We start from the raw sequence: 54,245 nt of genomic DNA on the forward strand, positions 1-54,245 counted from the left end.
GCGGTGGCCTGCCTCAACGCCGAGGTCGAGCGCATCGCCCGGCGCGCGCTGGCGCAGTACCAGTGGACCTACAAGCGCTACACCCTGCGTCCGCCCGGCAGCGGCGAGGCCAATCCGTACGAGCGGCGCTGAGCCGCGCCGGCTGCCGCCGCCGGCCGCGAGCGCTTACGATCGGCTTCCGAAGCACGGACGGAGCCGAACTTGAGCGACTCGCCGCACCCCGCCCTTCCGCCCGCGTCGCCGGCCCTGCCGGCCGCCGACTGGCAGCCGCTGCCGCGCCGCGGTGCCTTGCTGTACGCCGGCGGCACCGGCCTGGCCTTCGCCGCCGCCGGCAGCGGCCTGGGCGTGCTCGCCAGCCAGGTGCTGCCGCTGCCGCCCGCGGCCACGCTGGCGATCGTGGTCGCGGCCATGCTCGCCCTGGGCCTGCTGTTCGGGGTGGTCCGCCACCGCCGCATCGCCTGGAAGCTGGACGAGGACGGTTTCGCCGCCCGCCGCGGCGGGCTGTGGCGGACCGAGACCCTGGTCCCGGTGTCGCGGGTCCAGCACCTGGACCTGGAGCGCGGCCCGCTGGAGCGGCGGCTGGGACTGGCCACCCTGGTGGTGCACACCGCCGGCACCCGCATGGCCGCGGTGAAACTGCCCCTGCTGGCGGCCGCCGACGCCGAAGTGCTGCGCGATCACCTGGCCCGCCAGACCGAAACCGACGACGCGCTGTGAGCCACGGCGACGCCAGCCTGCCCCCCGAACACCGGCTCCACCCCTGGTCGTGGCTGTTCGTGCTGCTGCAGCAGCTGCGCCAGTTCGTGGTGCCGCTGCTGGCGCTGCTGGTCGCCGGTCGCCGCGACACCGGGCCGTGGGAATACGCCGGGTATGCCTCGTTCATCGGCGTGGCGGTACTGGTCGCGATCTCGATCCTGCAGTACTTCACCTACCGCTACCGGATCGGGCGCGACGGCATCAGCGTGCGCACCGGCCTGCTGCGGCGGGACCTGCGCCAGATCCCGTACGCGCGGATCCACAACGTGGTGCTGCACCAGGGACTGCTGCACCGGTTGTTCGGCGTGGCCGAGGTGCGCCTGGAGGCGGCCGGCGGACAGAAGCCGGAAGCGCAGATGCGCGTGCTTGGCCTGGACCGGGCGCTGGAGCTGGAGCAGGCGGTGCGCGACCGCGGCGCGGCCCCGTTGCCGGCCGAGGCCACGGCACCGGCCCGGTGCGATCCGCCGCTGCTGGCCCTGTCCACCGCCGAGGTGGTCCGCCTGGGCCTGGTTTCCAACCGCGGCATGATCGTGTTCGCCGCCGGCCTCGGCCTGGTGTGGCAGGTGTTCCCCGAGAAGGCCGTTGCAGGCCTGCTGCAGGACTGGTTCCGCGGCGCGATGGGCTACGCCGGGGCGCTGCACCTGGGCTGGCTGGCGATGGCTGCCGGCGTCCTCGCCTTCGCGGCGGCGTTCGTGCTGGTGCTGCGCCTGCTGTCGGTGGTCCTGGCCCTGGTCCAGTACCACGGCTTCCGCCTGGTCGAGCACCAGGGCCGGTTGACCGTGGAGCGCGGCCTGCTGGCGCGCGTGCGCACCAGCGTGGCGCCACGCCGGATCCAGGCCTGGCACCTGGAGGAAACCCTGCTGCACCGCTGGTTCGGCCGCCGCTCCCTGCGCATCGACACCGCGGTGGGCGGCCAGGAAAACGACCCGCGCAGGCTGCGCGAGCTGGCGCCGATCGCCCCGCCGGAAACCTGCGACGCACTGCTGCGGTACCTGGTCCCGCAACTGCAGTGGCCGCCGCAGTGGAAGCCGCTGCCGCGACGCGCCTGGTGGCGGCTGTTCGCCGCCAACGTGCCGTGGAACCTGCTGCTGGCCGCGGTGCTGTGCTGGCACTTCGGCGCCTGGGGCCTGCTGGTGCTGGCCTGGCTGCCGTGGTCGGCGTACGCCGCGCGGCGCCAGGCCGGATGGATGGGCTACGCGGTGGACGCGCGCCTGGTCGCGGTGCGCGGCGGCTGGTGGTCGCGCTGGTGGCGCATGGCCGAGGTCGACAAGATCCAGGCCCTGCGCCTGCAGCGCTCGCCGCTGGACCGCTGGCTGGGCACGGCCAGCCTGCTGCTGGACACCGCCGGCGCCGGGGCGATGGCGCCGCCGCTGCGGATCCGCTTCCTGCCGGAGGCCGAGGCACGCGCGCTGCAGGCGCGGCTGGCGCGGATGCTGGCCGCGCGCCGCCTGCGCTGGTGAGCGCGGCCGCGGGTCAGAAACCCCAGTAACCCAGCTCGCGGCGGATCTGCAGCGCGCGCCAGCGCGCGGCCAGCGGCTTGCGCGCCAGGGTGTGCAGCCCGGCCTGCAGCAGCGCTTCGGTGGCGTCGATCACCCGCTCCGAGGAACGGCCGTCGCGCCAGGGATGGATCGCGTCGGCGTAGGCCGCGATCGCCTCGCGCAGCGCCGGCTCCGGCGCGAACGCGCGCGCCAGCATCGCTGGCAGCGCGGCCGGGTCGTCGAAGTCGATCATGTGCGGCTTGGGCGCGCGGTTGCGGAAGGTCACCACCGGCTTGTGCTGGACCACGAACTCGGACACCACCGAGGTGGTGTCGGCCAGAAGCACGTCGGCGGCCCGCTGCGCGGTGACCAGCTGCTCGGGCTCGACGAAGGCGGCATTGGCGCCGGCCAGGGCGCGGTAGCGCTCGAACAGCTCCGGCGCGCACTTGGGATGCAGGGTCAGCAGCCAGTAGCGACCGCCCTCGGCGACCTGGGCGGCGATCGCCTCGTACAGGTGCGGGGCCGCGCTCAGGCGCTCGGTGAAGGTGGAGGCGAACATCACCACCGGACGGCCGCCGGCCGGCGCGCGCAGGGCCGCGGCGGCGGCGCCATCGTCGCGGAACAGCGGATCGAGCTTGGGCCAGCCGGTCTCGGCCACGGCGAAATGGCGCAGCCGCGCGGCCAGCGCCTGGAACGGGGCGGTGGTCGCCGGGCCCTGGGTGCAGTACAGGTCGAACAGGCCGCGTACCCGGAAGTGGCCGCGGCCGTCGGCGCGCTTCTCCACGTTGAAGCCGTGGAACAGCTGCACCTTGGCCCCGGCCACGAAGGTCGGGACCTCGTTGGAGGCGCTGAACACCGCCCGCGGCCGCAGCCGCGCCGCGCCGCGCGCGTCCACCGCGCGCACCGGCGCCGGCAGGCGCAGGCCGGACGCGCCGCCGGCCAGCAGCGCGTGGACCGCATGGCCGCGGGCGTGCAAGGCGTCGGCCAGCGGTTGCAGAATGGGCAACCCGTAGCGTTCGGTCGCAAACAGCAGGTAGTCCGCCATCAATACTCCAGCCTCCCAGCCGGACCCCTCGCAAGGCGGCACCGTGCCGCTGTCGGCGTGCATTATCGCGTTCAACGAGGCGGCCCGCATCGGCGACTGCCTGGCCTCGCTGGCGTTCTGCGACGAGATCGTGGTGGTGGATTCCGGCTCCACCGACGGCACGGTGCAGCTGTGCGAGGCCGCTGGCGCGCGCGTGCTGCAGCGGCCGTTCGACGGCTTCCGCAGCCAGAAGCAGTTCGCGGTGGAGCAGGCCCGCCATGACTGGGTGCTGTGCCTGGACGCGGACGAGCGGGTCAGCCCGGAGCTGCGCGAATCGATCCTGGCCGCGCGCGCGACCGGCTTCGCCGGCGCGGCCGGCTACCGCTTCCCGCGGCTGTCGGACTACTTCGGCCGCTTCCTGCGCCACGGCAACGCCTACCCGGACCGGGTGCTGCGCCTGTTCGACCGCCGCCGCGGCGGCTGGCGCGGCCAGCGCGAGATCCACGAGGCCGCAAGCGTCGACGGCCCGGTGCGCACCCTGCGCGGCGACCTCATCCACTATCCCTACCGCTCGCTGGAGCAGCAGCTGGCCAAGACCCAGCGCTACGCAAGGATGATGGCCGAGCACGAGTTCGCGCGCGGCAAGCGCGCGTCCTGGACCAAGCTGGTGCTGTCCCCGGCGTGGCGCTTCTGGCGCGGCTACGTGCTGCGCGCCGGCTTCCTCGACGGCTGGCGCGGCCTGGTCTACGCCTACGTGCGCGCCAACTACGTGCGGCAGAAGGCGATCATGCTGTGGCTGCTGCAGCACGGACAGCCGGTGGCCGATCCGCCGCGCGAGTGACTCCCCTCTCCCTGCGGAAAGAGGGCGTGGGGTGGAGGGCCCGTGCCGCTTTGGGCGGTAGAGGGGGGTCAGCGCGGCGGCGCGGCCAGCTCGCGTGCGTCGAGGTAGCCGTCGCCGTTGGCATCCTGGCGCGCGAAGCGCTCGGCCAGGCGGCGGCGGTGTTCCTCCAGGCTGATCGGCCGGCCCTTGCCGCCGGGCTGCTCGGCCGGGGAGAGCACGCCGTCGCCGTCGCGGTCCATGCGCTCGAAGGCATAGCCCATCCAGGCCACGTACTCCTCCTGCGAGACCCGGCCGTCGCCATCGCTGTCCATGCGCGCCAGGTACTCGGAGGTACGCTCGACCTGGGCGCCGGCCGCGCCGGCGAAGGCCAGCAGCGCCCATGGCAACAGGCCCGGGCGGGTACGCCCGGGCCTGCGGCAGGCAAGGCGCGACGGGCGCTGCATCAATGCGCCAGGGCGTAGCCCTTCAGCCGCATCGAATACTCCTGCAGCGCGCGGATGCCGGAGGCCTCGGCCTCCTGGCACCAGGCCTGCAGCTGGCGCAGGCGCTCGGCGGCGTCGTTGCTGCGCGCTTCCAGCACCTCGGCCAGGCGCGCGCGGTATTCGACCAGGGCCTTGATCCGCGGGCGCTGCTGCACCCACTGCTGCAGCTGCTCGCGGGCGTCGGGCTTGAGCCAGCGGCCATCGTCGACCAGGCCGCGACGCATGCGCCGCGGCAGCAGCTCGCGCATGCGCGCGCCGGCGGCGGCGGCTTCCTCGCGCAGGGCCGGCATCAGCACGTTGCGGCGGTAGTCGGTCATGGCCTGGAAGCGGTGCGACAGCAGCGCGCGCAGGGTCTCGGTGTCCGGCACGGCGATGTTGGGGCGGATGTCCAGGCTCGGCGCGACGCGCAGCACCTTGGCCAGGCCCAGCTTCTCCAGGCCCTTGATCGCGGCCCAGCCGATGTCGAATTCCCAGCGGCGCATCGAGAAGCGCGCCGAGGACGGGAAGGCGTGGTGGTTGTTGTGCAGCTCCTCGCCGCCGATCCAGAACGCCCACGGGGTGAGGTTGGTCGAGGTGTCGGAGGATTCGAAGTTGCGATAGCCCCACCAGTGGCCCAGGCCGTTGACCACGCCGGCGGCCCAGAACGGGATCCAGGCCATCTGGATCGCCCACATGGCGATGCCCGGCAGGCCGAACAGGGTGAAGTTCACCAGCAGCAGCAGGGTCGGGCCGAGGTTGGCGTGCGGGGTGTACAGGTGGCGCTCGATCCAGTCGTCCGGCGCGCCCTTGCCGTACTGCTCGATGCTGGCGCGGTCACGGCGGGCCTCGCGGTACAGCTCCACGCCCTCCCAGAACACCTTGCCGATGCCGCGGGTCTGCGGGCTGTGCGGGTCTTCCTCGGTCTCGACCTTGGCGTGGTGCTTGCGATGGATGGCCACCCACTCGCGGGTGATCATCGAGGTGGTCAGCCAGGTCCAGAAGCGGAAGAAATGGGCGATGGCGGGATGGAAGTCCACGCCGCGGTGGGCCTGGCTGCGGTGCAGGTAAAGGGTGACGGAGAAGATCGTCAGCTGGGTGAAGACCAGCAGCACGGCCAGCAGGCCAAGCCAGCCGAGGCCGACAACGCCGGAAGTGAGGAACTGGATAACGGAATCGGACATCGCCGGTGGGACTCGCGGTAGCGGAACGGACCGGACCAGGGTCCGGCCGGGACATGATGGGCCCTCCTCCGGCAAACTTCATCCTGCACCGCACGGTCCGCGTCCTGGCGGCTGCTGCCGTTCAGGAAACATCGACATGTCCGCATCCTCCCCCCTGGCCCAGACCGCCCCCCTGCCGCCGCTGATCGAACTGGACCGCGCCAGCGTGGTGCGCGGCCAGGTGAAGGTCCTCGACAGCCTGTCCCTGCGCATCGACCAGGGCGACCACACCGCCATCCTCGGCCCCAACGGCTGCGGCAAGTCCACCCTGATCAAGCTCATCACCCGCGAGCTGTACCCGCTGGCGCGCGCCGGCGAGGCCCCGGTGCGGGTGCTGGGGCAGGCGCGCTGGCAGGTGGACCGGCTGCGTTCGCAGCTGGGCATCGTCACCGGCGACTTCGGCGCCACCCTGGCCGGCCTGGACGGGCTGAGCGTCGAGGACGCGGTGCTGGGCGGGCTGTTCGCCAGCTTTGCCCTGCCGCCGTTCAGGGAAATCGAGGACCACCAGCGCGAGCGCGCCGCCGAGGCGCTGGAGCGCGCCCATGCCCTGCCCCTGCGCCGCCGCTGCTACGCCGAGCTGTCGGCCGGCGAGCAGCGCCGGGTGCTGATCGCCCGCGCCCTGGTCAACCGCCCGCAGGCCCTGCTGCTGGACGAGCCCAGCACAGCGCTGGACCTGGTCGCCCGCGGCCACCTGCTGGCAAGCCTGCGTGGCCTGGCCCGCGAGGGGGTGACCCTGGTCCTGGTCACCCACCACGTCGAGGAAATCGTGCCGGAGATCGGCCGGGTGGTGCTGATGCAGGGCGGGCGCATCGTCGGCGACGGCGCCCCGGCGGACATGCTGACGGGCGAGCGCCTGTCGCAGGTGTTCGGCGGCCCGGTGCGGGTCTGGCAGGACCACCAGGAGGACGGGGTCCGCTACCTGGCGGCGGCGGGCTGAGGCCATGCCCGAGCTGCCCGAGGTCGAGACCACCCGCCGCGGCCTGGCCCCGCACGTGGAGGGCCGGCGGGTCACCGCGGTGACCCTGCGCCGTCCGGACCTGCGCTGGCCGATCCCGCCGGAGGTCGCCCGCGAGCTGCCCGGGCGCCGCATCGCCGCGGTGCGGCGCCGCGCCAAGTACCTGCTGCTGGATACCGACGCCGGCGACAGCGCCCTGCTGCACCTGGGCATGTCCGGCATGTTGCGCGTGCTGCCGTCCGGAACGCCGGTGAACGTCCACGACCACGTCGACATCGGCCTGGACTCGGGCCGGGTACTGCGCTTCACCGATCCGCGCCGCTTCGGCTGTCTGCTGTGGCAGCCGGCCGGCACCGTGCACGAGCTGCTGCAGGGCCTGGGCCCCGAGCCGCTTTCCGGCGACTTCGACGGCGACTGGCTGTATGCGCGCAGCCGCGGCCGCAGCGCGCCGGTGAAGGCGTTCCTGATGGACCAGCGGATCGTGGTGGGCGTGGGCAACATCTACGCCGCCGAGAGCCTGTTCCGCGCCGGCATCTCGCCGCTGCGCGCGGCCGGCAAGGTTTCCCGCGCCCGCTACGTGGCCCTGGCCGACGCGGTGAAGGAGATCCTGGTCCACGCCATCACCCGCGGTGGCACCACCCTGCGCGACTTCCTCAACCCCGACGGCGCGCCCGGCTACTTCGAGCAGGAGCTTTCGGTCTACGGCCGCGGCGGCCTGCCCTGCCCGGCCTGTGGCAGCGTGCTGCGCGAGGCCAGCATCGGCCAGCGCACGAGCGCCTGGTGCCCACGCTGCCAGCGCTGAAGGCGCGGCCAGCAAGCCCGTGGCGGCAGGCCGCTGCCGGCCGCGGCCAGGGAGGCTGCCCGCCTGCCGGCCCGGCCGTGGTCCTGCCGGCCAGCCGGTGCTGCCGTTTGCTGAACAGGGGGAAGCCGCGCCAGCCATGGCCCGCGGCGGGTGCTTAAGATGACGCGCCCCTTCCCACTCCGATCGCGCCCATGCACCGACGCCAGTTCCTGGGCCGCACGGCCGCCATGCTTGCCGCCGCGGGCCTGCCGCTTCCGCTGCTGACCGCCGCGGCCGCGCCGCTGCCGCTCGGCCAGCGCCACCCCTTCGACTACGCCTGGCTCAAGGGCCATGCCCGCGCCCTGGCCGGACGTCCCTACCAGCCGCGCAGCGAGTCGCTGCCACCGTCGGTGGCGGCGCTGGACTGGGACCAGTACCAGTCGATCGGCTTCCGCCAGGACCACGCGCTGTGGGGCGACCTGCCCGGCTCGCGCTTCCAGGCCAAGTTCTTCCACCTGGGCCTGTACTTCAAGCGGCCGGTGCGCATGTTCGAAGTGGCCGGCGGCCAGGCGCAGGAACTGGCCTACGACCCGGGCATGTTCGACTACGGCCGCAGTGGCCTCGACGGCAAGCGCCTGCCGAAGGACCTGGGTTTCGCCGGCTTCCGCCTGAACTCGCCGGACGACGTGCGTCGCGACTGGGCCGCGTTCCTCGGCGCCAGCTATTTCCGCGCGGTCGGCGCGAGCATGCAGTACGGCCTGTCCGCGCGCGGCCTGGCGATCGACACCGGCATGCCGCGCCCGGAGGAATTCCCCGACTTCACCGCATTCTGGCTGGAACGCCCGCAGCCGGGCTCGGAGACCCTGGTGGTCTACGCCCTGCTGGATTCGCCCAGCGTCGCCGGCGCCTACCGCTTCGCGATCACCAGGGGCGAGCCGCTGGTGATGGACGTGGACGCGGCGCTGTACCCGCGCAAGGAGATCGAGCGGCTGGGCATCGCCCCGGCGACCAGCATGTACCAGGTCGGCGAGAACGACCGCCGCATGGGCTGGGACTGGCGCCCGGAGATCCACGACAGCGACGGGCTGGCCATGCACACCGGCAGCGGCGAGTGGATCTGGCGTCCGCTGGGCAACCCCGAGCACCTGCGCTTCAACGCCTTCGCCGACGACAACCCGCGCGGCTTCGGCCTGCTGCAGCGCGACCGCGAGTTCGACCACTACCAGGACGACGGCGTCTTCTACGAGAAGCGCCCGAGCCTGTGGGTGGAACCCAAGCACGGCTGGGGCCGCGGCTCGGTGCAGCTGGTGGAGATCCCCACCGTCGACGAGACCTTCGACAACATCGTCGCGTTCTGGAACCCGGAGGCCAGGCCGCAGCCGGGCCAGGAGCTGCTGTTCGGCTACCGCCTGTTCTGGGGCGCGCACCCGCCGGCGCGGCCGCCGCTGGCCGAATGCGTGGCCACCCGCACCGGCCTGGGCGGGGTGGTCGGCAGGAAACGCGAGTACTTCTCCTGGCGCTTCGCGGTGGACTTCGCCGGCGGCGAGCTGGCGGCACTGGCCACGGCCAACGCCGAGGTCGAGGCGGTGGTGGAGACCAGCCGCGGCCGCCTGGAGACCATCTCCGCCCGCCCGCAGCACGCGATCAAGGGCTACCGCGCCATGTTCGACGTGGTGCCGCCGGACGAGTCCACCACCCAGATCGACATCCGCCTGTACCTGCGGCACAAGGGCCGCGCCCTGACCGAGACCTGGCTGTACCAGTGGAATCCGCCGGCGCCGGCGCAGCGGGTGCTTTACTGAGCCGCCAGGAAGGCGTCACAGACGGGTCGTCAAGACAAACAGGACCACCAGGACAAAGATCACCACGCCGACGATTTCCCACCCCGAGGCGGGGAAATCCTGGTAGGTATGGCCACAGAACGGGCAGATGGAGCGCTTGGGCACCGGGGTCCAGCTGCCGCGGGAATGCAACAGCGGCGGGCCGGTGATGATCCGCGGCACCATGCGCCGCTGGCAGTTGGTGCACACCACCCGGTCGTCTCCGGCGCCGGAGACCGTACGGGAGATGATCCGCACCCCTGCTGCGCGGGGGCCCTTGCGGCCCTCGCGGTGCTCGAATGAAACCGAATCGCCCTTGCCTGGCAGATCGGCACCGGCTACGTCGCGTACGCCGAAGTACCGCTCCACGCCGTCATCGCCATGGATGAAGCCATAGCCCTTGTCGGCGGAAAACCACTTGACCTTTCCTTCCATGCCGGGATGCGAATGCGATTACTGGGGCCACACCCAGGCGCTCCCGGGTTACGCCTGCGGCGCGAGGCGGATTCTGGCATGGCGCGGCCACCTGGCACTGCGAACCAGGCCACACCCCAAGCGTGGCAGGTCGCAAGTCAGCGCAAGTGCCAGAACGCCCGTTACAGCAGCGGCGCCTGCAGCGGCTCGATCAGGCCTTCGCCGCGCATGACCTTCTTGAACTCCGGGCGGCTGACCGAGACGTAGCGCTCGTTGCCGCCGATCTCCACCTGCGGGCCGTCCTGCACCGCGCGGCCCTGGGCGTCCACGCGCACGTTCATGGTCGCCTTCTTGCCGCTGTGGCAGATGGTCTTGATCTCCTGCAGCTCGTCGGCCCAGGCCAGCAGGTACTGGCTACCCTCGAACAGCTCGCCGCGGAAGTCGGTGCGCAGTCCGTAGCACAGCACCGGGATGTGCAGGCGGTCCACCACCTCGCTCAGCTGCCAGACCTGGGCCCGGGACAGGAACTGGGCCTCGTCCACCAGCACGCAGCCGAGCCGGCCGTGGGCAGCGATGTCCGCCTCCACCAGCCGCTCCAGGTCGGTGTCGCGGTCGAACGGCGTGCCCTCGGCGCGCAGGCCGATGCGCGAGGCCACCACCCCGCCGCGGCCGCCGCGGTCGTCCAGGCGCGGGGTCAGGATCAGCGTGCGCATGCCGCGTTCGCGGTAGTTGTACGCCGACTGCAGCAGCGTGGTGGTCTTCCCGGCGTTCATCGCCGAGTAGTAGAAGTAGAGCTTTGCCATCGGCGGATTTTACGGCCTGCGCGGCCCCGGCACCCAGGCCGGCGCGCGCGGGCGGGCCGGCGCGGCGGCACCCGCCGCCGGGGGCGCGGGGCAACCGGCCGCCGCCCCCGGGCCCGGCACCGGGTAGAATGCCCCGCCCGTTACACCGTTCCTGCCGTGCTCAATCCCCAGCAACGCGCCGCCGTACTGCATGACCAGGGTCCTCTGCTCGTGCTGGCAGGTGCCGGCAGCGGCAAGACCCGCGTCATCGTCGAGAAGATCGCCCACCTGATCGGTTCCGGGCGCTACCCGGCGCGGCGCATCGCGGCCATCACCTTCACCAACAAGTCGGCGAAGGAAATGCGCGAGCGCGTGGCCAAGCGGATCAAGGGCGACGCCGCCGACGGCCTGACCATCTGCACCTTCCACGCCCTGGGCCTGAAGTTCCTGCAGATCGAGCACGAGGCCGCCGGGCTCAAGCGCGGCTTCTCGATCTTCGACGCCGACGACGCCGCCGCCCAGGTCAAGGACCTGATGCCGGGGGCCAAGCCGGACTCGGTCGAGGACGCGCGCAACCTGATCTCGCGGGCCAAGAACGCCGGGCTGTCGCCGGAGCAGGCGCTGGCCATGGCCCGCTCCACCCGCGAGATGGAGGCGGCCAAGCTGTACGCGCGCTACCAGGCGCGGCTGTCCACCTTCAACGCGGTGGACTTCGACGACCTGATCCGGCTGCCGCTGCAGATCCTGGAGAGCAACGAGGAGGTCGTCCGCGCCTGGCGCGAGCGCATCGGCTACCTGCTGGTGGACGAATGCCAGGACACCAACGACGCCCAGTACCGGCTGCTGCGCGCGATCGCCGGCCCGGCCGGCAACTTCACCTGCGTGGGCGACGACGACCAGAGCATCTACGCCTGGCGCGGCGCCAACCCGGAAAACCTGCTGCAGATGGAGAAGGACTATCCGCAGCTGAAGGTGATCAAGCTGGAGCAGAACTACCGCTGCTCCAACCGCGTGCTGCGCGCGGCCAACGCCCTGATCGCGCACAACCCGCACGTGCACCTGAAGAAGCTGTGGAGCGACCAGGCCGACGGCGAGCGCATCCGGGTATGGGAGTGCCGCGACAACGAGCACGAGGCGGAGAAGGTCGCCGGCGAGATCGCGTTCCTGCACGAGGCCAGGCAGGTGCCGTGGAACGAGTTCTGCATCCTGTTCCGCAGCAACCACCAGTCGCGCCCGCTGGAAAAGGCGCTGCAGCTGCTGCGCGTGCCCTACCACCTGACCGGCGGTACCGCGTTCCTGGAGCGCCAGGAAGTGAAGGACGCGCTGTCCTGGCTGCGGGTGATCGCCAACCCGGACGACGACGCCGCCTTCCTGCGCGCGGTGCAGTCGCCCAAGCGCGAGGTCGGCGCCACCTCGCTGGCGCGCCTGGCCGAGCTGGCCGCCAGCAAGCACATGCCGCTGTCGCGCGCGGCCCAGGCCATGGGTGCGCTGCAGCAGCTGCCGCCGCGCGCGGCCAACGGCCTGCGCGCGTTCAACGACGCCATCGCCGACCTGCGCGAGCACTCGGCGAAGCTGAGCGCGGCCGACCTGGTGCGGCGCCTGGCCGAGAAGTCCGGCCTGCTGGCCGAGCTGCGCGCGCAGTGCAAGGACGAGGCCTCGTTCGAGCGGCGCAAGGCCAACCTCGAGGAGCTGGCCGAATGGTTCGAGGGCGGCCCGCGCGGCGCCAACGCCGGCGACCTGGCCGCGCAGCTGGCGCTGCTGTCGCGCAACGACAAGGACGACGGCGGCAACCAGGTGCGGCTGATGAGCCTGCACGCGGCCAAGGGCCTGGAGTTCGGCTACGTGTTCATCGTCGGCTGCGAGGACGGCACCCTGCCGCACGACGCCGCGCTGGAGGAAGGCTCGCTGGAGGAGGAGCGGCGCCTGATGTACGTGGGCATCACCCGCGCCAAGCAGCGCCTGTGGCTCAGCTACAGCCGGGAGACCCGGCGCTTCCGCGAGAAGGTGCGGCTCAAGCCCAGCCGTTTCCTCGACGAACTGCCGGCCGAGGAGCTGCAGCGCGACGGCGCCGACCCGGTGGCCGACGCCGAGCGCAAGAAGGAACGCGCCAGCGCGGGTTTCGCCGCGATCCAGGCGCTGCTGGACGACTGAGCCCGGCTGCTGCCGTCGGCCTCAGTCCCACTCCATCCGGTACCAGGCCGAGGCCTGCTGCCCCGGCTGCAGCCGCGGCGCGCCGAGGTTGAAGGCGTCGGCCGGGCCGGTCTGCGGCTCCACGCAGGTCGCATGCGCGGTGCCGTCGTACACCACCCAGTGGTCGCAGTTGGAGGACAGGCGCAGGACCTGGCCGCCCCGGTGCAGCACCACCGGCGCGGTGTTGATGAAGCAGTCGTCCCACGGCGGCGGCGCCGGCGCTACCAGCGGCAGGGTGGCGATGTGGCTCTCGTCGCGCGGGTACATCGCGCTGGGCGCGAACTCCAGCCGCTCCGGCTTGCGGAACCAGGGGTGCCAGCCGAAGGTCAGCGGCATCGCCCGCGCGCCGGCGCTCACCGCCAGCTCCAGCAACAGCGCGCGCGGCTCCAGCACGATGCGCTGGCGGGCATGGCCGCCGAACGGCCAGCGCCCGTCGTGCGGCAACTCCAGCGCCAGTTCCAGCCCATGCTGCGACTGCGCGACCACCTGCCAGGGCATGACGAAGCCGACGCCGTGGATGGCGTGGCCGCCGAGGTTGCGCGGCAGCTGGTACGCCTGGCCCTCGAACGGGAAACGGCCGTCGCGGACGCGGCCGCACCACGGCACCATCGGGTACGAGCCCCAGGCGATGGCCGCGTCCGAACCGTACTCGCCGTAGCCGACCAGCTGCTCGACGCCGTCCACCCGGATCTGGGCGACGCGGCCGCCGGCCGCCGGCGCCACGTCGATCGAGACGGCGCCGTGGGCGAGGGTCAGCAGTGGGCCGGGGGGCAGCTCGGTGAGCGGCCCCGGGAACGCGGCCTCAGCTGCCATACGGGTGCAGGGTGCGGATGCTGCCGTCGGCCTCGTAGTGCAGCTCGCTGACCTTGATCGAGCGCAGGTGGGTCACGCCGCCGGACAGCACGGAGTCGTGGTAGTACAGCCACCACTTGCCGCCGAACTCCACGATCGAGTGGTGAGTGGTCCAGCCGACCACCGGGGTGAGGATCACGCCGCGGTAGGTGAACGGGCCATACGGGTTGTCGGCCGTGGCGTAGCACAGCTGGTGGGTGTTGCCGGTGGAGTACGAGAGGTAGTACGTGCCCTGGTACTTGTGCATCCAGGGGCCCTCGAAATAGCGCCGCGCATGGTCGCCGGCCTTCAGCGGCCGGCCGGACTCGTCGAGGATCACGACCTCGCGCGGGGCCTCGGCGAACTGCTTCATGTCCGCAGACAGGCGCGCCACGCGGGCGCCCAGCGCCGGCTCGTCGTCGCCCGGCTCCTCGTGCGCGGCGTCGTAGCGGTTGTCGCGGTACTTCTGCAGCTGTCCGCCCCACAGGCCGCCGAAGTACATGTAGTACTCGCCGTCGTCGTCGCCGAACACCGCCGGGTCGATCGAATAGCTGCCCTTGATCGCCTCCGGCTCCGGCTTGAACGGGCCCTCCGGGCGGTCGCCGACGGCCACGCCGATCTGGAAGATGCCGTCGGCGCGCTTGGCCGGGAAGTAGAAGTAGTACTTGCCGTCCTTGCAGGCCGCGTCCGGGGCCCACATCTGCTTGGCCGCCCATGGCACGTCCTTCACGTGCAGGGCCACGCCGCAGTCCTCGGCCGGGGCGTCCGGGGAGGCCTGGCGGAAGACGTGGTAGTCCTCCATCTGGAAGTGGCCGCCGTCGTCGTCGAACGCGGCGCCGGTCTCGATGTCGTGCGAGGGATAGATGTACAGCTTGCCCTCGAACACGTGGGCCGAGGGGTCGGCGGTGTAGATGTGGGTCACCAGCGGCTGGGAGATGGCCTTGCCGGCCAGTTCCTTCAGCTCCGCCTCGGTGTATTCGCGGTCGGCCATTTCTCTCTTTCCCTTGTTGCTTGCGGCGGATCGGTCAGGCGGCCTGGGCGACGCGGCGTTCGGCCAGTTCGCGCTCGATCAGCGACTCCATCGGCTTGTTGATCTTGTAGAAGAACAGCAGCGCCACCGCCGCCAGGAACGGCAGCGAGCAGTACAGGCTGACCGACAGGCGGATGCCGTCGACGGTTTCCGGGGCCTGCGCCGACAGGTCGGCGTTGTAGCCGTGGTGGGCGAGGATGCCGGCGACCAGCGCGCCGCCCACGCTCAGGCCCACCTTCAGGCCGCACAGGATGGCCGAGAAGATGATCGCGGTGGCGCGGCGGTGGTTCTTCCACTCGGAGTAGTCGGCCACGTCGGCCACCATCGCCCACAGCAGCGGGATGGTGACGCCGTAGAAGAAGCCGTGGCAGATCTGCGCCAGGAACACCAGGCCGATGCGCTGCGGCGGGATCACGTAGAAGGCCAGCATGAACAGCGTGGACAGCAGCAGGAACACGCCGAACACGTCGCGCTTGCCGAAGCGGTCGGCCAGCTTCTTGGAGAAGCCGATGCCGACCACCATCAGGATGATGCCGCCGGCGTTGAACAGGCCGAACGCCGCGGTGGTGGCGTCCTCCGGCAGCTGGAAGCCGGCCAGGCCCATGCCGGTCAGCGCCGAGTTGATCCCGCCCAGCAGGGCGTAGAAGCCGATGCCGTGCAGGAAGCGCGCCATCGACGGCTCGTCGAGGTAGTACTCGAAGTAGTAGACGTAGGTGCCGCCCTTCAGCGCCAGGGTGGTGAACACCAGGATGGTCACCAGCAGCAGGATCAGCCACGGCCGGTTGGCGACCAGGTCGGCCAGGTCCTGGCGCAGCGGGGTCTTCTGCTCCTGCGCCGGCACCACGCGCTCGCGGGTGGTGAGGAAGGTGACCAGGAAGAACACGGTGCCGACCACGGCGAACAGCAGCATGGTGTTCTGGAAGCCCTGCACGCGGTCGCCGTCGCCGAGGATCAGCACCAGCGGCAGCAGCAGCGACTGCACCACCAGCTGCGCGATCATCACCGCCACGAAGCGGTAGGCCGACAGGCTGTTGCGCTGGCCCATGTCGCCGGTGAGCACGCCGCTGAGCGCCGAGTACGGCAGGTTGTTGGCCGCGTACACCAGCACCAGCAGGGTGTAGGTGGTGGCGGCGTAGATCACCTTGCCCTGCGGGCCGAGGTCCGGCGTGGTGAACGCCAGCAGCGAAAGCACGCCGAACGGGATCGCGGTGAACAGGATCCACGGCCGGAACTTGCCCCAGCGGCTGTGGGTGCGGTCGGCCAGCACCGCCACCAGCGGGGTGAACACGAACGCACCGAGCATGCCGACCACGAAGATGATGGTCGCCGCCGTCGCCGCGGGGATGCGGTAGATGTCGGTGTAGAAGAACGCCAGGAACGTCATCAGCGTCTGGAAGATCAGGTTGGCCGCCAGGTCTCCCAGGCTGTAGCCGACCTTCTCGCGTACGGTAAGGATCTCGCTGTGGCTGCTCATGCGTCCCCGGCTCGGATGCTGGATTGGAAGGTGGAAGATGCCACCCGGACTGTCTCCCCGGATGGGTGGCGGGTGCGTGCCCATTGCACGTTACCGCTACCATCGGGCTCGAAGCATACCCGAAAGGAAGGCTTGTGCCGGCCTGTCCGCGCAGGCATTGCTTGACCGCTCATGCGGCGCTTCCGCGCGGGCCTGGCGGACGCGCGCAAAAGCCTTGTTTCCAAGGGTTTTCCGCCCCCGGAAAGGACGCGGCCCACGCCGGCGCCGGAGCGCCGGGTGGGCCGCAATCCTTACTGCAGTGCAGCAATCAGAACGTGCCGCGGATGCCCACGGTGACGGTCCGGCCCGGGTCGTACAGGTCGTTCACCGCGTTCGGGAACGCGAAGTACGAACGGCGCTCCTCGCCGGTCAGGTTCAGCACGTTGAAGGTCAGCTGCGGCTGGGTCCTGATGTTCTTCAGCGTGTAGCTGGCCGACAGGTCGAGCTGGCCGCGGTCCTCGCCGTAGATCTGCGCGAACGGGATGCCCTGCTGGTTCGGGCCGGTGCCGGTGGCGCCCTCGGTCCAGGTGTAGGACAGGCGCACCGAGGCGACCTCGTTCTCCCAGTAGGCGGTGGCGTTCCACAGCGACGGGGCGACGCCGTAGACGTTGTTGGACAGCGCCTCCGCGTCGCGGCCCAGGGTCTTGATGTCCAGCTTGGTGTAGTTGGCCATGATGCCCAGGCCTTCCAGCACCACGCTCAGCGGCTGCACCCAGATCGCCTCCCAGCCGCGGATCTCCAGCTCGGCGTCGGCGTTGACCTGCTGCTGCACGTTGACCGTGGCCACGTCCGGGCCGCCGCGCGAGTTGATCGCCTGCTGCTGCGAGTCGACCAGGTCCTCGAACGGAATGCCCAGGCTGCGGAACGGACGGGTGGTCACGCCCTGGTAGGTGTAGCCCTCCACGCGCTTGTTGAAAAAGGTCAGGCCGACGAAGCCCTCGGCCCCGGTGTACCACTCGCCACCGATGTCGAAGTTGGTGGAGATGTACGGGGTCAGGTCCGGGTTGCCCTGGTTGGCCACCTGCGCCGAGATGTCGGTGAAGGTGGTCGCCGGCAGCATGGAGCTGGGGTTCGGGCGGGTCATGGTGCGCGAGGCCGAGGTGCGCAGCACCACGTTGTCGGCCACGTCCCAGGCGGCGCTGAACGAAGGCAGCCACTCGGAGTAGTCGCCGTCCAGGGTCTGCCAGAAGCGGTTGCCGCCGATGGTCACCGGGCCGCTGATCTCCTGGTCGGTGGTCACGTAGCGCACGCCGAAGTTGTAGCGCAGGCCGCGGTTCATGATCTCCGACTCGCCGTTGACCATGACGTAGGCCGCCTTGGTGGTCTCGTCGAAGCCGCCGGTGGAGCCGCCGGTGTTCGGGCCGGCCGCCTCGTCCGCCGCGTCGCGGTACTGGGCGTAGTTGGTGTCGCGCATGAAGCGCTTGTAGTCCACCGAGACGAAGCCCGCCGGGCCCGGCACGATGTAGTCGGCCAGCCTGGCGTCGTCGACCAGGTCGAAGGCGTACGGCTGCCAGCCGCTGCCGGTGTCGCCGAAGCCCTGGATGCGGCGCTTGTTGTTGTCCCACGCCACGCCGAAGCTGACGTTGTTGCGGTCGTCACCCAGCTGCAGGTCGGCGCGGAAGCCGCTGGTCTCGGTGACGCGCTTCTCGTTCTGGGCCCACACGCGGCCGCCCTCCCAGGTCCAGCCCAGGTTGGGGTCGTTGAGGTCGATGTCGGTGGTCCAGCTCGGGATGCTGCCGTTGTTGGTGTACTGCAGCGTGGTGAACGGCGAGTTGAACAGGATCGTCGGCGACTCGCGGAACATCCAGCTGCGGCTGGCGTTGGCCTGCACGTCCAGCTTGATGTTCTGGTCGGCGCCGAACCAGAAGGTCGCGCCCGGGGTCACGTGCCAGTACTTGACGTCCTCGACGTACGGGCGCGCTTCCAGGAAGAACTGGGCGTTGGTGAAGGTGGCGCTGGTGACGACGTTGTTGGCGTCCAGCTGCATGTTCAGCGGGATCATCGCGCCGTTGCGGCCGACCAGGTTCATGTCCAGGCGCTGGTTGGTGCGGTGCGCCTCGGTGTACAGCACGTCGACGTAGGCCTCGACGGTCTCGTTCGGGCGCCACTGCACCGAACCGAGGAAGGCGTCGCGGTCGCGGTCGCCGGACATGTGCACCGGACGGCCCAGGCGCGGGATCAGCGCTTCGCCGATCTGGGCGGTGCTCAGGCCCGGGTTGTTGGCCTCCAGCCAGGCGGCGTCGATCGCCTGGCCCGGGGTCAGGCCGGCGGCGATGGTGGCGGCGTTGTTCGGCACCACGTCCGGGATGCGCCAACCGTTACCACCGGTGACATTGCACGGCTGGCCGAGGGCCGGGAAGGCGGCCGGGTCGCCGCCGCTGCCGCACTGGGCGTTGGTCAGGTTCGGGTTGGTCCAGCCGATGGTCTCGTAGCCCTCCACGCCCAGCTTGCCGCGCTGCGAGGTCACGCCGGCCAGCACGCCGAAGGTGCCGTCGGCGTTGGTCCAGGAGCCAATCAGGGTGCCGCGCGGGCTGGCCTTCTCGCTGTTGTCGTTGTAGTCGGCCTGCAGCGAGTAGGTCAGGTGGGTGCCCGGCATGTCGAACGGGCGCATGTTGCGCATGTCGATCACGCCGGCGGCGCCGCCTTCCGGCAGGTTCGCGGTCGGCGACTTGTAGACCGTCAGCTGGTTGAAGAACTCGGTCGGGAAGATGTTGAGGTCGACCTCGCGGTTCTGGTTGGTCGCATCCAGGCCGATCGAGGCGGTCGCCACCGAGGCGCCGTTGATGGTGGTCTTGGTGAAGCTGTTGGGCAGGCCGCGGATGGCGACGTTCAAGCCCTCGCCGTTGACGTCGCGGTTGAGCTGGATGCCGGGCACGCGCGACAGCGACTCGGCGATGTTGGTGTCGGGGAACTTGCCGATGTCCTCGGCGAAGATCGAATCGGTGAAGCCGGTGGAGTCACGCTTGGCTTCGGTCGAGTACTGCAGGCTCTGGCGGAAACCGCGCACGGTCACCGTGTCGAGCTGGACGGCCTGCTCATCCTGGCCGGCCTCGTTGTCCTGCGCGATGGCGCCGCCGCTGGCAAGCGCCAGGCACAGCAGGCCCAGGGCGCGCGACAGTTCTGTCTTGCAAGGCTTCTTCACCGTACTCCCTCCCGTTTCTGGTGGCCGGCGGCGCGACTCAAGGGGGTGCCGCAGTCCACCGGTGTCTTTCGCTGATTGGTATGTGGGTTCCGCTACCGGGCGATATCAGTTTGAAATCGATGATACCGCTACCATGAGCGGCGGCGATGGTAGCGCCCGCTGAAGACCGTACGCAAGCGCGTGTTGGCTGAATGCGCGGATGTTGCAGCGCACGACGAAAAGCGCTGTTTTTCAAGGGACTTTTGCGGGCTCGGGATGACAGCGCTGACATCCCTGTTTTTGCGGCCGGATGCCTTGGTGATGGTTATCCCGCTGTGTTAATGATACCGATATCAATGCGGTTCACTTTCGCGGGAGGGTTTATGCTGCGCTGCAGTAAAAGACATTTTGTGTTGCGTTGCAGCAGCGCGGTGCGCGGAGGTAACCGGTGAACAAGGCCAGCCCGGCCGCCGCCGGATCCATCGGTCGCTACCGCTGGCGCGTGTGCGCCATGCTGCTGGCGGCGACCACCATCAACTACATCGACCGCCAGGTGCTGGGCGTGCTGGCGCCGTTCCTGCAGCACGAGATCGGCTGGAGCGAGCTGGAGTACGGCTACATCGTCATCGCCTTCCAGGCCGCCTACGCGATCGGCCTGCTGTGCGCCGGCGCGGTGATCGACCGCTTCGGCACCCGCATCGGCTACGCGCTGGCGATCAGCATCTGGTCGCTGGCGGCAATGGGCCACGCGCTGGCGGCCAGCGTGCTCGGCTTCATCGTCGCGCGCTTCGCGCTGGGCCTGGGCGAGGCCGGCAACTTCCCGGCCGCGGTCAAGACCGTGGCCGAGTGGTTCCCCAAGCGCGAGCGCGCGTTCGCGGTGGGCATCTTCAACGCCGGCTCCAACATCGGCGCGATCGCCGCGCCACTGATGGTGCCGGTGGTGGCCGTGGCCTGGGGCTGGCAGGCGGCGTTCCTGTGCACCGGCGTGCTCAGCGCGACCTGGCTGGCGGTGTGGCTGGCGCGCTACCGCAGTCCGGAACAGCACCCGAAGCTGTCGCCGGCCGAGCTGGCGCACATCCGCTCCGACCCGCCGGAGTCCACGGTCAAGGTGCCGTGGCTGCGGCTGCTGCGCCACCGCCAGGCCTGGTCGTTCGTGGCCGCCAAGTTCATCACCGACCCGGTGTGGTGGCTGTTCCTGTTCTGGCTGGGCAAGTTCCTCGCCTCCAAGTACGGATTGTCGCTGGCCAAGATCGGCCCGCCGATGATCGTGGTGTACCTGATGGCCGATTTCGGCAGCATCGCCGGCGGCTGGCTGGCCGGGTGCTTCGTGCGCCTGGGCTGGAACCTCAACCGCGCGCGCAAGGGCGCGATGCTTGTGTGCGCGCTGTGCGTGGCGCCGGTGGCGCTGGTGACCCAGGTCGACAACCTGTGGCTGGCGGTGGGCCTGATCGGCCTGGCCATGGCCGGCCACCAGGGCTGGTCGGCCAACGTGCTCACCCTGCCCTCGGACATGTTCCCGCGCCAGACCGTGGCCTCGGTGGTGGGCATCGGCGGCTTCGCCGGCGCGGTGGGTGGCATGGCCATGTCGCTGTTCACCGGCGCGCAACTGCAGTCCACCGGCAGCTACGGCACGATCTTCCTGATCGCGGGCTCGGCCTACGTGGTCGCGCTGCTGGTGGTGCACCTGCTGGCGCCGCGCCTGGAACCGGCCCGTTTCGAACTCCCGCGCGCGCCCGGCTCCTGAGCCGGCGCGTGCCCCACTGACGCCGCGACCGGTGCCACGTGCGCCGGCCGCGGCCGCCGATGCGAGAGAGACGTTGATGACCAAGCGACACCTTGCCCTGCTGCTGGGCGCCGTGCTCCTGATCCCGGGCGCGGTGCTCGCGCGCCAGGACTGCCGCGCCCCGGCCGCGGTGTGCGAAGCCCGCAGCGCCGGCAGCCTGCCGCTGATCGAGCGCGGCACCCCGCTACCGGTGCTGGTGGACGAGGGCGACTTCGAGGCAGTGAAGCTGGCCGCCGAGGCGCTGCGCGGCGACCTGGCGGCGGTCGCGGGGCGGCCGGCGGCGGTGGCCGCCACGCCGAAGCTGGCGATCATCGCCGGCACCCTGGGCCGCAGCCCGCGGGTCGATCGCATCGTCCGCGAACACCGGATTGATACCGGTGGCGTAAGCGGCGTGTGGGAGGCCTACCTGCTGCAGGTGGTGGAGCGGCCGGAGCCGGGCATCGAGCGCGCCCTGCTGGTGGCCGGCGCCGACCGCCGCGGCACCGCCTACGGCCTGTACGAGCTGTCGCGCCGGATCGGCGTCTCGCCCTGGACCTGGTGGGCCGACGTGCCGCCGCCCAGGCGCGCCAGCCTGCACGTCGCGCCGGGCCGCTTCGTCGACGCGCCCAAGGTGCGCTACCGCGGCATCTTCATCAACGACGAGGACCCGGCCCTGGGCGGCTGGAGCAAGGCGACCTTCGGCGGCACCAACCACCAGTTCTACGAGCGCGTGTTCCAGCTGGTCATGCGCCACAAGGCCAACTTCCTGTGGCCGGCGATGTGGCTGCCGCGCGCGTTCTACGACGACGATCCAAAGAATGCGGAAGTCGCCGACGCCTACGGCGTGGTGATCGGCACCAGCCACCACGAGCCGATGATGCGCGCGCACGACGAGTGGTCGCGCTACGGCAAGGGCCCGTGGGACTACCGCCGCAACGCGCAGGTGCTGCAGGAGTTCTGGCGCGGCGGCGTGGAGCGCCTGCAGGGACGCGAGGCGGTCGTCACCCTGGGCATGCGCGGCGACGGCGACGAGCCGATGAGCGAGGAGACCGCCACCGCGCTGCTGGAGCAGATCGTGGCCGACCAGCGCCGGATCATCGGCGAGGCCACCGGCAAGCCGGTGGAGCAGGTGCCGCAGGTGTGGGCGCTGTACAAGGAAGTGCAGGACTACTACGACAAGGGCATGCGCGTGCCCGACGACGTCACCCTGCTGTTCGCCGACGACAACTGGGGCAACATCCGCCGCCTGCCCGACCCGGCCGACAAGCGCCCCGGCGGCTACGGCGTGTACTACCACTTCGACTACGTCGGCGGCCCGCGCAACTACAAGTGGCTCAACACCACCCAGGTCGAACGCGCCTGGGAACAGATGCGCCTGGCCTGGGCCCACGGCGTGGAGCGGCTGTGGGTGGTCAACGTCGGCGACATCAAGCCGCAGGAACTGCCGATCAGCGCCTTCCTCGACCAGGCCTGGGATCCGGACGCGGCCGACCTGGAATGGATCAGGACCTACCCGGCGCGCTGGGCGGCCGAGCAGTTCGGCCCGGCGCATGCGCAGGCCATCGGTGACATCCTCACCCGCTATACCCGGCTCAACGCGCGGCGCAAGCCGGAACTGATCGACGCCGCCACCTGGAGCCTGGTCCACGACCGCGAGGCCGGGCGCGTGCTGTCCGAATGGGATGCGCTGGTGGCGCAGGTGCAGGCACTGGCGCCGAAGATCCCGGCCAGCCATCGCGACGCTTGGTACCAGCTGGTCGAATACCCGGTGCTGGCCAGCGCCAACCTCAACCACCTGCACGTGGCGGTGGCGCGCAACCGGCTCTACGCCGCCCAGGGCCGCGCTTCGGCCAATGCCTGGGCCGAACAGGCACGCAAGCTGTTCGCCCGCGACGCCGAGCTGCAGCGCGTGTACGAGCAGGAGATCGCCGGCGGCAAGTGGATCCACATGATGAGCCAGCCGCGGATCGGCTATACCCACTGGCAGTCGCCGCCGCGCAACATCCTGCCGGCGCTGGCCAGCGTCGACGCGCCGGAAAAGGGCGTGACCGGCGTGGCGGTGGAAGGCGATCCGCTGGCCTACCCCGCCCTGCTCAAGGCCCCGCGCCTGCCGGAGCTGGATCCGGTCGCCGCCCCGACCCGCGAGGTGGTGGTGTTCAACCGCGGCCAGGCGCCGATCGCCTTCACCGCCACCAGCCGCGCGCCGTGGCTGAAGGTTTCCCCGGCTTCCGGCGAAGTGGCCGACGAGCAGCCGCTCAAGCTGGAAATCGACTGGGATGCCCTGCCGGAAGGCCGCCACGAGGGCGTGGTCTACATCCGTGGCCAGGACTGGACCGAAGTCTACGTAACCGTGCCGGTGCACAAGCCGCCGCAGCATCGCGGCGCGCGCGGCTTCGTCGAGGGCGACGGCGTGGTGGCGATCGAGGCCGAGCACTACGCGCGCGCGGTGCCGCCGCCCGGCGGGCGGTGGCAGGTGATCCCCAACCTGGGCCGCACCCTGTCGGCGGTCGCCGCCTGGCCGGCCACCGGCGAACCGCTGGTGCCCGGCGGCGACGGCGCGCGCCTGGAATACCCGGTGGTGATGCACGAGGACGGCGAGGTCGAGCTGCGCGTGCTGGTCTCGCCGACCCTGGACGTGCGCAACCGCGGCGGCCTGCGCTACGCGGTCTCGGTCAACGACGAGCCGCCGCAACTGGTCAACATCCGCCTGGATCCCAGCCCCGGCGATCCGGACTTCACCGCCTGGGAAGCGGCGGTGATCGACAACGTGCACGTGGCCCGTTCCCGCCACCGCGTGCACGCCGGCGCCAACACGGTGAAGCTGTGGCTGGTCGATCCTGCGCTGGTGTTCCAGCGCATCGAGCTGGCGCGCCGGCCCATCCCCACCACCCTCGGACCCGCGGAAAGCGCGCGCCGCTGACGGCGCGCGTCCTCCACCCACCCGCATCGACACGGAAGATCCATGAGCACCACCGGCCGCCCGCTGCACCTGCACGAAGACCGCCTGTTCCCCTCCGATCCGACCCAGCGCGCGATCGCGCGCCGCCTGTATTCGCAGGTCGAGGGGCTGCCGATCATCAGCCCGCACGGGCATACCGACCCGGCCTGGTTCGCCGGCAACGCCAGCTTCGCCAACGCCACCGAGCTGCTGCTGGTGCCGGACCACTACGTGTTCCGCATGCTCTACAGCCAGGGCATCGGCCTGGACGCGTTGGGCATCCCCCGCGCCGACGGCAGCCGCGCCGCGGTCGACCCGCGCGAGGCCTGGCGCCTGTTCGCGCGCAACTTCCACCTGTTCCGCGGCACGCCCTCCTCGCTGTGGCTCAACCACGTGTTCCACGAGGTGTTCGGCCTGCGCGTGCGCCTGGACGCCGGTACCGCCGACCACTACTACGACACCATCACCGCCGCGCTGCAGGACGAGGCCTTCCGCCCGCGCGCCCTGTTCGAGCGTTTCGACATCGAGGTGATCGCCACCACCGAGGGGCCGCTGGACCCGCTGGTCCACCACCAGGCGATCCGCGACAGCGGCTGGAAGGGCAAGGTGGTGACCGCCTACCGCCCCGACGAGGTGGTCGATCCCGAGCACGAGGCGTTCGCCGCCGCGCTGGAACGCTTCGGCGCGATCACCGGCGAGGACGTGTACAGCTGGGACGGCTACCTGCGCGCGCACCGCAACCGCCGCGCCTTCTTCAGGTCGCTGGGCGCGACCTCGACCGACCACGGCCACGAGAGCGCGCTGACCGCGGACCTGTCGCGGGCCGAGGCCGAACGCCTGTTCGCGAAGATCCTCAAGGGCGGCTTCTCGCGCGAGGAAGCGGCGCTGTTCCGCGGCCAGGTGCTGACCGAGATGGCGGCCATGAGCCTGGACGATGGCCTGGTGATGCAGCTGCACCCGGGCTGCTACCGCAACCACAACCCGCTGCTGTTCGCCCGCCACGGCCGCAACGTCGGTGCCGACCTGCCGCTGGCCACCGACTACGTGCACGCGCTCAAGCCGCTGCTGGACCGCTTCGGCAACGAGCCCGGCTTCACCTTCATCCTGTTCACCCTGGACGAAAGCACCTATTCGCGCGAGCTGGGGCCGATGGCCGGCCACTATCCATGCCTCTACCTGGGCCCGGCGTGGTGGTTCCACGATTCGCCCGAGGGCATGTGGCGCTTCCGCGAGCAGACCCTCAGCACGGCCGGCTTCTACAACACCGTCGGCTTCAACGACGACACCCGCGCCTTCCTTTCCATCCCCGCGCGCCACGACGTCGCCCGCCGCATCGACTGCGCGGTGCTGGCGAAGCTGGTCGCCGAACACCGCATGGAAGAGGACGAGGCCGCCGAGGTGGTCCGCGACCTCGCCTACCGCCTGCCCAAGGAGGCCTACCGCCTGTGAACCGCATCGCCGCCATCCTGCCCGCGCGCCTTGCGCGCATTCCCGTGCTGTTCGCGCTCGCGGTCCTGCTGGCCAGCGCGCCCGCCCTGGCCGCGACCGGCCAGGAGGAAACCACCCGCACGTCGGTCCTGCTCGACAGCGGCTGGCGCTTCCACCGCGGCGATCCGCGCGGCGTCGACGGCCGGCTCGACTACGACGTGCGCCCGGTGGTGGAACGCAGCGCCGACGGCCGCGTGGCCGATGCGCGTCCGGACGAGGCGGTGCGGGTGCAGGCCGATCGCGCGGTGCTCAAGCCCTGGGTCCTGCCGACCGCGAACCGCTTCATCGCCGATCCGGCGCAGCGCCATCGCCGTCCCGCGCGCGAGCCCGACGTGGGCGACGTGCCCTTCCTGCGCGCGGATTTCGACGACAGCGGCTGGCAGCCGGTCACCCTGCCGCACGACTGGGCGATCGCGGGGCCGTTCATCGCCGACGGGCCCTATGGCGGCATGGGCCGCCTGCCCAGCTGGGGCATCGGCTGGTACCGCCGCAGCCTGGACATCCCGGCGCAGGACCAGGGCCGGCGCGTGTACCTGGACATCGACGGCGCCATGTCCTACGCCACGGTCTGGCTCAACGGCCGGCTGGTCGGCGGCTGGCCCTACGGCTACAACAGCTGGCGGGTGGACCTGACGCCCTACGTCGAGTTCGGCGCCCGCAACCAGCTGGCGATCCGGCTGGACAATCCGCCCGAATCGGCGCGCTGGTATCCCGGCGGCGGCCTGTACCGCGACGTGCGGCTCACCACCACCGCGCCGGTGCACGTGGCGCAGTGGGGCACGACCGTCACCACGCCCGAGGTCTCGGAGCGCTCGGCCACGGTGCACCTGGCGGTGGAGGTGGACAACACCACCGGTGCGCCGGTGCAGGTGCAGGTCGAAACCGAGTTCTTCGAGCTCGACGCCCAGGGCCGCCCGCAGGGCGAGGCGGTCGCGCGCATTCCGGCGGTCGGTTTCGACATCGTCGCCGGCGGCAGCACGAAGGCCACCTCGCGCGCGCAGATCGCCAGTCCGCGCCTGTGGGGCCCGCCGCCGACGCAGCAGCCCAACCTGTATCTCGCCGTGACCACCGTGCGCCGGGGCGGCCGCGTGGTCGACCGCGTCGAGACCCGCTTCGGCATCCGCGACGTGCAGTGGGATCCGGACCGCGGCGTGATCGTCAACGGCGAGCACATCGTGCTCAACGGCGTGAACCAGCACCACGACCTCGGCGCGCTGGGCGCCGCGTTCAACCGCCGCGCGGCGCAGCGCCAGCTCGAGATCCTGCGCGACATGGGCGTCAACGCCATCCGCATGGCGCACAACCCGCCCGACCCGCAGCTGCTCGAGCTCACCGACCGCATGGGCTTCCTGGTGATCGACGAGGTGTTCGACTCCTGGGAGAAGAAGAAGACCCCGCTGGATTTCCACCTGGTCTTCCCCGAGTGGCACGAGGCCGACCTGCGCGCGATGCTGCGCCGCGACCGCAACCACCCGTCGGTGATCCTGTGGAGCGTGGGCAACGAGGTCGGCGAGCAGTACGACGGCGAAGAAGGCGCGGCGATCGGCCGCCGGCTGGTGCAGATCGTGCGCGAGGAGGATCCGACCCGCCCGGCCACCGCCTCGATGAACTGGGCCAAGGCCGACATGCCCTTCCCGGCCGAGTTCGACGTGATCAACCTCAACTACCAGGGCGAGGGCATCCGCCAGGAGCCGGAGTTCGAGGGCACCGAGCGCATCCGCACGCCGCCCTCCTACCCCGCCTTCCGCGCCGCGTTCCCCGACAAGGTGATCTTCGGCAGCGAGACCGCCTCGTCGCTGAGCACGCGCGGCACCTATCTGTTCCCGGTCACGCCGCTGCAGAGCGCGCCGGTGCGCGACCACAACGGCGGCGGCGATTCGGCGCGGCAGCTGGTCAGCGCCTACGAGCTGTACGCGGTCGATTTCGGCTCCAGCGCCGACAAGGTCTTCGCCACCCTCGACCGGCACCCGTACGTGGCCGGCGAGTTCGTGTGGAACGGCTTCGACTACCTGGGCGAGCCCACGCCCTACTACAGCGCGCGCAGCTCCTACAGCGGCTTGATCGACCTGGCCGGCTTCCCCAAGGACCGCTTCTACCTCTACCAGGCGCGCTGGCGGCCGGACCTGCCGATGGCGCACATCCTGCCGCACTGGAACTGGCCGGGGCGCGAGGGCGAGGTGACGCCCGTGCACGTGTTCACCAGTGGCGACGAGGCCGAGCTGTTCCTCAACGGCGTCTCGCAGGGGCGGAAGAAGAAGGGTCCGTACCAGTACCGCCTGCGCTGGGACGAGGTGGTGTACGAACCCGGCGAACTGCACGTGCGCGTCTGGCGCGGCGGCCGCGAGTGGACCGAGGCGCGCGTGCAGACCACCGGCGCGCCCGCGCGCCTGGCGCTGGAGGCCGACCGCACGGCGATCGGCAACGACGGCCGCGACCTGTCTTTCATCACCCTGCGCGTGCTGGACGCGCAGGGGCGGGCCATCCGCAATGCAGACAGCCTGGTGCGCTTCGAGATCGAGGGCCCGGCGACGCTGGTCGCCACCGACAACGGCGACCCGCGCGACCTGACCGCCTTCCCCTCGCCCGAGCGCAGGGCCTTCAGCGGGATGGCGCTGGCGATCGTGCGCGCCGTCCCGGGGCAGTCCGGTACCGTGCGGGTGGTGGCCCGGTCCGAAGGCCTGGAGCCGGCGACGGTCGAGCTTCGGGTCGGCGACGATGGCGAGCCCAGGTAGGTTCGCGCGCACCCGCCGGGGCCCCCCACCCCCGTGGGAGCGCCTCTGGGCGCGAATGCCGTTCGCGTGCGAGCGCCGTGGCTGCCGGGTGCCGCCACGCGCCGTACCCGTTGCGGCCGGCCGCGACCCAAGGTAGTGATATCCCGCCGCCGCACCGACGCCTGCGCATCCCCCTTCGACGGAGATCCCATGAACAAGCGCAACGCCTTCCACGTCCTCGCCGCCGCGGTGCTGGCGGCCGCGTCCACCGCCCTCGCCGCCCCGCCGCCACAGGCGCTCAAGGATGTGTACGCCGACGCCTTCCTCGTCGGCACCGCGATGAATGCGGACATGGTTTCGGGCAAGGATGCGCGCGCGCAGGCGCTGGTGCCCCTGCACTTCAACGCCATCACCGCGGAGAACGCGATGAAGGCCGAGGAACTGCATCCCGAGCCCGGCACCTGGGACTTCGCCGACGCCGACGCCTTCGTCGAGTTCGGCCAGCGCCACGGCCTGTTCATGGTCGGCCACACCCTGGTCTGGCACAACCAGACGCCGGCCTGGTTCTTCCAGGACGACGACGGCGCGCCCGCCGGACCGGCCGTGATGCGCGAGCGCATGCGCGACTACATCCATACCGTGGCCGGCCGCTATGCCGGCAAGGTGCAGGCCTGGGACGTGGTCAACGAACAGATCGGCGAGGACGGCCAGTACCGCGACACGCTGTGGACCCGCGCCTACGGCGGCGACGGCGACGCCCTGCTGCGCGACGCCTTCCGCTTCGCCGCCGAGGCCGCGCCCGACGCCGAGCTCTACTACAACGACTTCAACGCCTGGCGCCCGGAAAAGCGCGACGGCATCGTGCGCATGGTCAGGATGCTGCAGGAGCACGGCATCCGCATCGACGGCGTCGGCATCCAGGGCCACTGGGGCCTCAACTACCCCTCGCTCACCGAGATCGAGGCTGCCATCGACGCCTACCACGCCGCCGGGGTCAAGGTGATGGTCACCGAGCTGGACGTGGACGTGCTGCCGCTGACGAAGGAAGGCCAGATCATCGGCCAGTGCATGCTGCACCCGCAGTTCCAGCTGCCCGAGTTCAAGCGCTTCCTCGACCCGTACCGCGAAGGACTGCCGGACGAAGTGCAGCGCCAGCTGGCCGACCGTTACGCCGAGCTGTTCGCGCTGTTCCACCGCAAGCGCGACAAGCTGGCGCGGGTGGCGGTGTGGGGCATCGCCGACGACATGTCCTGGAAGAACGGCTACCCGATCCCCGGCCGCACCAACTACCCGCTGCTGTTCGACCGCCAGCGCCAGCCCAAGCCGGCGTTGGAGGCGGTGCTGCGGGTGCCGCAGGGCAGGTAGGCGCCGCGCTCAGCCTTCCCCGCCGGCCTGCCCGGGCTGGCAGCGCAGCGGATGCGCCCAGCCCCCGGCCTTGACCACGGCGATGCGGTCGGCCGGATCGAAGGCCACGAGGATGTCGCGCTCGCGGTCCGGTCCGCCATGGGGATCGGACCACGGCAGCCGGCGCGCGGCGATCACCAGGAACGGCGAGGTCGCCAGCACCCGCCCGGTGCCGTCCCAGCAGCCGGTGTAGGCGCACAGCGACAGGCCGCCATCGCTGGCGAAGGCCAGGTCCATGGGGGTGAACTCGCCCTTGTTGGCGGCGCTGCAGCCATCCTCCAGGCAGGTCACCTCCACGTCGTTGAAGCAGCGCCAGGTGTCGGCGCGGGCGCCGCCGCAGGCCAGGCCCAGCACCAGCGCGGCCAGCGCGCACATGGACTTGCGCATGCATCTCCCCCCCTTGGGTCTACCCGCGGCCGATGGTGCCGCGGCCCGGCGGTGTGCGCCAGCCTGAAGCGGACAGGTCGGCCGCCGCCGCGTCGCACGGATTGAGACGGCAGCCGCGTACAACCCCGCGCTCCACGCTGGAGCCGCCATGCCCGAACTAGCCCCCCTGACCGCGTTCGACCGCCCCGCCCTGCCCGTGCCCGGACCCGACGGCGCCAGCTTCGCCCTGCGCCTGGCCGGCAAGTACCAGGGCCGGGTCACCGGCCACTTCGTCCAGCCCGGGCGCGAGGGCCGCTACGCACCGCTGCCGCGGGAGCTCCCGCCGCGCCTGGCCGCGGCCCTGCGTGCGCGCGGCGTCGAACAGCTCTATTCGCACCAGGCCGAGGCCTGGGAGGCGGTGGCCGGCGGCGGCCACGTGGTGCTGGCCACGCCGACCGCCTCGGGCAAGTCGTTGTGCTACACCCTGCCGGTGGTCAGCGCGGTGATGACGCGCAAGGCCAAGGCGCTGTACCTGTTCCCGACCAAGGCCCTGGCGCAGGACCAGGTGGCCGAGTTGCTGGAGCTCAACCGCGCCGGCGACCTGGGCCTGAAGCCGGCCACCTTCGACGGCGACACCCCGGGCGACCAGCGCCAGGCGATCCGCCTCAACGGCGACATCGTGGTCTCCAACCCGGACATGCTCCACCAGGGGATCCTGCCGCACCACACCAAGTGGGCGCAGTTCTTCGAGGGCCTGGAGTACGTGGTGATCGACGAGATCCACAGCTACCGCGGCGTGTTCGGCTCGCACCTGGCCAACGTGCTGCGGCGGCTGAAGCGCGTGTGCGCGTTCTACGGCACGAAGCCGCAGTTCATCCTGTGCTCGGCCACCATCGGCAACCCGAAGGAACACGCCGAGGCGCTGCTGGAGGACGAGGTCCATGCGATCACCGAATCCGGCGCGCCCAGCGGCGACCGCCACGTGCTGCTGTGGAACCCGCCGGTGGTCAACCCGGACCTGGGCCTGCGCGCCTCGGCGCGTTCGCAGTCCACCCGCATCGCGCGCGCCGCGCTCAAGGCCGGGCTCAAGACCCTGGTGTTCGCGCGTTCGCGGACCATGGTCGAGGTGCTGACCAAGTACCTGAAGGACGTGTTCGACAGCGATCCGCGCAAGCCGGCGCGGGTGCGCGCCTACCGCGGCGGCTACCTGCCCACCGAGCGGCGCGAGGCCGAGCAGGCCATGCGCGCCGGGCGCATCGATTGCATCGTCTCGACCTCGGCGCTGGAACTGGGCGTGGACATCGGCAGCCTGGACCTGGTGGTGCTCAACGGCTACCCGGGCTCGGTGGCCGCGACCTGGCAGCGCTTCGGCCGCGCCGGCCGTCGCCGGCAGGCCTCGCTGGGGGTGATGGTGGCCAGCTCCGACCCGCTGGACCAGTACATGGTGCGGCATCCGGAATTCTTCTCCGCCGCGCCGCCGGAGCACGCCCGCATCGCCCCCGACCAGCCGGTGATCCTGCTCGACCACATCCGCTGCGCCGCGTTCGAGCTGCCGTTCCTGCAGGGCGAGCGCTTCGGCAGCGTGGAGCCGGAGGTGTACCTGCAGCTGCTGGCCGAGGACGGCGTGGTGCATCCGGAAGGCGGGCGCTGGGAGTGGATCGCCGACAGCTACCCGGCCAACGCGGTGAGCCTGCGCTCGGTGGCCGACGGCAACTTCGTGGTGGTCGACCGCACCGATGGCCGCCAGGTGATCATCGCCGAGGTCGATTTCAGCTCCGCGCCGCTGATGCTCTACGAGGGCGCGATCCACATGGTGCAGTCGGTGCCCTACCAGGTGGAGCGGCTGGACTGGGAGGGCCGCAAGGCCTACGTCACCCGCACCCACGTCGACTACTACACCGATGCGATCGACTACACCAGGCTCAAGGTGCTGGAGCGCTTCGACGGCGTGATTGCCGGCGCCGGCACCTGCCACCACGGCGAGGTGCACGTGGTGAGGCGCGTGTCCGGCTACAAGAAGATCCGCTACTACACCCACGAGAACATCGGCTATGGCCCGGTGAACCTGCCGGACCAGGAGCTGCACACCTCGGCGCTGTGGTGGCAGCTGCCACAGGCCGAGCTGGAGGCGCGCTTCGCCAGCCGCCAGGACGCGCTGGACGGCTTCCTCGGCGCCGGCTACGCCCTGCACGTGGTCGCCAAGGTCGCGGTGATGGCCGAATCGGCCGACCTGCAGAAGGCGGTCGGCAGCGGCGACGGCGCCTGGTTCGCCAGCGGCGACGGCCGCGGCCGCGGCCAGCTGCGTGCACTGGACGGCAGCATGGTCGATCCCGACCGCCACGACAGCTTCGTGCCCACCGTCTACCTCTACGACAACTACCCCGGCGGCATGGGCCAGAGCGAGCCGCTGTGGAAGCGCCAGCGCGAACTGGTGGTGCGCGCACGCGAACTGGTCGAACGCTGCGACTGCCGTGCCGGCTGCCCGGCCTGCGTCGGCCCGGTGCTGGCCGCGCAGGAGGACGAGGAGACCACGCCCAAGGCGCTGGCGCTGCGCGTGCTCGGCGCGCTGGAGGCGGCATGAGCCTGTCGCTGGCGAAACTGCAGCAGCTCAAGTGCCAGGCCGGAGCCAGCACGCCGCGCCGGGCGACGCCCCCGGCCACGCCCGGCGCGGCGGCCAGCCCCGACCTGGACCAGCTGCGCAGCCTGCTGCGGGTACGCGCGCGGCCGCAGGCCACGCCGGCCAGTGGCGACCGCCAGCTGCCCGGCGAGCAGATCGCGCCAGGCCTGTACCTGGTCGAGGAACGGTTGCACGACGAGCCGCTGCCGCAGGCCTTCGACGGCCGCTTCGACCGCGGCGAGCCGATAGATCCGGCGGACCTGCTGTTCTTCGATACCGAGACCACCGGCCTGGCCGGCGGCACCGGCACGCGCGCCTTCATGGTCGGCGCGGCGGACTGGCACCACGGCCAGCTGCGCATCCGCCAGCTGACCATCGCCAGCACGTCCGCCGAGGCCGCGATGCTGGACGTGCTGGCCGGCTGGGTCGGCCCGCGCACGGTGCTGTGCAGCTACAACGGCAAGTGCTACGACGCGCCGCTGCTGGCCACCCGCTACCGCCTGGCGCGACGCGCGCACCCGTTCGCCGGGCTGCGCCACGTCGACCTGCTCTACCCCACCCGCCGCCGCTACCGCGGCGTGTACGAGAACTGCCGGCTGGCGACGATCGAACGCCAGGTACTGAAGGTGGTGCGCGAGGACGACCTGCCCGGCTCGGAGGCGCCCGCCGCCTGGCTGGGCTACCTGCGCGGCGGCGGCGCCGGGCTGCTGCGGCGGGTGCTGGCGCACAACCGCCAGGACGTGATCTCCCTGTCGCGGCTGCTGCGGCACCTGTCGGCGGCCGGGGCGGAGCAGGCCGCCGCGGGGCTGCCGGGCGAAGCCATGCTGCCGGCGCCAGTCGCCTGAGGAGCCGGCGCGCGCGGCCGTGGCAGGCATGCGCACCGGCCGCGCGCGGGGCGGGAGCTCAGCGCCGGATCCGGGTGAACTCCGAGTACTCCCACTTGCGCAGGGCCAGCACCGCGCTGCAGCCGTTGCGCGCCGCCAGCGGCAGCTGCGAATCGTGGCGGGCGAGGGTGTCGAACTCGCGCGCCAGCTTCTCCATCTCCGCGGCGATGTAGCGCATGGAGCCGTCGGACAGCATGCCGGCAAGGAAGTGGAAGCCGTCCTCCGGCTCCGCGAACGGCGCGGCGAAGAACTCCGGCAGGATCCGCTCCAGGAAGAAGCCGTGCACCGGGCCGTTGCGCCTCCAGGTGAAGTTGCGCGCGGTCAGCTTGCGGATCCGGTGCGGCGGCCGGTAGTCGATGATCTTCAGCGCGTCCAGGCGCAGCAGCAGCGAGACCAGCTCTACGTGGGCAAGTACTCGCGCTTCAACCCGGTGTACGGCGAAGGCTTCCTGCGCGCCTGGCACCGCGCCGGCCTGCTGCACTTCCACGGCCACCGCGACGGGGAAGGCCGGCTGCAGGCGATCGCCGGGGTGTTCGGCCACGGCCGCGTGGTGACCACGCCGATACTGGGCTACGACACCGGCCTGCCGCGGGAACTGGGCCTCTACCGCCTGGCCGCGATCAACGTCTACCGGCATGCCGCCGCGCGCGGGCTGGAGGTCAACCTCAGTGCCGGTGCAGCCGGGTTCAAGCGCCTGCGCGGCGGGCGCCCGGCGATCGAGTACAGCGCGGTCTACGCCCGCCACCTGCCGGCGCGCGCGCAGCGCGCCCTGGACCTGCTCTCGGCCGCCAGCTGCCGGCTCGGTGCGCCCCTGTTGCGGAGATTCGCACTTTGACCTGGCATCCGGACCTGTACCGCCACTGGTATGCGGTGGCACGCACCGGCGAGGTGGGCGAGCGGCCGCTGGCCGTGACCCTGCTCGACACCCATATCGCCCTGGCCCGCGCCGGCGACGGCTGGATCGCACTGGAGGACCGCTGCCCGCACCGGCACGTGCCGCTGTCGGCCGGCTGCGTCGCCGATGGCCAGCTGCGCTGTCCGTACCACGGCTGGTCGTTCGACCGCGAAGGCAGGTTGCGCCACCTGCCCGGCCTGCCCGCGCACGCCCCGCTGCCTGGCGTGAAGGTACGCAGCTTCCCGGTGGTCGAATGCGACGGCTTCCTGTGGCTGCGCCCTGGCACGGAAGGCGAGCCTGCGCCGCCGGAGCTGGTCCGCGGCACGGACCCGGCCACGCGCCGCTTCCAGTGGCGCACCACCTGGAAAGCGCACGTGCTCGATGCCATGGAGAACTTCCTGGATCCGATGCACACCCACTTCGTCCATCCCGGCCTGGTCCGGGTGGAAAGCCGGAGGGTGGCGGCACGGGCCCGTTTCCAGGCCACCAGCGAAGGCTTCACCGTCGACTACCGCGGCACGCCGAAGCAGTCCGGGCTGCTTTACCGGCTGTTCGAGTCCGAGCGCACGATGGAGCGCGCATGGTTCGCCGCCCCCGGCAGCGCGCGCCTGGAGTACCGCTACGCCAACGGCAGCCGGATCCTGTTCGACCTGCACTTCAGCCCGCGCGACGCCGGATCGACCGAAGTGTTCGTGGGACTGCACGTGGAAGGCCGGCGTGCCCCGGCCTGGGCGATCCGGCTGCTGGCCTGGCCACTGCTGAAGAAGGTCAACGACCAGGACGTGCGCATGCTGGAACTGCAGGCGGGGAACCTGGCCCGCTTTGGCCGCCGGCGCGGGGCCTCGACCCCGATCGACGTGGTCCGTCCGGCGCTGGATCGGTTCTGGAGCGAGGGCCGCCTGCCCGCGCCCGGCGAATGCTTCGAGGTGGAGATGATGCTGTAGCCGGCGCGGGCTACAGCGCCAGGTCCAGCAGCAGCACGCCGGCCAGGCCAACCACGGAGATGGTGGATTCCATCACCGTCCACGAGCGGAAAGTCTGGGCCATGGACAGGCCGAAGAACTCCTTGAACATCCAGAAGGCCGAGTCGTTGACGTGGGAGCCGAACACGCTGCCGGCGCCCACCGCCAGCACCATCAGTTCCGGCGACACGCCGGTGCTCTCCACCAGCGGACCCACCACGCCGGTGGCGGTGATCACCGCCACGGTCGAGGAGCCGATCATCACCCGCAGCAGCGCGGTGGCCAGCCAGGCGAACAGCAGCGGTGGCATCTGCCACTGCCCGGCCAGGGCGGCGATGGTCGCGCCCACCCCGCTGTCGACCAGCACCTGCTTGAACACGCCGCCGGCGGTGATGATCAGCAGGATCACGGCGATGCCGCCGATGGCGGCATTGAGCCAGCGCGTCTGCGTCTCCAGGCCCACGCCGCGGCGATGGCCCAGGAACCAGAACGCCAGGAGGGTCGACAGCAGCAGGGCCACGGTCGGGTTTCCAAGGAACAGCAGCGCGGTGCGCACCAGGCCTTCCGGCAGCAGGCCGTCGGCAACCACCGAGACGCTGATCAGCAGCACCGGCGACAGCGCGATCAGGAACGAGCATGGCGCGCCCGGCAGCTCGCCGCGCGCACCATCTTCCGGACCGTTGAACAGGTCCGGCAGCGGCGGGTTGATGGATTTCAGCCGGCGCGAAAGCCAGGGACCGGCGATCACTACCGCCGGCACGGCCATCACCAGGCCGTACAGCAGGGTGCGGCCCATGTCCGCGCCGAAGGCATTCACCAGCACCACCGGTCCCGGATGTGGCGGCAGGAAGCAGTGGGTGGTGCTCAGCGAGGCCACGGTGGGGATGGCCAGCAGCAGGATCGGCAGGCCGGTGCGTCGCGCCAGCGAGAAGACCAGCGGCACCAGGATGATGAAGCCGGCATTGAAGTACAGCGGGATGCCGACCAGGAAGCCGGTCAGCAGCAGCGCCCACTGGATGTTGCGCTCGCCGAAGGCGCCGATCAGGGTGGTGGCGATCTTTTCCGCCGCGCCGCTTTCCTCCAGCACCTTGCCCAGGATCGCGCCGAGCACGATCACCAGCGCCAGCCCGGCCAGCGTGCTGCCGACGCCGGCATCGATGGTCCTGACCAGGTCCTGCGGCGCGATGCCCAGGGCCAGGCCCATCGGGATCGCCACCACCAGCAGCGACAGGAACGGGCTCAGCTTGCGCGCGGTGAGCAGGATCTGCAGCGCGATGGCGGCGGCGATGATGAGGAACGTGGCCATCCAGCAACTCCCCGGGAGTGAGTAGTACGACGTCCGGCCATGGCCGGCGCGATCGGTTCGTGCGGGCGCGCGGGATCAGCCCTCCGTTGCCGCGCGGCGCTGCGCCAGCGCCTCGCGGCCGGCGCGCAGGGTCTCGACGATGGCGTCCACGTCGTAGACGCAACCGCCCCAGGTCCCGCCGCTGGCTTCCTGCAGCGCGGCCCATAGCCGGGTGTCGGCCGGCAGCTTCGGATGCGGGGCGATGGCCGGATGCACCGGGCGCGAGGCCAGCACCTTCGCGCCTTCCTCCGGCGACAGCGCGTTCGCCTGGTCGGTGCCGATGAAGTCGATGCTCCCCTGCAGCGTGTTGCGGTCGATCACGATCCGCACCAGGTCGCCATCGCGCAGCCGGCCGATCGGTCCGCCGGCCAGCGCCTCCGGCCCAACATGGCCGATGCAGGCGCCGGTGGAAACGCCGGAGAAACGCGCATCGGTCAGCACCGGCACGTGCTTGCCCCAGGGCAGGTACTTGAGCGCGGAGGTGAGCTGGTAGGTCTCCTCCATCCCGGTACCCGCCGGACCGCAGCCGGCCAGCACGACGACGTCACCGGCCACCACCGCGCCCTCGCCCCTGGCCTTGATCGCGGCGATGGCCTCGTGCTCGCTGGCGAACACCCGCGCCCTGCCGGTGTGGCGGTAGACGTTGTCCGCGTCGACCACGGAAGGATCGATCGAGGTGGCCTTGATCACCGAGCCATCCGGCGCGAGGTTGCCGACCGGGAACACCAGTGCAGATGTCAACCCGGCGGCGCGGGCCGCATCCGGGCCCATGATCACGTTGCCGGGATCGACGCCATCCAGCTCGCGCAGCCGCTGCCGCGCGATGCGGCGTGCCTGGCTGTGCTCCCACCATTCCAGGTTCTCGCCGACCGTGCGGCCGCTGACCGTGGGGATGTCCAGGTGCAGCAGTCCCATGTCGCGCAGGTGCAGCATCACCTCGGGCACGCCGCCGGCCATGAACACCTGCACCGTGGGATGGTGGCGCGGGCCGTTGGGCAGCGCGTCGACCAGGCGCGGCGTGGCGCGATTGGCCGCGGTCCAGTCGGCCACCGTGGGTGCGGCAAGTCCGGCGGCACGCGCGATCGCCGGCACGTGCAGCAGCAGGTTGGTGGAACCACCGAACGCGGCATGCACGACCAGCGCGTTCTCCACCGCCTTGCGGGTGAGGATGGCCGACAGCGGCGTGCCGGCCTGGGCCAGCCGCACCAGGGCCAGCGCCGAGCGTCGCGCCATGTCCAGCCATACCGGCTCGCCGGAAGGCGCCAGCGCGCTGTGTGGCAGGGCCATGCCCAGCGCCTCGGCGATCACCTGCGAGGTCGCGGCGGTACCGAGGAACTGGCAGCCGCCACCCGGCGAGCCGCAGGCGCGGCAGCCCATGGCCGCGGCGTGTTCCAGGTCGATCAGCCCATGGGCATAGCGCGCGCCGATGGTCTGCACCTTGGCCGTGTCCTCGGCCCCGCGCGCCGGCAGGGTCACGCCGCCGGGCACGATCACGCCGGGCAGGTCGCCGCAGCCGGCCAGGGCCAGCATCATTGCCGGCAGGCCCTTGTCGCAGGTGGCGATGCCCAGCACGCCGCGACGCGTGGGCAGCGAGCGCACCAGGCGGCGCATGGTCATCGCCGCGTCATTGCGGTACGGCAGGCTGTCGAACATGCCGGTCGTGCCCTGGGTGCGGCCGTCGCACGGATCCGAGCACATCACCGAGAACGGCAGGCCGCCGTTGGCCGCGAACGTCTCCGCGGCCGCGCGCACCAGGCGGTCGATCTCCCAGTGGCCGGTATGCAGGCCGAGCGCGACCGGCTGGCCGTCCCCGGCACGCAGGCCACCCTGGGTGCTGACGATCAGGTACGGATCGCGCGCGATCTCGCTGGCGCGCCAGCCCATGCCGGCATTCTGGGTCATGCCGAACAGGTGCCCGCTGGGCGCCTGGCGCAGCATCGCGTCGTCGATCGGCAGGCGCCCGGGCGGACCCTCGCCGGAGGTACGGGTTTCCGCCAGGGCGGTTCCGTCGCCGAGGATCGCGTCGAGGGCATCAGCCTGCATCGTTCACCTCATGCGTCGGCGGTGGTCCACTTGCCGTCCACCAGGCGCCACAGGGTGCCGGTGGGATTGGCATCGCGCAGCGCCGGCGGCAGCCGGTGCGGGCGCACGTTGTCGTAGCTGTGCAACGCGGAGAAGCGCAGCAGCGAGGCCGGGATGCCGACCGCGGTGAACGCCGGGTGGCCGGTGGCCGGATACGGGCCGCCGTGGTTCTGCGCCGGCGACACCGCCACGCCGGTGGGCATGCGGTCGTTGATCAGGCGGCCGACGCGGGTGCGCAGCACCGGCGCGATCACGTCGTACTGCGCATCGTCCGAGCCGGCGGTGTCGCTGTAGATGGTACCGGTCAGGTTGCCCTCCAGCGCATGCGCGACCTGCAGCATCTGCTCTTCCGACTCGGCCAGCACCAGCAGGCAAACCTGGCCGAAGGCCTCGTTCTGCAGCTCGTGCGGCGCCTCGAGGAAGCGCTTGCCGGATACCCGCAGCAGGGTCGGCTGGAAGGCGTAGCCGGCCGCTTCCTCGGCGATGCCGCCGCCGGCCAGCAGTTCGGCGCCGGCGGCGCGCAGCGCGGCCACCGCCTCGGCCACGGCTTCCGGCGCGCGCGGGGTCAGCAGCACGCCGGCCGGCGTGGCCGCGGTCAGCCGCTGCAGTTCCTGGACGAAGGCGTCGGTGTGCTCGCCCGGCGGCAGCACGGCGATGCCCGGGCGGGTGCAGAACTGGCCGGCACCCATGGCGCAGGAGCTGGCCAGTTCGGCGGCGATCGCCGCACCGCGCTCGCGCAGGGCGCCGGCGAGGATGAACACCGGGTTGACCGAGGACATCTCCAGGTAGGCCGGCTTGCCCGCGGCATCGGCCGCGGCCTTGATCGCCATGCCCGCCGGGCGGCTGCCGGTGAAGGCAATGGCCGCGGTGCGCGGGTCGGTGACCAGGCGCAGGCCCAGCTCGTTGGAGGTGTGGAAGAACATCTGCACCGTGCCCGAGGGCAGGCCGCTGGCCTGCACCGCCTCGGCCGCGGCCTGGGCCAGCAGCAGCGAGGTATGCGGATGCGCCGGATGCGCCTTGGCGATCACCGGGTTGCCCGCGGCAATGGCCGCGGCGAAGTCGCCGCCGGACACGCCGTTGAACGCGAACGGGAAGTTGTTGGGGCCGAACACCACCACCGGGCCGCCGAGCGGGGCATGCATGGAGCGCAGGTTGTTGGCGGTGTCGATGGTTGGCCGCGCCCAGCTGCCGTCGCGCGCGGCCTGCGCGGCCTGGCGCAGCTGGCCGGTGGTGCGCGGCAGCTCGGCCTTGCGCAGGCGCGGCTCCACCGGCAGGCCGGTCTCGCGGTGCGCGGACTCGATCAGCGCCTCGGCGCGCGCCTCGATCCCGGCGGCGAAAGCCTCCAGGAACTGGGCGATGCGCTCGCCGGGCAGGCGCGCCAGTTCGGCCGCGGCGCGCTTGCCGGCTTCGAGCATGGCGTCGAGGTCTTCCCAGCCGGAGACGGGGAAGTCGTGGCTGTCGATCTCAAGCTTCTGCGAGGGGTCGAAGGCACGGAAGCTGCCGGTGGGCGCGTTGGCCGCGACCCAGCGGCCGTCGAGCAGGATGGGTTGCAGGTTGGACTTGCTCATTGCACGGGGTTCTCCAGGACCAGGCCGTCGATCTCGATGCGTACCACGTCGCCGGACTGCAGGGTGAAGGATTCGTCCGGCACGATGCCGGTGCCGGTGAACAGGAAGGCGCCGAACGGGAAGGACAGTTCGCGGAACAGGTAGCCGGCCAGCTCGTCCAGGCCGCGCTTGATCTGCGAGGTGCGGGTCTGGCCGGAGAAGGCGACCGCGCCGCCGCGCAGGATCTGCAGGCCGATCGCCAGGTCGGTCATGGCCGCGGCCGGGCACAGGCGGAGCGCCGGGCCGATCGCGCAGGAACCGTCGTAGACCTTGGCCTGCGGCAGGTACAGCGGGTTCTCGCCCTCGATGCTGCGCGAGGACACGTCGTTGCCCACGCTGTAGCCGCGGATCGCGCCGTCCGCGTCGAGCAGCAGCACCAGTTCCGGCTCGGGCACGTTCCAGTGGCTGTCGCCGCGCACCCGGATCGGCTGGCCATGGCCGACGGTACGCCAGCCGGCGGCCTTGAAGAACAGTTCCGGACGCGGCGCGGCGTAGACCTTCTGGTACACGTCCGCGCTTTGCGACTCGGCCTCGCGCGCCATGCGGCTGCTGAGGTAGGTGACGCCGCTGGCCCAGGCTTCCTGGGCATCCTCGATCGGCGCCAGCAGCGGGCCGTCGGCGGCTTCGCCGGTGGCGGCATCGTGCAGCGCCGCCTGCGCCGCCGGCGCCGGCAACGCCAGCCAGGCGGCGAGGCTGAAGCCCGCGGGCAGGTAGCGGCCGTCCAGGGCCCAGCGGGGGCCGTCGGCGGTGGCGTGGCGGGTAAGGCTTGCGGTCATGGGCACTCCACTGTTCGACGGTTGGGGGGAGCGGATCCGGCTAGGCTGCCGCCAGCGCCAGGCGCACCGCTTCCGGCGTGGCCGGATCGAGCGCGGCGTAGGCCTCGCCCAGCACGGCGGCGAAACGCGCGTCGCCCGCCAGCGTACCGAACACGCCGTCCAGCGCGAGGAACGCGTTCACGTCCCGGGCAACATCGCCCGTGCATGCCTTGCCGATCTGCGCCAGCGTCTCCGCCAGCGGATCGACGATCGCCACATCGCGGGCCGCCTGGCGGCGCACGAACTGCAGCCAGCCGGCCACCGGCAGGCACAGGCGGTCGATCGGCCGGCCGGCGGCCAGCGCATCGGCGATGGTGCCCAGCAGGCGCACCGGGATCTTCTGCGAGCCGTCCCAGGCGATCTGCGCCAGCAGGTGGCGGATGGCCGGGTTGCGGAAGCGCGCGAGGATGGCGCCAACATAGGCCTCCGGATCGAAGCCCTCCGGCCGCTGCAGCGAAGGCACGATGTCCTGGCGCATCAGCCGCTCGACGAAGCCCGCCAGCACCGGATCGCGCATGGCCTCGGCCACGCTTTCCAGCTCCATCAGCGAACCGAGGTAGGCCAGCGCCGAATGCGGGGCGTTGAGCAGGCGCAGCTTGGCGCGGTCGTAGCCGGCGATGTCGCCGCTCATCACCACGCCGGCGCGTTCCAGCGGCGGGCGGCCGTTGCGGAAATCGTCCTCCACCACCCACTGCGTGTACGGCTCGCGCTGCACCGGCCAGGCGTCGGCCACGCCCAGCGCGGACTGCACCTGCGCGCGCACACCGTCGTCGGTGGCCGGGGTGATGCTGTCGACCATCGAGCGCGGGAAGGCGACCTCGCGTGCGATCCACTCCGCCAGCTCCGCATCGACGCGACCGGCGTAATCGAACACCGCGCGGCGCAGGCGGCCGCCGTTGTCGGCCAGGTTGTCGCAGCTGAGCACGGTATAGGCCGGCAGGCCGCGCGCGCGGCGCAGGCGCAGGCCCTCGACCAGCCAGCCGATGGCGGACACGGGCGCCTGCGGGTTGGCGAGGTCGTGGGCGATGTCCGGATGCGCGGCATCCACGCCGTCGGCGGACAGGCAATAGCCCTTCTCGGTGATGGTCAGGGTCACCAGGCGCACGTCGGGATCGGCCAGGCGCGCGGCCACCGCCTCGCGCTGCTGCGGCGCGCACAACACCTCGCGGATCGAACCGACCACCCGCAGCGCCGGCTGTTCGCCCAGCAACACCAGGGTGTACAGGCCGTCCTGCGGCGCCAGCGCATCGCGCACGCTGGCGCTGTGCAACGACACCGCGCTGATCGCCCACGCCGGATCCAAGGCCAGCAGGTCGTCCAGATACACCGCCTGGTGGGCGCGATGGAAGGCGCCGGGACCGAAGTGGACGATGCCGATGCGGGTGGCGGCGCGGTCGTAGGCGGGGACGGCGATGCCGGCCGGGAGCCGCGCTAGCGCGGCGCTGGAAAGGCGTGGGGTGTGGGTGGAACTCATCTGCTTGCCGGTGGGGAGGGGAACGCGCATGGCCGGGCCATGCGCGGGGAAAGGGGGGCGGCGGGGCCGGTCCCGGCAGGGAAGCCGGCCCGGCCGCCTGGCGCCCGCCGCCAGCGGAGAGAACAGGCGGCGGGCACGAGCCATCAGCGCGCGACCACCTCCAGCGGCGCGCGCATGCGGATGTCGGCGCTGGAGGCACCGACCTGCACTTCGTAGCGGCCCGGGTCGACCACGTAACGGCCGGCGGCCTCGTCGTACACGCGCAGGTCGCGCTCGGGCACGATGCTGAAGCTGACCGTGCGCGACTCGCCCGGCTGCAGGTGCACGCGCTGGAAGCCACGCAGCTCCTTCAGCGCGCGCTCGCGCCGCGGCTGCAGCGGCGCCAGGTACAGCTGCACCACCTCGTCGCCGGCGCGCTTGCCCTCGTTCTTCACTGTGACGCTGACCGCGACCTCGTCGGTCGCGCTAGCACGCTTGCGATCCAGCTTCAGCGCCGAATAGCCGAAGCGCGTGTAGGACAGGCCATGGCCGAACGGGAACAGCGGCTTGCCGGTGAAGTAACGGTAGGTGCGGCCCTTCATCGAGTAGTCGTCGAACGGCGGCAGCTGCTCGTCGGCGCTGTAGAAGGTCACCGGCAGGCGCCCGGCCGGGTTGTAGTCGCCGAACAGCACGTCGGCCACGGCGTTGCCTCCGCGCTGGCCCGGGTACCAGGCCAGCAGGATCGCCGGCAGGTTCTGCTTGGCCCAGTCGATGCCCAGGGCCGAGCCGGTGGTCAGCACCGCCACCACCGGCTTGCCGGTGGCGTGCAGCGCCTCCAGCAGCTTCTGCTGGGTCGAAGGCAGGCGGATGTCGGTGCGGTCGCCGCCGGCAAAGCCCGGGTAGTCGACCTTCATCTCCTCGCCTTCCACGTCGCCGGTCAGGCCGCCGACGAACACCACCGCGTCGGCGCTGCGCGCCGCCTCCAGCGCCTGCTCGAACGGCGGCTGCGCGCCGGGGCGCTCCCAGGCCAGCCGCACCGCGGCGTCGCGCTCGTTCTCGTAGTACTCCAGGCGGATGTCGTAGGCGCGACCGCCTTCCAGGTCCAGGCTCACGCTGTCGGCGCGCAGGCGCTCGGCGTCCTCCCAGTGGTCCAGCACCAGCTTGCCGTCCAGGTACAGGCGCATGCCGTCGTTGGCCGCGGCCTCGATCCGGTAGCGGCCGCTCACCGGTGGCAGCAGCTGCCCGCTCCAGCGGATGCTGAAGCCGTCGTTGGGCACGGCGTTGTCCGGGCCGGCCTCGCCTCGGGCCATCAGGTTGTCGGTGGGCGAGCCGCGGTCCCAGCGGAACGCGATCTGCGGGTCCACGCGCACCAGCACCGGCTGCCCGGACAGGTCCTTGTTGCGGAAGTACTCGCCGCGCAGGCCGCGCTCGTTGGAGCCCGGCGCCGGGCGCAGGTACTGCGGCTCGATCAGCGGGGTCGCCGCCGGGTCGTCGCGGCCTTCGACCAGGTCCACGCCGCGCGCGTACACCACCTCCACGCCCGGCACCGCCTCCTGGATGCCGCGCAGGATGGTCACCGGGTCGGCCGGGGTGCCGTAGTAGTTGCCCAGCAGGGCCATGGTGTCGTCGGCGGTGGGGCCGACCACGGCCAGGCGGCGGATGTCCTTCGGCAGCGGCAGGATGCCGTCGTTCTTCAGCAGCACCAGCGATTCCTGTGCCATCTTCCGCGCCAGCGCATCATGCTTGCCCGATTGGTTCACCGAGTACGGGATCTGCGCCCAGCGCACCTGCTCCGGCGGGTCGAACATGCCCAGCTGCATGCGCGCCACGAACAGCCGGGTCAGGGCGTCGTCCAGTTCGGCCTCGCTGATCAGGCCCTTGCGCACCGCCACCGGCAGGTTCTGGGCGTAGGTGCTGCCGCAGTTCAGTTCGGTGCCGTTCTTCACCGCCAGCGCGGCCGCTTCCTCGGGCGTCTCCACGATCCTGTGGTTCTTCCAGATGTCCACGATCGCCCAGCAGTCGGACATCACGTAGCCGTCGAAACCCCACTGCTGGCGCAGCAGGTCGCGCAGCAGGAAGCGGCTGGCGCTGGCCGACTCGCCGTAGACGCGGTTGTAGGCGCCCATCACCGCGTAAACGTCGGCTTCCTTCACCAGGGCCTCGAACGCCGGCAGGTAGGTGTCGTACAGGTCCTGCCTGGTCGGATGCACGTCGAAGGTGTGCCGGTCGGCCTCCGGGCCGCTGTGCACGGCGAAGTGCTTGGCGGTGGCGTCGAGCTTGCGGTACTTCGGATCCAGCGGCTGCCCGGTCTCCGGGTCCATGCCCTGCAGGCCGCGCACGAAGGACACGCCCATGCGCGCGGTCAGGAACGGATCCTCGCCGTAGGTCTCCTGGCCGCGGCCCCAGCGCGGGTCGCGGAAGATGTTGATGTTGGGCGACCAGAAGGTCAGGCCCTGGTAGCGGCCGCGCTCGCCCTTACGCAGGAACTCGTGGTGCTTGGCGCGGGCCTCGTCGCTGATCGCCGCCGCCACCTGGTCCATCAGCGGCACGTCGAAGCTCGCCGCCATGCCGATGGCCTGCGGGAACACGGTGGCCCCGCCGGCGCGGGCGACGCCGTGCAGGGCCTCGTTCCACCAGTCGTACTGCGGCACGCCCAGGCGCTCGATCGCCGGGGCGTCGTTCTGCATCTGCGCGGCCTTTTCCTCCAGCGTCATCCGCGAGACCAGCGCGGCGGCGCGCTCCTCGAAGCCCAGCGAGGTGTCCAGCCACGGCCGCGCCTCGTCGGGCTGGGCCTGGACGCCGGGCAGCGCCGCCAGCAGGGCGAGCGCGCAGCCGCGGGCAAGCATGCGGCGGCGCAGGCGGCCGCGGGCGGGGGCGTAGCGGGCGGTTGCGTTGTTGGCGTCCATGACTCGCTCCTCTCAGGTTCGGGGATGGGTGCTACGGGGCCTCAGCGCGCGGTTTCCAGGCGCGCGTGCGGGCCCAGGGTGGCGCCGATGAAGCCACCGGCCACGTCGGTGCTGAGGATGGTGCCGTCGGCATCGCGCACCAGCCACTGCACGCCGCGGCCGTCGCCGGCATCGAAGCCGAAGCCGTAGCGGCCCTCGTTGCCCTCGATGTGCAGGGTCAGCAGTTCCGTTTCCACGGACGCCGGCTGGCGCGCCACCACCTCGACCCCGCCGCCGGCCTTCTTCTCCAGGAACACCTCCGCGCCCTGGCCGCCGCGGCGCACGCCAAGGAAGTACCAGTGGTCGTCGCCCTGGAACGCGGCCAGGCCGGCGGCCACGCCCGGCGCCGGCAGCTCAAGCGCGGTGCTGGCCTCGAACACCAGGTGCTGCTGGCGGCGGGCGTAGAAGGCCATGTTGGTCTTGGCGTCCAGGCGTTCGGGCAGCGGGTGGATGGCCAGCCAGCCCGGGCGCGAGCTGCCGTCGTACCACTGCGTCTTCGGCACCCGCGGGGTCATCCAGCCCTTGCCCAGCCCGACCGTGTCGAACTCGTCGCGCCAGGTGAAATTGCCGCTCATCGGCGCCTGGTCGGCCGGCTTCTTCATGAATGACGGCCCCGGCAGCACGTACGGGATTTCCTTGTTCGGCTCCAGGATCCGCGGCCAGCCGTCCTTCCACTGCACCGGCAGCAGGAACGCCTCGCGTCCGGTGTTGTAGTGGTCGCGGCCGTAGTTGCGGCTGGCCAGGAAGGTGGCCCACCAGCTGCCGTCCGGGCCCTGGACCAGGTCGGCGTGGCCGGCGTTGGTGACCGGCAGCGGACGCTCCGGATCGAGCTCGCGCTGGGTCAGGATCGGGTTGCCCGGGTACGGCTGGTACGGGCCCCACACGTCGCGGCTGCGCAGCACCACCTGCGAGTGCTGCGGGCCGGTGCCGCCCTCGGCGCAGCTGAGGTAGTACCAGCCGTCGACCTTGTAGATGTGCGGCCCCTCGATCCAGATCGGGTTCTCCTCCGGCTTCACCCCACCGTCGATCAGCACCTTGCGCGGGCCGAACGGCTTGCCGCTGGCGATGTCGATCTCCTGCAGCCAGATCGCGCGGTGGCCGTCGTAGCGCGCCGGGCCTTCCGGCTCGTCGTTGTTGAGGATGTAGACCTTGCCGTCGTCATCGAAGAACAGCGACGGGTCGATGCCGCCGATGGTCGGCAGCCACACCGGGTCCGACCACGGGCCGGCCGGGTCCTTGGCGGTGACGAAGAAGTTGCCGCCGGCGTCCACCGAGGTATTGACCACGTAGAAGGTGCCGTCGTGGTACTCGATCGCCGGGGCGAACACGCCGCGCGACATGCCCAGGCCGTCGAAGTCCAGCTGGCCGGGGCGGTGGATCGCGTTGCCGACCTGCTTCCAGTGCACCAGGTCCTCGCTCTCGAACACCGGGATGCCGGGGAAGAAGGCGAAGGTCGAGGCCACCAGGTAGAACTTGCCGTTGGCCGCGGTGATGCTGGGATCGGAGTGGAAGCCGGCCAGCACCGGGTTGCGGAAGCTGCCCTCCGGGAGCGGCGCCTCGAACGCAGCGTCGCGGCCGGTGTACTCGAACCAGTCGAAGTACGCCGGTGCCGCTTCCGCCGCCCGGGCGCCGGCCTCCGGTCCGGCCTGGCGCCCGCCGCAGGCGGACAGCGCCAGCGCGGCCACGGCCGCGGCGATCAGGCGGAGGGGGGTGCCGGGACGGCCGGCGCTGCGCTTGCTCATGGTCTGCTCCCTTTTTGTCCTGTGTGCCTTACCAGTCCCACATCGAGCCGTCTTCCAGGCGCGCGATCGGCAGCTGCTTGGGCGAATACGGGTACTTCGCCGCCAGCTTCTCGTCGATGTCCACGCCGATGCCCGGGGTGTCGCCCACGTACAGGCGGCCGTTGCGCAGCACGTAGTCGTGCGGGAACACCGCGTCGGTCTCGTCGGTGTGGAACATGTACTCCTGGATGCCGAAGTTCGGAACCCAGGTGTCGAAGTGCAGGGCCGCGCCCATGGTCACCGGCGACAGGTCGGTGGCGCCGTGGAAGCCGGTGCGCACCTGGTGCAGCGCGGCGAAGTCGGCCAGGCGGCGGATGTGGGTGATGCCGCCGCCGTGGACGATGGTGGTGCGGATGTAGTCGATCAGCTGGTTCTCGATCAGGTGCTTGCAGTCCCAGATCGAGTTGAACACCTCGCCCACCGCCAGCGGGGTGACCGAGTGCTTGCGGATCAGCTCGAACGACTTCTGGTTCTCGGCCGGGGTGGAATCCTCCAGCCAGAACAGGCGGTAGGGCTCGAGCGACTTGGCCAGGCGCGCGGCCTCGATCGGGGTCAGGCGGTGGTGCACGTCGTGCAGCAGTTCCACGTCCGGGCCGTGGTCGCGGCGCAGCTGCTCGAACAGCCTGGGTGCCACTTCCAGGTAGCGCGGGGTGTTCCACACGGTCTCGGCCGGCAGCTCGCTCTCGGCCGGCTCGTAGGCGCGGCCGGAGGACACGCCGTAGGCCTTCTTCACGCCCGGCACGCCGCACTGCGCGCGCACCGCGAGGAAGCCCTGCTCGATGAAGCGGCCCACCGCGTCGGAGGCCTCGGCGATGTCGCGGCCGTTGGCATGGCCGTACACCAGCGCGCCCTCGCGCGAACGCCCGCCCAGCAGCTGGTACAGCGGCAACCCGGCCATCTTGCCGAGGATGTCCCACAGCGCCACGTCGACCGCGGCGATCGCGCTCATCGTGACCGGGCCGCGGCGCCAGTACGCGCCGCGGTACAGGAACTGCCACATGTCCTCGATGCGCCCGGCGTCGCGGCCGATCAGGTTGGGCACCACGTGGTCCTGCAGGTACGAGGCCACGGCCAGCTCGCGGCCGTTGAGGGTGGCGTCGCCCAGGCCGTACACGCCCGAGCGGGTGGTGACCTTCAGGGTGACGAAGTTGCGTCCCGGGCAGGTGACGATGACCTTGGCATCGACGATCTCGCGGTCGTTCTTCGAGCCGTGGGTGGTGGTTTCGGTGGGGATCTGGCTGCTCATCGTGCGTGGTCGTCGTAGGGCATGGGGGAAACGGCGATTTCGAAGGGACCGGCCGGCAGGCCGGGACCGCCGCCGTCGCGGTCGTAGAGGGTGCATACCGGGCTGTCGGCCCAGCAGTAGCGCACGCGCGTGGCCTCGTGCGCACGGGGGGCGCGCAGGGTCACGCGGTTGTTCCACAGCTCGGCGCTGGCCCAGCGGCAGGAGCCGGGTCCGCTGCCGCAGACCTCGAAGCCGATCGGGCCTTCGGCACCGTACGCGGCCAGCTTGCCGCTGACCTGGGCGAAGGACACCACGATGGCGTCGCCGTTGCGGCTGGCGGACTCCGGCACCGGGCCGGCCGGCGCCAGCTTCTCGCCGTAGGCCAGATGGCGCATGGCGCGGGCCAGGCGGCGGCCGAGCTCCTGCTTGTTGGTGGGGTGGATGTCGTAGCGGTCGCCGATGTCGATGGTGACCACCAGGCCGGTGCCCGGGTCCTCGTCCGCCACCTGCTTCTGCGCCTGGCGCATGTTCGCCCAGTCGCTCTCGCCCGGAGCGGTCGGCGGGGTGCCGAAGTTGGGCAGCTGCACGATCATCAGCGGCAGCTTCGCGCCGAACTGGCGGCGCCAGTCGCTGCGCAGGGCGCGCAGCAGGTCGGCGTAGATGGCGTGCTCGAAGGTGTTGGACTCGCCCTGGTACCACAGCGCGCCACGCAGGCCATAGCCGCCCAGCGGGGCGATCATGCCGTTGTACAGCGTGGACAGGCCGGCGGCGCTCTGCCACGGTGCGCGCGGCGGCGTGCCCAGCTCCGGCGGGACCACGCGGTACTGCCAGCCGCCGGCCAGCGGCACCCGGGTGCCGTCGGCCAGCACCAGCGCGTGTGCCTCGGCCGGGCCGGCCAGGCCGCCGTCGCGGTACGTGTCCAGCACGTTGACCACCACGGTGTTGGTGCCGGCCTGCAGCAGTCCCGGCGGCAGGCGGTACTCGCGGCCGCCGCCGGCGCCGTAGGTGCTGCCGACGGCGCGGCCGTTGACCCAGGTGGTGTCGATCTCGTCGGCCGGGCCCAGTGCCAGCACCGCGTCCTGCGCGGCCTGTTCGGCGCTCAGCTCCACCGTGGTGCGGTACCAGACCATGCCGTCGAAGGCTTCCAGTTCCGGTACGCCCCACTTCTCCCAGGCGCCGAGCTGGGCAGGCGCCGGGCGCCACTGCCCGGCCGGCGTGCCCGGCGCCCATGGGCGGTCGTCGGCGGCCACGCCCGGGCGGCCCGACCACCAGCCCTGCCACAGCTCGCCCCAGGCCCCGACCGCCTCCATCGGATCGCGCGCGTAACGCTCCAGCACGTCCAGTTCGGCGTCGTAGCGGCCGAGGGTGCGCAGCTGCCGTGCGCTGGTCCAGGCCTGGATGCGCGAGCCGCCCCAGGCGGCGTTGACCAGGCCCATGGGCACGTCTACGGTCTTCTGCAGCTCGCGGGCGAAGAAGTAGCAGGCCGCGGAGAAGTCGCGCACGGAATCCGGATCCACCGGCTTCCACGCCACCGGCTCGCTGAACCCGCGCTGCGGTTCCACCTGCGCCACCTGCGGCACGGTCAGCAGGCGGATGCGGTCGTTGCCGGCGCCGGCGATCTCGGCGCGCGCGTCCAGCGAGCGCCACACCTGCAGCTCCATGTTCGACTGCCCCGAGCACAGCCACACGTCGCCGACCATCACGTCCGACACCACCTGGCGGGCCTGGCCGGCCTGGGCGGTGAGCACGTACGGGCCGCCGGCCTTGAGCGCCGGCAGGCTCGCTTCCCAGTGACCATCGGCGCCGGCGCGCACGCGCGCGCGCTTGCCGGCGATCTCCACCTTCACCTGCTCGCCGGGCTCGGCGCGGCCCCACACCCGCAGCGGCTGGTCGCGCTGCAGCACGGCGTGGTCCTGGAACAGCGAATGCAGCAGCGGGGCGGCCGGCGCGGTGGTGTCCTGGGCCTGGGCCTGGGCCAGCGGCGCCAGGGCCAGGCCCAGCGCGGCGGCCAGATGGATCAGCTTGGTTGGGCTCACTTGCCGTCTCCGGGTGCGTACGGGAACTGCAGGGACTTGTAGTACTCCAGGTCGTGCGGCGGCGGCGCCGCGCCTTCCGGCAGCGGGCGCTGCGAGAAGGTCTGGAAGTAGGCGATGCTGGCGTCGCGCCACCACTTTGCTTCCTTTTCCTGGATGCCGAGGAACACCGCGACCTGGTGGTGGCGCTCGGTATCGACCTTGCCCTCCAGCGCGGCCCAGGTACGGCGCATGCCGCGCACGTAGTCCACGCCGCGGTCGTAGCGCAGCACCAGCTCGTCCCACAGGCTGCGGCCGGAGGCCATGCCGTGGTCCCAGGGCACGTGGTGGAACCACAGCAGGAACTCTTCCGGCACGGTGTCGAGGTTGCCGAACTGCGCTGCCACCGGCGGCGCGTACTGGCCCACGGCGTTGCTGCCGCTGGCGGTGCGGTCGAAGCCGATGCCGCGCGCGTCGGCGCGGTGGTAGTAGACCGAGGTCCAGTCCGCGCGCGGACCGCCCTCGACCCACGGACCCGGGCCGTAGTGGTGGCCGCGGCCCATCAGGTGGTGCAGGCCCAGCGGGGTCATGTAGTCGACCACCGCCTGGTGCGAGCCCATCATCATCGACACCACCGGCTCGACCACGGCCGGGTCGGTGGAGAAGGTCATGCGCGCCCAGTCGCGGGCGATGTCCTCGGCGCCGGCGTGCGGGTCCCAGGCCATGCGCCCGAACACGTACCAGTTGGCCTGGTCGAAGTGCGAGCCGCTCCAGTTGCGGTCCACGCCGATGTTGGCCACGCCGGCCATGCCGGTCAGCGCGTGCCCCTCCAGCGAGCCGTCCACGATCTTCGCCACGGTCGAACCGGGGCCGCGCGCATGGGTATCGGCGCGCAGCGCTTCCTCGTACAGCGGGCCCAGGTACACCAGGTGGGTGGCGAAGCCCAGGTACTCCTTGGTGATCTGGAACTCCATCATCAGCGGCGTCCTGGGCATGGCGCCGAACAGCGGATGGAACGGCTCGCGCGGCTGGAAGTCGATCGCGCCGTTCTTCACCTGCACCAGTACGTTGTCGGCGAACCGCCCGTCGTGCGGCACGAACTCGTTGTAGGCCTGCTTGTGGCGGTCGTCAGGTTCCTCGTGCGAGTACACGAACGCGCGCCACATCACGATGCCGCCGTGCGGGGCCAGGGCCTCGGCCAGCATGTTGGCGCCGTCGGCATGGCTGCGGCCGTAGTCCTGCGGGCCGGGCTGGCCCTCGGAATTGGCCTTGACCAGGAAGCCGCCGAAGTCGGGGATGGTGCGGTAGATCTCGTCGGCCTTGTCCTTCCACCACTGGCGCACGGCCGGATCCAGCGGATCGGCGGTCGCAAGGCCGCCGATCTCGATCGGCGCGCTGAAGCGGGCGCTGAGGTAGACCTTGATGCCGTACGGGCGGAACACCGAGGCCAGGGCCGCCGCCTTCTCCAGGTACATCGGTGTCAATGCGAGCGCGCTGGTATTGACGTTGTTGAGCACCGTGCCGTTGATGCCGACCGAGGCATTGGCGCGGGCGTAGTCGGTGTAGCGCGGGTCCAGCCAGTCCGGCAGCTTGTGCCAGTCCCAGATCGATTCGCCGGCATAGCCGCGCTCGACGTAGCGGTCCAGGTTGTCCCAGTGGTTGAGCACGCGCACCTTCACCTTCGGCGCCTCGCGCAGGTCCAGCCCGGCCAGCGGCTGCCCGGTCTGCACCAGGCGCAGCAGGTGGAAACTGCCGTACAGCGCGCCCATGTCGGTGTTGGCCGCCACCACCGTGGCCGCGCGCCCGTCGATGCGGGTGCTGCGGATCAGGTAGCCCTCCTCGCCCAGGCCTTCCAGTTCGCCCTGGAGCGCCGCCAGCTGTGGCAGCGAGGCCGGGGTGCCGACCACGATCGCGCCGTCGCGCCGGGCCTGCGCGGCCAGCGCCGGCGCGCGCCCGAGCAGGCCGGACAGGCCGCGCACCAGTTCGTCACGGGCGGCGCGCTGGGTCGCGGTGTCCGCCGGGGCCACCAGCTGCGTGCCCTGGTCGCGGTACTGCTTGAGCACCGGCGCCGGCAGTGGCCGGTAGCGCAGCCACAGGTCATAGCCGTCCTCGGCCGCGGCCGGCAGCGCCAGCAGCCAGGTCAGCAGCAGCGCCAGTAGCCCCAGCAGGCCGGGACGCGCGGGATGTTTTGCAGACGCGGATCGTGCTATCGATATCACTCTTCTACTTCCGGTTGTCGCGGGCCATGGCCCGTGCCCGCACCCGGGCCGGGCGCGGGCGGGAACCACAGAGCGCGGCAGGGCCGCAGTCCATGGGGAGGGAACGCCATTGGCCACCAGCAGCAAGTCCGCACGCCGCAAGGGACGCGCGGTAACCATCCACGAGGTGGCCGCGGCGGCCGAGGTCTCGCCGATGACCGTGTCGCGGGTGATCAACGGCAACGCCAACGTGCGCCCGGAGACCCGCGAGCAGGTGATGCGCGCGGTGCGCGAACTGGGCTACACGCCGAACCTGGCGGCGCGCTCGCTGGCCGCGGCGCAGGGCACGCGGATCGCGCTGATCTACACCAACCCGTCCGGCGCCTACCTCAGCGAGCTGCTGGTCGGCGCCCTGCGCGGCGCCGCGCGTACCGCGGTGCAGCTGGTGGTCGACAGCTGGGACGGCCTCAACGCCGAGGCCGAGCGCGCCGCCGCCCGCACCCTGGCGCGCAGCGTCGCCGGCGTGCTGCTGCCGCCGCCGCTGTGCGAATCCAAGGCCGTGGTCTCGGAACTGGTCGGCGCCGACGTGCCGGTGGTGGCGCTGGCCTCGGCGCGCTTCGGCGACGACGTCTCGCACGTGCGCATCGACGATTTCCGCGCCAGCCGCGAGATCACCGAGTACCTGCTGGGCCTGGGCCATACCCGGATCGGCTTCATCAAGGGCCATCCCAACCAGACCGCCAGCGCGCGGCGCTTCGAGGGTTTCCAGGCGGCGCTGGCCGCGGCCGGCATCAGCCTGGACGCCGGCATGGTCCAGCAAGGCTACTTCACCTACCGCTCCGGGCTGGAGGCGGCGGAGAAGCTGCTGGCGCGCAAGAAGCCGCCGACCGCGATCTTCGCCAGCAACGACGACATGGCCGCCGCCGTGGTCTCGGTCGCGCACCGCCGCGGCCTGGACGTGCCACGCGACCTGTCGGTGGTCGGCTACGACGACACCTCCGCCGCCACCACGGTATGGCCGGAGCTGAGCACCGTGCGCCAGCCCATCGCCTCGATGGCCGACTCGGCCATGGACATCCTGGTGCGCGCGATCAGCCGCCGCGAGAAGGACGTGCACATGGTCGTCGACCACGTGGTCGCCCACGAGCTGGTCCGGCGGGACTCGGTGGCCCCGCCGGCAACCCGGGACTGACAGGCGGCCGGCGCCCATCGGCCCGCTCATCCCTGCATCTGCTCCAGTTCGCGGCCTCGGGTCTCGCGCACGAACCGCAGCACGAAGAACACCGACAGGAACGCCGCCGCCGCGTACAACCCGTAGGCCGCCGCCAGGCCGATGCCCGCCAGNAGCATCGGGAACGTCCAGGTGATCACGAAGTTCGCCACCCATTGCGCCAGGCCCGCCACCGCCAGGCCCGAGCCGCGGATCTGGTTGGGGAACATCTCGCCCAGCATCACCCACATCACCGGGCCCCACGAGGCGTTGAAGAACACCACGTAGGCGTTGGCCGCCACCAGCGCCACCACGCCCATCTGCCCCG

At 71.5% G+C, this 54,245-nt stretch carries 39 protein-coding genes and 1 pseudogene (1 of these 40 running past the window's edge); 18 read left to right on the forward strand and 22 right to left on the reverse strand.

Annotated elements, in window-relative coordinates; genetic code table 11:
• The 3 genes from PSEJ31_RS0108655 to PSEJ31_RS0108665 form a co-directional block, all read left to right on the forward strand.
• Positions 1-132, forward strand: the 3' portion of a protein-coding gene (locus tag PSEJ31_RS0108655) for a lauroyl acyltransferase (protein ID WP_026010199.1). The gene continues 774 nt to the left of window position 1, outside the view; only the last 132 of its 906 coding nucleotides appear in the window; the start codon falls outside the window, past its left edge; the stop codon is at positions 130-132.
• A 69-nt stretch (positions 133-201) separates the two neighbouring features.
• Positions 202-717, forward strand: coding sequence for a PH domain-containing protein (locus PSEJ31_RS0108660; RefSeq protein WP_028915235.1), 516 nt, complete (start codon positions 202-204; stop codon positions 715-717).
• Positions 714-2,216 (forward strand): PH domain-containing protein, encoded by a 1,503-nt coding sequence (locus PSEJ31_RS0108665; RefSeq protein ID WP_028915236.1) that lies wholly within the window; start codon positions 714-716, stop codon positions 2,214-2,216. The genes PSEJ31_RS0108660 and PSEJ31_RS0108665 overlap by 4 nt, the downstream gene beginning before the upstream one ends.
• 13 nt (positions 2,217-2,229) lie before the next feature.
• On the opposite strand, the gene PSEJ31_RS0108670 is transcribed toward PSEJ31_RS0108665, so the two are convergent.
• Positions 2,230-3,282 (reverse strand): CDP-glycerol glycerophosphotransferase family protein, encoded by a 1,053-nt coding sequence (locus tag PSEJ31_RS0108670; protein ID WP_028915237.1) that lies wholly within the window; start codon positions 3,280-3,282, stop codon positions 2,230-2,232.
• Positions 3,283-3,322: 40 nt separating this feature from the next.
• Between PSEJ31_RS0108670 and PSEJ31_RS0108675 the strand changes: the two genes are divergently transcribed.
• Positions 3,323-4,099: a glycosyltransferase family 2 protein gene (locus PSEJ31_RS0108675; RefSeq protein WP_028915238.1), complete on the forward strand. Its 777-nt coding sequence runs from the start codon at positions 3,323-3,325 to the stop codon at positions 4,097-4,099.
• Between the two features lie 68 nt (positions 4,100-4,167).
• Here PSEJ31_RS0108675 and PSEJ31_RS0108680 read toward each other — a convergent pair whose 3' ends face one another.
• Positions 4,168-4,542 (reverse strand): EF-hand domain-containing protein, encoded by a 375-nt coding sequence (locus PSEJ31_RS0108680; RefSeq protein WP_125077184.1) that lies wholly within the window; start codon positions 4,540-4,542, stop codon positions 4,168-4,170.
• A complete protein-coding gene (locus tag PSEJ31_RS0108685) occupies positions 4,542-5,741 on the reverse strand; it encodes a fatty acid desaturase (protein WP_019397165.1) in 1,200 nt (399 codons plus the stop codon). The genes PSEJ31_RS0108680 and PSEJ31_RS0108685 overlap by 1 nt, the downstream gene beginning before the upstream one ends.
• Before the next feature lie 136 nt (positions 5,742-5,877).
• Here PSEJ31_RS0108685 and PSEJ31_RS0108690 point away from each other — a divergent pair, with 136 nt between their 5' ends.
• The 3 genes from PSEJ31_RS0108690 to PSEJ31_RS0108700 all read left to right on the forward strand — a co-directional run bounded on the left by PSEJ31_RS0108690 (position 5,878) and on the right by PSEJ31_RS0108700 (position 9,318).
• Positions 5,878-6,717 (forward strand): ATP-binding cassette domain-containing protein, encoded by an 840-nt coding sequence (locus PSEJ31_RS0108690; protein ID WP_019397164.1) that lies wholly within the window; start codon positions 5,878-5,880, stop codon positions 6,715-6,717.
• A 4-nt stretch (positions 6,718-6,721) separates the two neighbouring features.
• On the forward strand, positions 6,722-7,537 hold the full coding sequence (mutM, locus tag PSEJ31_RS0108695; protein WP_028915239.1) for a bifunctional DNA-formamidopyrimidine glycosylase/DNA-(apurinic or apyrimidinic site) lyase: 816 nt from the start codon (positions 6,722-6,724) through the stop codon (positions 7,535-7,537).
• 191 nt (positions 7,538-7,728) lie between these two features.
• A complete protein-coding gene (locus tag PSEJ31_RS0108700) occupies positions 7,729-9,318 on the forward strand; it encodes a glucan biosynthesis protein D (protein WP_019397162.1) in 1,590 nt (529 codons plus the stop codon).
• Between the two features lie 15 nt (positions 9,319-9,333).
• Here PSEJ31_RS0108700 and PSEJ31_RS15880 read toward each other — a convergent pair whose 3' ends face one another.
• Entirely contained in the window at positions 9,334-9,771 is a 438-nt protein-coding gene (locus PSEJ31_RS15880; RefSeq protein ID WP_051403702.1) for a cold shock domain-containing protein, read from the reverse strand.
• A gap of 161 nt (positions 9,772-9,932) precedes the next feature.
• Positions 9,933-10,553, reverse strand: coding sequence for a thymidine kinase (locus PSEJ31_RS0108710; protein WP_019397160.1), 621 nt, complete (start codon positions 10,551-10,553; stop codon positions 9,933-9,935).
• A 156-nt stretch (positions 10,554-10,709) separates the two neighbouring features.
• Here PSEJ31_RS0108710 and PSEJ31_RS0108715 point away from each other — a divergent pair, with 156 nt between their 5' ends.
• Positions 10,710-12,683 (forward strand): UvrD-helicase domain-containing protein, encoded by a 1,974-nt coding sequence (locus tag PSEJ31_RS0108715; protein WP_026010370.1) that lies wholly within the window; start codon positions 10,710-10,712, stop codon positions 12,681-12,683.
• 21 nt (positions 12,684-12,704) lie between these two features.
• Here PSEJ31_RS0108715 and PSEJ31_RS0108720 read toward each other — a convergent pair whose 3' ends face one another.
• From PSEJ31_RS0108720 to PSEJ31_RS0108735, 4 genes are all read right to left on the reverse strand, one after another.
• Positions 12,705-13,535, reverse strand: a complete 831-nt coding sequence (locus tag PSEJ31_RS0108720; RefSeq protein WP_028915240.1) for an aldose epimerase — start codon at positions 13,533-13,535, stop codon at positions 12,705-12,707.
• Entirely contained in the window at positions 13,525-14,544 is a 1,020-nt protein-coding gene (locus PSEJ31_RS0108725; protein ID WP_028915241.1) for a glycoside hydrolase family 43 protein, read from the reverse strand. The genes PSEJ31_RS0108720 and PSEJ31_RS0108725 overlap by 11 nt, the downstream gene beginning before the upstream one ends.
• Before the next feature lie 34 nt (positions 14,545-14,578).
• Positions 14,579-16,057, reverse strand: a complete 1,479-nt coding sequence (locus PSEJ31_RS0108730; protein WP_019397907.1) for an MFS transporter — start codon at positions 16,055-16,057, stop codon at positions 14,579-14,581.
• A 307-nt stretch (positions 16,058-16,364) separates the two neighbouring features.
• Positions 16,365-19,238 (reverse strand): TonB-dependent receptor, encoded by a 2,874-nt coding sequence (locus PSEJ31_RS0108735; protein ID WP_028915242.1) that lies wholly within the window; start codon positions 19,236-19,238, stop codon positions 16,365-16,367.
• A 427-nt stretch (positions 19,239-19,665) separates the two neighbouring features.
• Between PSEJ31_RS0108735 and PSEJ31_RS0108740 the strand changes: the two genes are divergently transcribed.
• The 5 genes from PSEJ31_RS0108740 to PSEJ31_RS0108760 all read left to right on the forward strand — a co-directional run bounded on the left by PSEJ31_RS0108740 (position 19,666) and on the right by PSEJ31_RS0108760 (position 29,481).
• Complete coding sequence (locus PSEJ31_RS0108740; protein WP_019397909.1) at positions 19,666-20,961, forward strand: MFS transporter; 1,296 nt, start codon at positions 19,666-19,668, stop codon at positions 20,959-20,961.
• A gap of 76 nt (positions 20,962-21,037) precedes the next feature.
• On the forward strand, positions 21,038-23,899 hold the full coding sequence (locus PSEJ31_RS0108745; RefSeq protein WP_028915243.1) for a glycosyl hydrolase 115 family protein: 2,862 nt from the start codon (positions 21,038-21,040) through the stop codon (positions 23,897-23,899).
• A 42-nt stretch (positions 23,900-23,941) separates the two neighbouring features.
• Positions 23,942-25,366, forward strand: coding sequence for a glucuronate isomerase (gene uxaC, locus PSEJ31_RS0108750; protein WP_028915244.1), 1,425 nt, complete (start codon positions 23,942-23,944; stop codon positions 25,364-25,366).
• 65 nt (positions 25,367-25,431) lie between these two features.
• Positions 25,432-28,137 (forward strand): beta-galactosidase GalB, encoded by a 2,706-nt coding sequence (gene galB / locus PSEJ31_RS15885; RefSeq protein WP_084220839.1) that lies wholly within the window; start codon positions 25,432-25,434, stop codon positions 28,135-28,137.
• Between the two features lie 189 nt (positions 28,138-28,326).
• Entirely contained in the window at positions 28,327-29,481 is a 1,155-nt protein-coding gene (locus tag PSEJ31_RS0108760; protein ID WP_028915245.1) for an endo-1,4-beta-xylanase, read from the forward strand.
• Positions 29,482-29,490: 9 nt separating this feature from the next.
• On the opposite strand, the gene PSEJ31_RS0108765 is transcribed toward PSEJ31_RS0108760, so the two are convergent.
• Positions 29,491-29,907 carry a hypothetical protein gene (locus PSEJ31_RS0108765; RefSeq protein WP_019397913.1) on the reverse strand — a complete coding sequence of 139 codons (417 nt, stop codon included), beginning with the start codon at positions 29,905-29,907 and terminating at the stop codon, positions 29,491-29,493.
• Positions 29,908-30,055: 148 nt separating this feature from the next.
• Between PSEJ31_RS0108765 and PSEJ31_RS0108770 the strand changes: the two genes are divergently transcribed.
• The gene (locus PSEJ31_RS0108770; protein WP_028915246.1) at positions 30,056-32,467 is read left to right on the forward strand and encodes a DEAD/DEAH box helicase; all 2,412 of its coding nucleotides are present in this window, start codon (positions 30,056-30,058) and stop codon (positions 32,465-32,467) included.
• Positions 32,468-32,568: 101 nt separating this feature from the next.
• A pseudogene (locus PSEJ31_RS0108775) lies at positions 32,569-33,348 on the forward strand (ribonuclease H-like domain-containing protein); the annotation flags it as partial.
• 58 nt (positions 33,349-33,406) lie between these two features.
• Here PSEJ31_RS0108775 and PSEJ31_RS15890 read toward each other — a convergent pair.
• Positions 33,407-33,850: a hypothetical protein gene (locus PSEJ31_RS15890; protein WP_186828176.1), complete on the reverse strand. Its 444-nt coding sequence runs from the start codon at positions 33,848-33,850 to the stop codon at positions 33,407-33,409.
• On the opposite strand from PSEJ31_RS15890, the gene PSEJ31_RS15895 reads away from it, so the two are divergent.
• Complete coding sequence (locus PSEJ31_RS15895) at positions 33,791-34,222, forward strand: hypothetical protein (protein ID WP_147209077.1); 432 nt, start codon at positions 33,791-33,793, stop codon at positions 34,220-34,222. The genes PSEJ31_RS15890 and PSEJ31_RS15895 overlap by 60 nt on opposite strands.
• Positions 34,219-35,226, forward strand: a complete 1,008-nt coding sequence (locus tag PSEJ31_RS15900) for an aromatic ring-hydroxylating dioxygenase subunit alpha (protein ID WP_028915247.1) — start codon at positions 34,219-34,221, stop codon at positions 35,224-35,226. The genes PSEJ31_RS15895 and PSEJ31_RS15900 overlap by 4 nt, the downstream gene beginning before the upstream one ends.
• 10 nt (positions 35,227-35,236) lie before the next feature.
• On the opposite strand, the gene PSEJ31_RS0108795 is transcribed toward PSEJ31_RS15900, so the two are convergent.
• The 10 genes from PSEJ31_RS0108795 to PSEJ31_RS0108840 all read right to left on the reverse strand — a co-directional run bounded on the left by PSEJ31_RS0108795 (position 35,237) and on the right by PSEJ31_RS0108840 (position 52,677).
• Positions 35,237-36,550 (reverse strand): gluconate:H+ symporter, encoded by a 1,314-nt coding sequence (locus tag PSEJ31_RS0108795; protein WP_028915248.1) that lies wholly within the window; start codon positions 36,548-36,550, stop codon positions 35,237-35,239.
• Positions 36,551-36,625: 75 nt separating this feature from the next.
• A complete protein-coding gene (locus PSEJ31_RS0108800) occupies positions 36,626-38,632 on the reverse strand; it encodes a YjhG/YagF family D-xylonate dehydratase (protein ID WP_028915249.1) in 2,007 nt (668 codons plus the stop codon).
• Positions 38,633-38,640: 8 nt separating this feature from the next.
• Positions 38,641-40,239, reverse strand: coding sequence for an aldehyde dehydrogenase family protein (locus PSEJ31_RS0108805; protein ID WP_019397920.1), 1,599 nt, complete (start codon positions 40,237-40,239; stop codon positions 38,641-38,643).
• Positions 40,236-41,054, reverse strand: a complete 819-nt coding sequence (locus PSEJ31_RS0108810) for a fumarylacetoacetate hydrolase family protein (protein WP_019397921.1) — start codon at positions 41,052-41,054, stop codon at positions 40,236-40,238. Before PSEJ31_RS0108810 ends, PSEJ31_RS0108805 begins: the two co-directional genes overlap by 4 nt.
• A 40-nt stretch (positions 41,055-41,094) precedes the next feature.
• Positions 41,095-42,567, reverse strand: coding sequence for a mannitol dehydrogenase family protein (locus PSEJ31_RS0108815; RefSeq protein ID WP_028915250.1), 1,473 nt, complete (start codon positions 42,565-42,567; stop codon positions 41,095-41,097).
• Positions 42,568-42,710: 143 nt separating this feature from the next.
• Entirely contained in the window at positions 42,711-45,452 is a 2,742-nt protein-coding gene (locus PSEJ31_RS0108820) for a glycoside hydrolase family 3 protein (RefSeq protein ID WP_028915251.1), read from the reverse strand.
• Positions 45,453-45,493: 41 nt separating this feature from the next.
• Complete coding sequence (locus PSEJ31_RS0108825) at positions 45,494-47,233, reverse strand: glycoside hydrolase family 43 protein (RefSeq protein WP_019397605.1); 1,740 nt, start codon at positions 47,231-47,233, stop codon at positions 45,494-45,496.
• A 28-nt stretch (positions 47,234-47,261) separates the two neighbouring features.
• Positions 47,262-48,518: a D-mannonate dehydratase ManD gene (gene manD / locus PSEJ31_RS0108830; protein ID WP_019397604.1), complete on the reverse strand. Its 1,257-nt coding sequence runs from the start codon at positions 48,516-48,518 to the stop codon at positions 47,262-47,264.
• Positions 48,515-50,533, reverse strand: a complete 2,019-nt coding sequence (locus PSEJ31_RS0108835) for a sialate O-acetylesterase (RefSeq protein WP_028915252.1) — start codon at positions 50,531-50,533, stop codon at positions 48,515-48,517. Before PSEJ31_RS0108835 ends, manD begins: the two co-directional genes overlap by 4 nt.
• A complete protein-coding gene (locus PSEJ31_RS0108840) occupies positions 50,530-52,677 on the reverse strand; it encodes an alpha-glucuronidase family glycosyl hydrolase (protein ID WP_051403705.1) in 2,148 nt (715 codons plus the stop codon). Before PSEJ31_RS0108840 ends, PSEJ31_RS0108835 begins: the two co-directional genes overlap by 4 nt.
• A 160-nt stretch (positions 52,678-52,837) precedes the next feature.
• On the opposite strand from PSEJ31_RS0108840, the gene PSEJ31_RS0108845 reads away from it, so the two are divergent.
• Entirely contained in the window at positions 52,838-53,899 is a 1,062-nt protein-coding gene (locus tag PSEJ31_RS0108845; protein WP_019397601.1) for a LacI family DNA-binding transcriptional regulator, read from the forward strand.
• Positions 53,900-53,925: 26 nt separating this feature from the next.
• Here the strand turns inward: PSEJ31_RS0108845 and PSEJ31_RS0108850 are convergent.
• A partial coding sequence (locus tag PSEJ31_RS0108850) for an MFS transporter (RefSeq protein WP_156924940.1) occupies positions 53,926-54,245 on the reverse strand: 320 nt, incomplete at its 5' end.

It is taken from the genome of Pseudoxanthomonas sp. J31 (genome assembly GCF_000510725.1).
GTDB lineage: Bacteria > Pseudomonadota > Gammaproteobacteria > Xanthomonadales > Xanthomonadaceae > Pseudoxanthomonas.

What these genes read in the sequence shown, in the direction of transcription:
- PSEJ31_RS15880 (WP_051403702.1), bottom strand. Translation starts at nt 9,771, where the DNA reads ATGGAAGGAAAGGTCAAGTGGTTTTCCGCCGACAAGGGCTATGGCTTC.
- PSEJ31_RS0108825 (WP_019397605.1), bottom strand. Translation starts at nt 47,233, where the DNA reads ATGAGCAAGCGCAGCGCCGGCCGTCCCGGCACCCCCCTCCGCCTGATC.
- uxaC (WP_028915244.1), top strand. Translation starts at nt 23,942, where the DNA reads ATGAGCACCACCGGCCGCCCGCTGCACCTGCACGAAGACCGCCTGTTC.
- PSEJ31_RS0108680 (WP_125077184.1), bottom strand. Translation starts at nt 4,542, where the DNA reads ATGCAGCGCCCGTCGCGCCTTGCCTGCCGCAGGCCCGGGCGTACCCGC.
- PSEJ31_RS0108795 (WP_028915248.1), bottom strand. Translation starts at nt 36,550, where the DNA reads ATGGCCACGTTCCTCATCATCGCCGCCGCCATCGCGCTGCAGATCCTG.
- PSEJ31_RS0108745 (WP_028915243.1), top strand. Translation starts at nt 21,038, where the DNA reads ATGACCAAGCGACACCTTGCCCTGCTGCTGGGCGCCGTGCTCCTGATC.
- PSEJ31_RS0108685 (WP_019397165.1), bottom strand. Translation starts at nt 5,741, where the DNA reads ATGTCCGATTCCGTTATCCAGTTCCTCACTTCCGGCGTTGTCGGCCTC.
- PSEJ31_RS0108690 (WP_019397164.1), top strand. Translation starts at nt 5,878, where the DNA reads ATGTCCGCATCCTCCCCCCTGGCCCAGACCGCCCCCCTGCCGCCGCTG.
- PSEJ31_RS0108805 (WP_019397920.1), bottom strand. Translation starts at nt 40,239, where the DNA reads ATGAGCAAGTCCAACCTGCAACCCATCCTGCTCGACGGCCGCTGGGTC.
- PSEJ31_RS0108730 (WP_019397907.1), bottom strand. Translation starts at nt 16,057, where the DNA reads ATGAGCAGCCACAGCGAGATCCTTACCGTACGCGAGAAGGTCGGCTAC.
- PSEJ31_RS0108710 (WP_019397160.1), bottom strand. Translation starts at nt 10,553, where the DNA reads ATGGCAAAGCTCTACTTCTACTACTCGGCGATGAACGCCGGGAAGACC.
- PSEJ31_RS0108800 (WP_028915249.1), bottom strand. Translation starts at nt 38,632, where the DNA reads ATGCAGGCTGATGCCCTCGACGCGATCCTCGGCGACGGAACCGCCCTG.
- PSEJ31_RS0108720 (WP_028915240.1), bottom strand. Translation starts at nt 13,535, where the DNA reads ATGGCAGCTGAGGCCGCGTTCCCGGGGCCGCTCACCGAGCTGCCCCCC.
- manD (WP_019397604.1), bottom strand. Translation starts at nt 48,518, where the DNA reads ATGAGCAGCCAGATCCCCACCGAAACCACCACCCACGGCTCGAAGAAC.
- PSEJ31_RS0108760 (WP_028915245.1), top strand. Translation starts at nt 28,327, where the DNA reads ATGAACAAGCGCAACGCCTTCCACGTCCTCGCCGCCGCGGTGCTGGCG.
- PSEJ31_RS0108770 (WP_028915246.1), top strand. Translation starts at nt 30,056, where the DNA reads ATGCCCGAACTAGCCCCCCTGACCGCGTTCGACCGCCCCGCCCTGCCC.
- PSEJ31_RS0108815 (WP_028915250.1), bottom strand. Translation starts at nt 42,567, where the DNA reads ATGAGTTCCACCCACACCCCACGCCTTTCCAGCGCCGCGCTAGCGCGG.
- PSEJ31_RS0108820 (WP_028915251.1), bottom strand. Translation starts at nt 45,452, where the DNA reads ATGGACGCCAACAACGCAACCGCCCGCTACGCCCCCGCCCGCGGCCGC.
- PSEJ31_RS0108725 (WP_028915241.1), bottom strand. Translation starts at nt 14,544, where the DNA reads ATGGCCGACCGCGAATACACCGAGGCGGAGCTGAAGGAACTGGCCGGC.
- mutM (WP_028915239.1), top strand. Translation starts at nt 6,722, where the DNA reads ATGCCCGAGCTGCCCGAGGTCGAGACCACCCGCCGCGGCCTGGCCCCG.
- PSEJ31_RS0108765 (WP_019397913.1), bottom strand. Translation starts at nt 29,907, where the DNA reads ATGCGCAAGTCCATGTGCGCGCTGGCCGCGCTGGTGCTGGGCCTGGCC.
- PSEJ31_RS0108700 (WP_019397162.1), top strand. Translation starts at nt 7,729, where the DNA reads ATGCACCGACGCCAGTTCCTGGGCCGCACGGCCGCCATGCTTGCCGCC.
- PSEJ31_RS0108810 (WP_019397921.1), bottom strand. Translation starts at nt 41,054, where the DNA reads ATGACCGCAAGCCTTACCCGCCACGCCACCGCCGACGGCCCCCGCTGG.